We start from the raw sequence: 55149 nt of genomic DNA, 5'->3' as shown, positions 1-55149 counted from the left end.
CGTCCCGGTGACGACCAGCAGCCGCTCGCCCACGAGCGGCACGAGCCGGTCGACGGTCGCCTGGACCAGCGTGCGCCCGGACCCGGTCAGGTCGTGGAGGAACTTCGGTGAGGACGCCCGCGAGAGCGGCCACAGCCTGGTCCCGGCACCCCCGGCGGGCACGATCGCCCAGAGGCGGTCACCGGGTCCCTGCGTCGCGTCCTGGGTCATGGCGCGCATCCTCGCAGGCAGGGACGACGCCCTGCTTCGTATCCTCGCCGTCATGGCGCACCCCACCTTCGAGCAGGCCCTCACCGCCCGGCTGCGGACCGACCCCGGGCAGCCGTTCGTCACCTTCTACGACGACACGACGGGCGAGCGCACCGAGCTGTCGGTGACGACGTACGCGAACTGGGTGGCCAAGACCGCCGGTGTCCTCGTCGAGGACGCCGACCTCTCCGAGGGGTCGACGGTGCGGCTGGACCTGCCGACCCACTGGCTCGGGCCGGTCCTCCTCGGCGCGTGCTGGCTGGTCGGCGCGGAGGTCGTGGGCGAGGGCGCGGACCTCTGGGTCGGTGTGCCGGACCGGGTGCCGCCCTCCGGTGAGCGGATGGTCACCGGCCTCGGGCCGTTCGCCGCGCGCGTCGCCGACCCGCCTCGGGGCGTCCTCGACCTCGGCGCGCTGTGGCCCGGCCAGCCGGACAGCTTCCTCGGCCTGCCCGCCGGCCCCGACGCCGTGGCGTACGACGGCGCCGGCTGGGCGGAGCTGAGCGGCGCCGCCGGTACGTCCGCCGACCGGGTCCTCACCGACCTGAATCCCGTCACGCCCGACGGCGCCCACCTGCTCGTCGCGTCGCTGGCCGGCCCGGGGTCGGTCGTCTGGGTCGCCGACGCGGACCCGGCCGGCTGGGACCACCGTGCCTCGGTCGAGCAGGCCACCCGCCAGGTCCGCGCCCCGTCGTGACACGCCTCCACGCCGACGAGCTGGCGATCGACGCGGCGCTGGTCCGCCGGCTACTCGCGCGATCGCTGCCGACGTACGCCGACCTGCCGGTCCGGCCGCTCCTCGCGTCGGGCTCGACCAACGCGTTGTTCCGCCTCGGCGACGAGCTCCTCGTCCGGCTGCCACGCCAGCCCGGCGGCACCGCGGCGATCGAGGCAGAGGCGCGCTGGCTCCCCGTCGTCGCACCGGCTCTGAGCGTGGCGACGCCGGAGGTCGTTGCCGTGGGCGAGCCGGCGTACGGCTATCGCGAGAAGTGGTCCGTGACGACGTGGCTGGACGGGACCACACCGCCGGCCTCGCCCGTCACCGACACCGACTCCCTCGCCGACGACCTGGCCCGGTTCGTCGCGCAGCTGCGCGACGCCGCCGTCCCGGACGCCGCACGCGAGGACCCGGCCGTGTCGTCGTACCGCGCGGGCCCGCTCCAGGCCGTGGACGTCGACCTGCGCGAGGCCGCGGAGCTGTGCCGCGCGATCCCCGACCTCGACCTGGACCTCGACCGGGTGCTGGTGGTGTGGGAGAGCGCCCTCGCAGCCGCACCACCGGCACACTCCGCCGTGCGCTGGCTGCACGGCGACCTGTTCACCGAGAACCTCCTCGTGCACAACGGACGACTCGCGGGCGTCCTCGACTTCGGCGGGCTGGCGGTCGGCGACCCGACGGTCGACCTCGTCGTCGGCTGGGAGGCGCTCGACCCACAGGGCCGGGCCGCCTTCCGCCGCCACCTCCGCGTCGACGACGCCACCTGGCTGCGAGGGATGGCCTGGGCGCTCCTCGTCGCCGTCCTCACGTTCCCGTACTACTGGCAGTCCATGCCGATGCGCTGCGCGGCACGCGCGAGCATGGCCAGGTCGGTGCTGCGTGAGGCGAGCTGACCCTCAGCGCTCGGTGACGCCCGCCCGCGGCCAGACCAGGTCGTCGCCGGCCCGGCGGACTCGGGGCTCCTCGGGACGCGGCGGCTCGCCGGGCGCTGCGGGCACGACCGAGCCGATCGCCGACATCGTGCTCACCTGCCACCCGGGCGAGACCTCGAAGTCGGCGGCGACACCCTCACGGTCGAACGCCCGGAGCTGACGGACGTACAGACGGTGCCCCGCCGGGCGAGGACGAAGGCCCACGGCTGGGAGTTGCCGGCCGACGGTGCCCACCGCGCCGCCTCCAGCAGCGTGGCGGCCTCCTCGTCCGTGACCTCCGCAGCGCCATCGAACGCGGTCGGGCTCCCGCGGCCGGCGAGCAGCGGGTGCAGGCCGGTCACCTCGAGGAGTCTGCCACCGCCGGTCAGCCGCCCAGGTCGTACGTGCTGAGGCCGGGCGCGAGCAGGCGTCGCGGTCCGAAGCCGGTAGCGGTGCCGGGCACCAGGTAGACGTCGCCCGAGGCCTTGTCGCGCACCACCAGGTCGGGGACCCGGTCACCGTCGAGGTCACCGGGACCGATCACCCAGTCCAGCGACCCGGCCGGGGCGACGGCCGCGAGGGCGGCAGCGGCGCGACCGGGGGCGTACGGGGTGAACCCGCCGCCGGCGGACAACAGCAGCGACCCGACGTCCGTCCCGTTCCACAGCGCCGACCCGATCTGGTTGAACGAGCGCAGCTTGGCGGGGGCCCTGAACGGAGCCTTGACCGCGTGGGCACCGTCGCCGGCGTAGACCACCATCACCCCGGAGGCGGTGCGGCCCACCAGGTCCGGCCGGTTGTCACCGGTGACGTCACCGACGGCGGCGAGCTGCTTGACGCCGGCGAAGCCCTTGCCCATCAGCTGCATCGAGCCGAAGCCGCCCTTGCCGTCGCCCAGCCGGATCCACAGGTAGTCGCTGGTCGCGGCCCGCGAGGCGAGGTCGGCCCTGCCGTCGCCGTTCCAGTCGCCGACGTTGAGCAGCTGGGCCGCGTCGGGCAGCGTCAGCGAGGTCGCGCTGATGCCGGCGAGGTTCGGGCGCTGGTTGCTGGTGAAGGCGGCCAGCCGGTTCGAGGCTCCCCCACCGACGATCCGCAGACCGCCGCCCGGGTTGACCGGACCGGCGCTGGGCATGGCGATCCCGGCCAGCGAGCCGAACGGTCCGTACGGCCGCGGGCTCACCGACCCGGCGCCGTTGCCGAGGTAGGCCATGGTCCGCCCGTCGGCACCGCGGACCAGCACGTCGGGCCGCTTGTCGCCGGTGATGTCTCCGGCGACGACCGTCGACGCAGCCGTGACCGGGACCGGAAGCGCCCGGGCGGCGCCGATCCTCGCGCCGTAGGTGGGGGTCGCGGCGAGCTTGCCGTCGGTCCCCTTGACCAGCAGGTCGGGGTGTCCGTCGCCGGTCACGTCCGCCACGGCGGAGACGACCTTCGTCCCCCAGCCCGACGAGAGGACCTGCGGCGCCAGGAAGCCGCCCTTGCCGTTGCCGCGCACCAGCAGCAGCCGGTTCTGCGCGTCGCCGGCCACCAGGTCGGGCTTCCCGTCGCCGTCGACGTCGCCGGCGCCGACCAACCAGCGGTAGGCCGCGTAGGCGCCGGTGTAGCCGAGCGTCGTCGGGAAGGCGCCCGCACCGTTGCCCGCGAAGACGTACGTCCTCCGGTCCGCCTTGTTCCGCGCGACCAGGTCTCCCAAGCCGTCGCCGTTCAGGTCGCCGGCCAGGGTGAGCGTGTCGAAGCCCGACCACGGACGTGTCGAGATCGCCGGAGCGGAGAAGCCGAGCTGGCCGCCGGTCTGCAGCACGCGGATCTTGTTGCTGCCCTTCTCCCGCACGTACAGGTCCGGCCAGGAGCTGCCGAGGACGTTGAGCGAGGTGGGCAGCTGGGAGGCCGCCTTCGGGGTGATCGCGGGCCCGTTGGGCACGGTCGGGGTCGGCGTCGGCGTCGGGGTCGGCGTCGGGGTGGGCTTGGGGGTGGGCGTCGGCGTGCTGGCCTTGGTCTGGATCGCCGTCGCGCGCGTGCGGATCTCCGGGATCTTCGCGTAGAGGTACTTCCCCGGGCACGCGGTCGACTTGGTGTCCCGGTGGCCGCTGATCGCGTGGAAGCGTCGGCCCTTCATGGTGACCATCGAGTCGGCCCGGATGCCGTAGAGCGACAGCTTCCAGGCCATCAGCGACGCGAACGCGTTCACGACCGCCTGGGGCGGCTGGGCGACGTCGAAGTTGCCGATCGCGGAGCCGGCGAAGGAGACCTCGTTGTAGCCCTCGGTGTGGGCGCCCTGGACGGCCTTGGTGATGCCTCCGTACCGGCCCTCCCAGATCTTGCCGAAGCGGTCGATGAGGAAGTTGTAGCCGAGGTCGCGCCAGCCACGACCCTTGACGTGATAGGCGTAGATCCCTCGGATCAGGGCCGGGACCTGTGCCTCGGTGTAGTTGTTCGCGTTGACGGTGTGGTGCACGAATCCGCCCTGGATGGTGCCGTACGACGGGTTCCCGCTCTCGCGGATCCGCTCGTCGGCGCCCCACTGGGCGCGGGAGTAGATCTTCGGCTGCGGGGCGCTCACCTTCGTCGCCGTCGACGCCGACGACAGCTCGAGATCGCCCTGGTCGGACGGCACCGTCCCCGAGCGGTCCAGCGCGGGCTTCGCGACCTCGGACCGGTTCGTGCCCGGGTCGATCAGGACGACCCGCAGGCCCTTCGGTGCGCGGCGCTGGGCGCTGAACACGCGGACCTCGACCTTCTCGGCCTTCCCGACCACGGAGGGGTCGGTGCCGTCGCGCTCGTCGGCGTCCCCGGCGTCGGGACCGTGGTCGTCGTGGTACTCCAGCGCCTCCCAGCCGCTCCACCGGTTGGCGGACAGGGTGCGGACCTGCGCCTCGATCCCGTCCTCCGGCTGCGGGTCGGTCCGGTCCCAGGTGACCCCGACGGTGGCCAGTCCGCTGACCGCCTGGGTGCCGGAGGTCGCGACCTGCGGCATCCCGCGCAGCTCGGGCGCAGCAGGCTGCTGCGTCGGGGCCGGCTTCTCGCCGAACGAGACCTGCCGCACGCGCGGCGCCACCGGCTTCGGGGCGACCGGCGCCTCGGCGGCCGACTCCTGGGGTGCGGTGCTCCTCTCGTCCGAGCCCGGTGTGATCCGCAGGTCGAGGACCCCGGCGGCGGTGAACGCGAGCGCCATCACCACGGCCGTGGCGAGGAGCTGCTGGCAGAAGGTGACGTAGCGGGACTTCGACATGCGGACGGCTCCGAGCGGCTGGGGAAGGGTCGGCGCATCGCCACCCTGACCCCGGAAAATGCCAGGAAAAGGGAAACGACGCACCGAGTTTCACATCAGCAACACGCGTCACGGAAGAGATCAGAAATAAATACAGCCGTGTAATTCGAGAATTACACGGCTGTATTTATGGCGATTGTCAAATCCACCGGCGCTGCACCGGGCGTCAGATGTCGGCTCCCAGTGCGGCATCGCTGCGGGCCGACACCCCGGACGAGACCTCGTCACCGGCGTCTGTCTCGGGCTCGTCGTAGTGCAGGTAGCGGATGCCGCCCTGCACGCTTCCGTCCGGCACCACCTTGGAGTCGTAGTTCAGGTTGCCGGACTCGAGCACGAGGATCCGGTCGCACATCGACTCCACGGAGGCCGCGGCGTGGCTGACGTAGAAGATGGTCGTCCCCTGGCTGCGGATCTCCTGCATCTTGGCCATGCACTTCTGCTTGAACGGCCGGTCCCCCACCGCGAGGACCTCGTCGGCGAGGAAGACGTCGGCGTCGACGTGCACCGCGATCGAGAACCCGAGCCGGGCGTACATGCCCGAGGAGTAGTGCGAGACCGGGGTGTCGAGGAACTCACCGATGTCGGCGAAGTCGACGATCTCGTCGAACTTCGCCTTCGTCTCGGCCTCGTTCATCCCCAGGATCGCGGCGTTGAGGAACAGGTTGTCGCGACCCGAGAGCTGCGGCTGGAAGCCGGCGCCCGTCGCGATCAGGCCGGCGATCCGGCCCCGGGTCCGGATCGTGCCGACGTCAGGCTTCATCACCCCGTTGATCAGCTTGAGCAAGGTGGACTTGCCCGAGCCGTTGAGCCCCATCAGGCCCACGGCCTCGCCCTGCTCGACGGTGAAGCTCACGTCGGTCAGGGCCTGGAAGGTCTTGCTCGTCTCCTGGCGCTTGACCATGCCGACGCTCAGCTGCTTGAGCGTGCGGTGGTAGTGCATCGAGAACACCTTGCTGACGTTCTCCACCTCGATGGACACGCTCATCGGACCGACTCCCTTCGCGACGCAGCCATCAGATCCGCTCCGGGAACTTCGACTCGAGACGGCTGAACGCCTTCTGGCACAGCCACAGCAGCACGATGCTGAGGACCAGCGTGATGATGCCGCGCAGGAACATGTCCGGGGGGAAGCCTCCCGAGCCGTTGATGCCGGCGGCCTTGCCGTCGTGCTTGTTGGTGCCGTACCAGAAGAAGCGCTGCACCAGCAGCACCGCCTGGCAGGCCGGGTTGGCCATGTAGAGCTGGTAGAGCACCGGGTGGTCGGCGCCGAGCTGCTGGATCCGCGAGATCGGGTACATCATCGGGACCATGAAGTGGATCATCTGCAGCAGGGTGGCGACGATGTTCTGGAAGTCCCGGTAGTAGACGTTCACCGCGCTGAGCAGCAGGGCGATCGCGGTCGAGAAGACCACGATGATCGCGATGCCGAGAAGCAGCGCCGCAAGACCGGTCCAGTCGGGGGTGATGCCGACCACCACGCAGATCACCGACAGGAGCACGAACTGGGGCAGGGTGTGGTACGCCGCCACCAGCATCGAGGACACCGGGAAGATCTCCCGGGGCATCGCCATCTTCTTGACCAGCGACCGGTTGCTCCAGATCGAGCGCACCCCGCCGTTGACGGTCTCGGAGAAGTAGTGGACGAAGACGATCCCGCAGAACAGGTGGATCGCGAAGTTCGGCGTCCCCTGGTGGATCTTGAAGACGTAGCCGAAGATCAGGAAGTAGACGACGAACCGGAACGCCGGCTGGATGTAGGACCACAAGAAGCCGAGCAGCGAGGCGGCGTACTGCTGGGCGAGCTGGCGACGCACGAGCAGCCGCAGCAGGTACGGCTGCTGCAGCACGCCCACGATGCCGCCCTTGGGCACCGGCGACTCCAGCTCCGCGTCGACCGCCCGCTCGGTCCGCGGGCCGTCCAGCGAGGGCGCGACGGGCATCGCCGCCTTGGTGCGCGACAGGACACGTGCGCGCTTCGCGGCGTTGTCGCGGCGACCCTTGACGTCGCTCATCGAGATCCCCTCCGGCTCGCGGGACTGGTCTCCTCGAAGGTACGACGCCATGCCTCCGGTCCGGTGATCTCCGGCAGCGCGGCGCGGTAGCGCTCGGCGAGGTCGGGCCACTCCTGCAGCAGTCGACGGTGCAGCCCCACGGTCTCGTTGACCAGCCGACGGAAGTGCTCGGGGTCGCGCTGGTACAGCGCCGCGGACGTGCCGTCGTTCATCGACACCACCGCAGAGTCGAAGGCAGCGAGCCGGTACCACTTGGCGTCCATCGCGCGGATCTCGACCTCGGGGTTGCTCCGGGACATCGACCGCACCGGCTTGAGCTGGCGCAGCGGCGCGAGGCCGGCCGTGACCAGGGTGGAGAGCCGGCCCGGGACGCGGGTGATGTCCCTGCCCTTGCGAGGCGGCTTCTCCCGGCGGACCGCGGCGAACGCGTCCGGGTCCGACTGCAGCCTGGCGTCGGTGAACTGCTTGCGGTGGGCGTTGACCTCGGCGAGCCGGGTCGGCAGCAGGTCGTGCAGCCCCTCCGGGCCGGCCAGCACGTCGCGCAGCGCCATGTGCCGGATCTCCACCGTGGAGTACTGCATCGAGACCAGCTGCGCGATGGTGTGGTTGAGGTCCTCGCGCACCATCCGTCCTCCGCGCGCGTAGCGCGAGTGCAGCAGCGCCGCCACGAACCGGTTGCGGACGTGGAAGTACGCCTGCCAGTCCAGCGCGTCGTTCTTGTCCGTCCACGGGATGTGCCACACCGCGGCGCCGGGGAAGGTGACGGTCGGGTAGCCGGCCTCCTTGGCCCGCAGGCCGAACTCGGAGTCGTCCCACTTGATGAACAGCGGCAGAGACAGCCCGACGTCCTCGAGCACGCGGCGCGGGATCAGGCACATGAACCAGCCGTTGAAGTCCACGTCGATGCGCTGGTGCAGCCAGCGGGTCGAGCGGAGGTTGCGCGAGGAGAAGTCCCAGTCGCCGAACACGCCGGGCGCCGACTCCCACCAGAAGCGCCACGGCTGGACGATCTCGCCGAAGCTGTGCAGCCGGCTGCGGGCGTACAGGTTGAACATGTGCCCGCCGACGATCGTCGGGCGACGGGCGAGGTCGGCGAACGTCACCGCGCGGACGACACCCTCCGGCTCGCAGACGACGTCGTCGTCCATGCACATGAAGTAGTCCGCGGTCGCCTTCGTCACCGACTCCAGCTGCCCGCGGGCGTACCCGCCGGAACCGCCGAGGTTGGCCTGCTCGATGACCCGCAGCGTCGAGCCGAGCGCCGACTCGGCCTTGGCGAACCGGTCGGAGTCGACCACCTTGTCGGTGCCCTGCTCGACCACGAACACGGTGTCGAGGTAGGGCCGCAGCACCTCGTCCTCACCCAGCTGGGTGAGCAGGTCGGCGCAGAAGTCGGGCCGGTTCATCGTGGTGATGCCGATGTCGACGGTGCCGTGCGCCGACCGGTCCTCGGACACCTCGGCGGTCCACTCGGCGGACTCGACGACGACATCCTGCTCGCCGGCGACGACGTCGTACCAGTACCAGCCGCCGTCGACGAACGGCTTGAGGCTGAGGTCGAACGAGAACGTCGAGGACCCGTCGGACTCGGAGGTCTCCGCACCGACGCGCTGGCTGTTGCCGCGTGCCATGGACTTGTAGACGATCACCGTCGCGTCGGGTCCGGTGACCGTGACGGTGAGGCGGACCTCGGAGACCACGCTCCAGCGCCGCCAGTAGCTGGCCGGGAACGCGTTGAAGTACGTGCCGAACGACAGCCGGTCGCTGGCCGGCACCCGGAGCGCGGTGCGCGAGCGGATCTGGTCCGGGTGCACAGAGACGCCCGAGCGGACCCCCTGGCGCATCTGGGCGACGTTGAGCTGCTGGGCCTGGCGGTTGGAGCCGACCTCGTACTTGTCGGCGTCGAGCGCCGCCCCCTCGGGGTCGACGTAGAGAGGCAGCACGTCGGCGTCGCGGTCCACCGGCATGATCTGGCGCTGCAGCAGTCGTCGGGTCATCAGGCGTCCACCCCTCCGGACGTCAGCGCCTCGCCGTCGGCGAAGTGCGGACGAAGCTTGTTCTCGAACATCGACAGCGCCGACCCGATGGCCATGTGCATGTCGAGGTACTTGTAGGTGCCGAGCCGGCCTCCGAAGAGCACGTTCGGCTCATTGCGGGCGCGGTCGCGGTAGCGCAGCAGCATCTCGCGGTCCTCGGGCGTGTTGACCGGGTAGTACGGCTCGTCGGCGTCCGAGGCGAACCGCGAGAACTCCTTGAAGATCACCGACTGCTTCGAGTCGTAGTCGCGCTCGGGGTGGAAGTGCCGGAACTCGATGATCCGGGTGTACGGGGCGTCCGCGTCCGGGTAGTTCATCACCGGGCAGCCCTGGAAGTCGGGCGTGTCCACGACCTCGCGCTCGAAGTCGACGGTGCGCCAGGACAGCCGGCCCTCGTCGTGGTCGAAGTACTCGTCGACCGGCCCGGTGTAGACGACCGGGACGGTGCCGACGTACTCCTCGCGGTGATCGCGGAAGTCGACGCCGGTGCGCACCTCGATGTTCGGGTGGTCGGCCATCCGCTCCAGCCACGCGGCGTACCCGTCGACCGGGAGCCCCTCGTAGGTGTCGTTGAAGTAGCGGTTGTCGTAGGTGTAGCGGACCGGCAGCCGGCTGATGATGTCGGCGCTCAGCTTCTCGGGGTCGGTCTGCCACTGCTTGGCGGTGTAGTGGGCGATGAACGCCTCGTAGAGCGGCCGCCCGATCAGGGACACGCCCTTCTCGACGAAGTTCTCCGGCTCCTTGCCGTCGAGCTCGGCCGACTGCTCGGCGATCAGCTCGCGCGCCTGGGCCGGGGAGTACGCCGAGCGGAAGAACTGGTTGATCGTGCCCAGGTTGATCGGCAGCGGGTAGACCTCGCCGCCGTGCTGGGAGTAGACCCGGTGCTGGTAGCCGGTGAAGTCGGTGAACCGGTTGACGTACTCCCACACCTTGGCGTTGCTGGTGTGGAACAGGTGCGCGCCGTACTTGTGCACCTCGATGCCGGTGTCAGGGTCGGCCTCGGACCAGGCGTTGCCACCGAGGTGGGCGCGGCGCTCGAGGACCAGCACCTGCAGGCCCAGGTCGGCCGCGCAGCGCTCGGCGATCGTCAGTCCGAAGAATCCGGCGCCGACGACGACCAGATCAGGGTTCACAGCCAAGACAACTCCGTCAGGCGCTCGAGGACAGGCAGGCACGCGCTCGTGCCGCGGGCCGGAATCACTGTAGCGAGGCTGTGGGCCCGGCTCGACGAGCCGAGTCGGGGACGTGTCGCATCCCACGCGAGGACCGCAGCGCCCGGACGACGTTGCGGGCCTGCCCACGGCCGCCCTGGACCGGCGAGAGCAGCAGCACGACGAGGGTGATCAGCCAGGGTTTGAGGCGCACCGCGAGGTTCTCGCCGTACCGCTGGTGGACGACGAAGAGGTTGCGGAACATGTAGAAGCCCTTCCAGCCGGCCAGGTCGTGCTGCTGGTCGAAGTCGAGCTGGCGCACCAGGCGCGCGTCGCGGACCCCCCAGATCCCGAAGCCGGCGCGGCGGGCGCGGATCGCGTAGTCGCAGTCGTCGTAGAAGATGAAGAACGACGGGTCCGGCAGCCCGATCGCGTCCACGGTCGCCCGGTGCACGAGGAACCCCTCGAACGCGACGTTCTCCAGCGCGACGCGCTCCGGCATCGCCGCGCGGGTGCCGTACGTCGTCTCGACCATCGCCGTCTTCGGCTTGATCGCCAGCGGGTTGCGGAGGTCGAAGCGGAGGGCTGCCTTCTCCACCAGGGCACCCGAGCGGTCCTCCCGGACCGCCATCAGGGCGTCGGTGGACCCCTCCCCCGCCGCGAGCAGCACGTCGAGGCAGTCCGGCGCCGGCACCACGTCGTCGTCCATCAGCCAGACCCGGTCGTGACCGGCCTCGTGGGCCAGCCGCAGCCCGAGGTGGAAGCCCCCGGCGCCGCCGAGGTTCTCCTCCGAGCGCACCACGCGCAGCCCGGGCAGGTCGCAGCCGCGCAGCACCTCGGGGGTGTGGTCGGTGCTCGCGTTGTCGATCACCAGCACCTCGTCCGGGGCCCGGTCCAGACCCGCGAGGCCGGCGAGCATGCCCGCCAGCAGGTCCGCCCGGTTGTAGGTCACCACGACGACGGCGACGGACTCGGGGCTCACCGCAGGTACCTCTCGTGCCGGCCCCAGCGCCCCCAGAACCCGTCGTGCATCGCGGCGAGGCTCATCCGCAGTCTCCGCAGGTCGGGACGGGTGAACAGGTAGAACCACACCGTCTTGGCCGCGAACGCCGCCACCCAGGGCAGCCCGCGGTAGGTGCGCAGGTTGGCGACGTTGTTGCGGCACATGCAGTAGTGCTTGAGGTCCGAGGGCGAGTGGTTGTACGTCGTACGCCCGAACGCCATCGGCGTGCCCAGGTCGTCGGTGGCGGGGTGCGCGAAGCGTGCGGCAGCCACGGTGCCGACCCGGGCGCCGTCCCGCTCGGCGCGCCAGAGGTACTCGACGTCGTCGCCCCAGATGAAGAAGCGCTCCTCGACGGTGCCGATCCGCTGCACGAGGTCGCGGGTGAGCAGCACCCCGTTGAACGGGATGACCACGCCGCCGACCACTCCGTCGGTCGAGGCGGCCTCGACCCCGGCGACGTCGCGGGCGACGCGGGTGCCGCCGGGAAGCCGGATCGGGAAGCACAGCCGCTCCGGGGCGTCCTCGGCCACCACGACGGGTCCGGCGAAGTCCAGCGCACCGGAGGTCACACGTGGCAGCAGCAGCTCCAGGCAGTCGGGTGCGGGCACACCGTCGTCGTCCATCAGCCAGACCAGGTCGGCGTCACCGGCGAGGAAGTCCACCAGCCCGGCGTGGAAGCCGCCGGCACCACCGGTGTTGCTGGCCAGGCGTACGACGCGCAGCGGCACGTCCAGCTCGCCGGCCAGCGCCTCCAGTGCGGCGACGGTGTCGTCGCGGGACGCGTTGTCCACGACCACGATCTCGTCGGGGACGACGCTGCCCGCCGTCACCGCGCGTACGAGCCGGGTGACGAGCTCGCGGCGGTCGAAGGTCACCGAGACCGCGACGATCCGCGGGCGCTCGTCGGTCTCAGCAGGCACGCCGCGCGAGTCTAGGCGCACCGTGCTCGGGTCACCGCCGTGCCCACGTCACCGGGTCTCGACGTCCTCGCTCGCAGAGCTCGCTTCGGGCTCGACCACCGGCGGTCGAGCAGCGAGCGCCAGCGCGACGTCCTGAGGCTGTCGAAGGGAGCGCGTCGAGACCCCGCGAGCGGCCCACCGTCATTCAGCAGGAGCCCGACAGGTCAGCGGTCTGGTTCGCCGCGTAGCCCTGCTTGATGTTGCCGATCGAGCCGCCGGTGGTCTGCGACTTGGTCTTGGCGAACCCCTGCGAGTCCGACTTCGGTGCCGCCTGCACCGCCTTCTTGGTGTCGGCGCTCGACTTCTCGCCCTTGATCGTCTTCTCGACCACGCTGTGGATCTTGGCGATGTCGGGGTCGTAGGTCTTCACCAGTGGCGGCACGAAGGAGACCGTCCGGGTCGGCAGCGAGCGCGACTTCAGCGCGAGCTGCATGAACGTGTCGAGCTCGGAGCCGGGGACGTCGGTCTCGACCATCGCCGCGCCGGCGTCGGCGATCTTGCCGATGTTGAGCACGACCGTCTTCGGGTCGAGCTGGTGCAGCATCGCGCTCATCACGCACTTCTGCCGCGCCATCCGCGAGTAGTCGTCGGCCGCCATCCGGGAGCGGGCGAACCACAGCGTGTCCGCGCCGTCCAGCTTCTGCCGGCCGGGCTCGATGTAGGACTTGCCGTCGAAGTCGCCGAGCGCGCCCTTCGGGATCCGGTCGCGCACGTTGAGGGTGACGCCGCCGACGGCGTCGACCAGCTTGCGGAAGCCGCCCAGGTTGACCATCGCGTAGTAGTTGATCTTCAGGCCGGTGATCCCCTCGACGGCCTGCTCGGTGGCCTCGATCCCCGGGTTGGCGACGCCGGGGAACTTGTCCTTGTGGTCGTTCGCCCACGTGACCAGCGAGTTCAGCTCGCAGGTGTCGCAGTCGTACCCCTTCGGGAAGGCCTTGGCCATCGTCGAGCCCTCGGGGAAGGTGAAGTTCTGCATGTTCCGCGGCAGCCCGAACAGCACCGTCCGGCCGCTGTCGGCGTCGATGCTCGCGACGGTGAGGCTGTCCGGCCGCAGACCCCAGCGGGTCTTGCCGGAGTCACCACCGAGGAGCAGCACGTTGTAGCGGCCGCCGTGGGCCTGGGTCACCGTGTCGGAGGTGAACATCGTCGCGATGAAGTCCCGCTGGACCGTGACGATGTGGGAGGCGAACAGCAGCGACCCGGCGACGGCGAAGCAGAGGAAGCCGTTCACGCCGACCATCGCCAGGCGCTGCTTCTGCCGCAGCCGCATCGGGTCGCCGAGGCGCCAGGCGTCGAGGAAGAGGTACGCCCAGCCGAGCGCCACGAGCATGAGGCCGTACTTGACCAGGCCGAGCACGAGCGTGTTCGCCAGCAGCCAGTAGACGAAGCCGGAGAAGATCAGGCCGATCCCGAGCAGCAGCACCACCGTGACCAGCAGCCCGGCCACCACGCGCAGCGCGATCCGGCCGACCGTCTTGCTGCCGGCCGCGATCTGCGCGGAGCCGGGCAGCAGCAGCGTCATCGCCATCAGCGTCAGCGCGCGGCGAAAGCGCATCCGGGCACGGGCGTGGGCGGCCCGGCTCACCTGGTGGCGCACGTCGTCGTACGAGACAGCGAGCGACCCGGGGGAAGAGACGGGTGGCATCGAGAGCCTTCCTGGCTGGGTGTCGGCCGTACTGCCCGGTCAGTATCACCAGTCACATCAGCCTCAGAAGAACCGACGCGCCGCACAGGTCCCGATTCGTCGAGCGGGTAGCGTCGCCGGCATGTCTGAGCAGTCCGGTCGCGGGGGTGGCGACGAGCCGAGGTACGACTGGCTCTACGGCGGCGGGTCCGACCGCCCCTCGGAGGACCGCCCCGCCCCCGTCGGCGGCCGCGGCCGCCAGTCGGGCCCGCCGAGCGCCGACCGGGGCGCCGACCGGGGCGTCGACCGCGGCGCCGGCCAGGGCGCCGACGCCGACGCGACGCGGATGATCCGTACCCAGCCGCGCGAGCAGCCGCGCAGCGCACAGGCGTCCCCCGAGCAGCAGCGCCCCGTGTCGCCGCGCCCGCTCGCGCCCGAGCCGACGCGCGAGCGCCGCTCCCGCGGAGGGCTCAAGCGCCCGACCGTCTGGCGGGTGGTCAAGGTCGTCGTGCTCGTGTGGATCGTCTTCCTCGTGGCCGTGCCGTTCTGGGCGTGGTCGAAGGTGGAGAAGGTCGACGCCGCGCCGTCCGGGTCCCGGCCCGCCGAGCAGCCGGGCACGACGTACCTCCTGGTCGGCTCGGACAGCCGCGCCGGGCTGACGCCCGAGGAGCGCAAGCGGCTGGGCACCGGTGACGCCGGCGGCCAGCGCACCGACACGATCATGCTGCTGCACGTCGGGAGCGGGCCCAACCTGCTGCTGTCGATCCCGCGCGACTCGATCGTGCCGATCCCCGGGCACGGGACGGGGAAGATCAACGCCGCGTTCGCGTACGGCGGCCCGAAGCTGCTGGTGCAGACCATCGAGCAGAGCACCGGCGTCCGCGTCGACGACTACGTCGAGATCGGCATGGGTGGCGTGGTCAACGCCGTCGACGCGGTCGGCGGCGTGCAGATCTGCACCCCGAAGCGGCTGGTCGACCGTCGCGCCAAGCTGCGCCTGTCGAAGGGCTGCCACGACGACGTCGACGGGGCCACCGCGCTGGCGTACACCCGCAGCCGGCACACCCAGCGGCTCGGCGACATCGACCGGGCGAAGAACCAGCGCGCCGTCGTCAGCCAGGTCGGCAGCAAGGTGAAGTCGCCGCTGACCGTGCTCAACCCGTTCCGCTACGTCGGCGTCGCCAAGGCCGGCTCGCAGTCCCTGGTGGTCAACGAGGGCATGTCGGTCTTCGCCATGGGCCGCTTCGCCTGGGCGATGACGCGCGTCAACGGGGACAACGGCCTGACCTGCTCGATGCCGATCCGCGACCAGGCGATCCACTGGGACCGCGACCGCGCGCTGCGGCTGATGAACCTGATCAAGACCGACCAGACCTCCAAGGTCGGCGGCCTGTGCACCCCGACGGGGTTCCCTGCCTGACCCCGACCCGGTGGGTGGCACGATCCGCGGCATGAGCGCCCCGACCTACGACACCCTCCTCGTCGACCTCGACCCCGACGGCATCGAGACGATCACGCTGAACCGCCCCGACGCGCTGAACTCGTTCACCGTCACGATGGCGCGCGAGCTGGAGGCGGAGTTCCGGCGGCTGCGCACCGACGACGCAGTGCGTGCCGTCGTGGTGACCGGCGCGGGCAAGGCGTACTGCGCGGGGATGGACCTCTCCGCCGACGGCAACGTCTTCGGGCTCGACGAGGACGCCGCACCGACCGCGGCCGACCTGCGCGAGCACCTGACCGAGGAGCCGTACGAGTCCGGCGTGCGCGACACCGGCGGCAAGGTCACGCTGGCCATCCACGAGTGCGACAAGCCGGTGATCGCCGCGATCAACGGCGCCGCCGTCGGGATCGGCGCCACGATGACGCTGGCCATGGACGTACGCCTCGCCTCGACGAAGGCGCGGATCGGGTTCGTCTTCGGCCGCCTCGGCATCGTGCCGGAGGCGGCGTCGTCGTACTTCCTGCCGAGGATCGTGGGCCTGCAGACGGCGCTGGAGTGGGTGTACGCCGCCGACATCCTGAGCGCCGAGGAGGCCCTCGAGGGACGGCTGCTGCGCTCGGTGCACGAGCCCGACGAGCTGCTGCCGGCGGCGCTGGAGCTGGCCCGCCGCTTCGTCACGAACCGCTCCCCCGCGGCGCTCGCGATGGCCAGGCGGCTGCTGTACGCCGGCTCCGGGTCCGCCCACCCGCTCGAGGCGCACCGCCGCGACAGCCTCGCCATGTGGCACGCGTCGGTCGGCGACGGCAAAGAGGGCGTGGCGGCGTTCCTCGGCAAGCGCGACCCGGAGTTCACCGGCCGCGCGAGCGACGTCCCGGACCTGGGCTGAGCCTGGGCCGGGGCACCGGTCGTACCGTGGCTCAGATGACGACGCTCACACCCGGCCCGGGGGCGTTCGCCGCTCCCGGTGGCGACCTCGCGTACGAGGTCTGGGCCGGGACCACCGAGCCGGTCCTCGCCGTGCACGGGCTCAGCGCCCAGCGTCGGCTGTGGGACTGGCTGCGGACCGAGGACCCCGACCTGAGCCTCGTCGCGCCGGACCTGCGCGGGCGGGGCGACAGCGTCGGCGTGGCCGGGCCCTCCTCCGTGGTGCGGCACGCCGAGGACCTGGTGCTGCTGCTGGACCACCTCGGCCTGGACCGTGTCCACGTCGTCGGGATGTCGATGGGCGGGTTCGTCGCGGTGCACCTGGCCGTACGACACCCCGAGCGGGTGCGGAGCCTGGTGCTGGTCGACGGCGGCTTCCCGATGGCGGCGCCCGACGGGCTGACGAGGGAGAACGTCGCGGCGGCCTTCGCGGACCGGACCGGGCGCCTCGAGCGCACCTGGACGTCGGTCGAGGAGTACCGCGACTACGTCGTTCCGGCCACTGCGCCGCTGCTCGACCCCGCGGACCCGCTGCTGCTGGACTACCTCGCCCACGACCTCCGCGAGGGTCGGGTGCGACTGGACCAGGACGCGATGGTCGCGGACGCGACGTCGGTGTTCTTCGGCGAGACGCCGTGGCGGGACCTCGAGGTGCCGGTGCGGTTCCTGCACGCCCAGTGGAGCACCGGCCGCGACACCGCGCCGGCGTACCCACCCGACCTGGTCACCGACTACGCCCCACGCACCGTGGAGACGGTCGGCGTCGACGGGGTCGACCACGCCGGAACGATCATGACCCCGACCGGAGCAGCCGCCGTGGCGGCACTGCTCCGCCACGCCCTGCAGGAGCCGGAGACCCGATGACCACGACCGCCCCGCCGAGCGCCCTCCTGGAGGCCCTCGGCCGCGAGATCCCCGCCGACCGCATCGTCACCGACGCCGACGTCGTGGCCTCGCTCGCCCACGACGACGCCGAGTGGGCACCGGTCGGGGCGGCGGCCGTCGCACTCCGGGCACGCACCGAGGCCGAGGTCTCCCACGCGGTACGGGTCTGCGCGGACCTCGGCGTCGCGGTGGTCCCGCGCGGCGCCGGCACGGGCCTGTCCGGCGGCGCCAACGCCGTCGACGGCTGCCTGGTGCTCGACCTGTCCCGGATGAGCGCGGTGCGCGAGATCGACGCCGACAACCTCGTCGCCGTCGTCGAGCCGGGCGTGGTCAACGACGACCTCAAGGCCGCGGTCGCCGAGCACGGGCTGTGGTACCCGCCCGACCCGGCCAGCGCCCCCTGGTCGACGATCGGCGGCAACGTCGCGACCAACGCCGGCGGCCTGTGCTGCGTGAAGTACGGCGTCACCCGCGACTACGTCCTCGGGATGCGTGCGGTGATGGGCGGTCCCGCCGGGTACGGCAGCGCCGTGCGGCTGGGCCGACGTACGGCCAAGGGGGTCGCGGGCTACGACCTGACCGCCCTGATGGTCGGCTCGGAGGGGACGCTCGGCGTGGTCACCGAGGCGACGCTGCGGCTGCGCCCGGCCCCGACCCAGCCGCCCCGGACCGTGGTCGGCGCGTTCGCCTCGCTGGTGGACGCCGGGACCGCGGTGGCGGAGGCGACCCGGCGCGGGCTGACGCCCGCGGCGTTCGAGCTGCTCGACCGCGCCTGCCTGCAGGCCGTCGAGGACTGGAAGCACCTGGGCCTGGAGGCCGAGGCGGAGGCGCTGCTGCTGGCCCGCGTCGACACCCCCGGCGCCGGCGGCGACGAGGAGGCGCAGGCGCTGCTCGCGGCGTACGACGTCGGTGGGCCGCTGTTCTCGATGGTCTCCTCCGACGCCGACGAGGCGGAGGCGCTCTTCGCCGCCCGGCGGCTGGCCTACCCGGCGCTGGAGCGGCTCGGACCGGTGCTCACCGAGGACGTCTGCGTCCCGCGCTCGCAGGTGCCCGAGATGCTGCGCCGCCTCGTGGACATCGCGGCGCGCCACGACGTCACGATGGCGACCATCGCCCACGCGGGTGACGGGAACCTGCACCCGCTGCTGATCACCCCGCCCGGCGACGACGCGGCCCGCGAGGCCGCGCAGGTGGCGTTCGAGGAGATGCTCGACGCCGCGATCGAGCTCGGTGGCACCGTGACCGGCGAGCACGGCGTCGGCCTGCTCAAGCGCGACGGCATGCGCCGCGAGCTGGACCCGCTGGCGGTCGAGCTGCAGCGCGCGGTCAAGCAGACCCTCGACCCGCTCGGGATCTTCAACCCCGGCAAGGTGCTCTGAGGGCCCCGCCCGGCTCAGCCTGCGGTCGGGGTGGTCCGCAGGGGCTTGCTCGTGGTCTGGTCGTCGTACGACACGGCGCCCTTCTTCACCGGCGTGACGCCGAAGGTGAAGGTGAGCGGCTTGCCCGGCTGGGAGAGCACGGCCTCGGCGAGCGAGATCGACTCCCCCGGCTTCACCGGGTACGACTCCTCGCCGTAGGTCGGCTTCTGGATGTCGCCGTGCAACCCGTAGCCGTCGATCAGCGTCGGGTCGACCAGCACGTCCTGGGTGTCCAGCTTCGCCTTGCCGAAGGCGAGCTCGTGCTCGACGCCCAGGTTGCCGATGGTGACCGGCGCGCTCCCGGTGTTGGTGAGCACGTAGTCGAGCACGATCAGCGGGTCTCCCTTCTTGATCTTCGGAGTGGACTGACCGACGTCCGCGAAGGTGCCGTCGCTCGGCGAGTCGAGGCTGTCGACCTGGTAGACGGTGACGGCGAGCTTGCCCTTGCCCAGCCCTCGTCCGGCGACGGTGGTGGAGCCGAGCTTCGTGCCTGCGTACACCGCGGGCTCCGCCCAGCTCGGCGTGCTGCCGGCGGCCGGCGTCGCGCTCGCCGTCGGCGACTGCGTGGGCTCCTCGCTCGGCTCCGCGGACGGCGAGCTCTCGCTGGCGGTGGCGCTCGGGCTCGCCGAGTCGCTCGCCTCGTCGTCGCCACCACCGCAGGCGGTGAGGGTCAGGCCGGCGGTGAGGGCCAGTGCCAGCAGGGACAGCGTGCGTCGCATCAGGAAGCTCCCGAGATCGAAACGGTGGAATGGGACGAGTCGGGCAGGAGCGTAGCGCCCGGGCGGCTCGGCCTCGCATCTGCCATGATGGTGCGCGAAAGGGAGTAGTCCCCGATCGCTGCGTCGACACACTGAGCCTCGGCTCCGGTGCAGCGGGCCAGGCCCTCGGGCCGGGCGGACGAGACTTTCGACCAGATCACCCACCCGTGGGCGTCCTGGTCGAAGGGCGTCCGCACCTCCGCGGCTCTCCTCGGCCGGTCCGCCCGGCTAGGAGCCTCGATGTACGCCTTCCTGCTCAGCACCGCCGTCATCTTCGTCGCCGAGCTCGGCGACAAGTCCCAGCTGATGGCGATGACGTTCGCCTCGCGCTACCGAGCTCGAGACGTCCTGCTCGGGATCACCGTCGCCACCGCGGTCGTCCACCTCGCCTCGGTGGGCATCGGCGCGCTGATCGGCAACGGCTTCTCGGAGTACCAGGGCGTCATCTCGATCGTCGCCGGTGTCGCCTTCCTCGGCTTCGCGGCGTGGACGCTGCGCGGCGACGAGCTCACCGAGGAGGAGGCGTCGAAGGCGCGCAGCGCCACGGGTGCGGCGATCCTCGCCGTCGGTGTGGCGTTCTTCCTGGCCGAGCTGGGCGACAAGACGATGCTGGCCACCATCACCCTCGCCACGCAGGAGGGCTGGCTCGGGACCTGGATCGGGTCGACGGTCGGCATGGTCGCCGCCGACGCGCTGGCCATCGTCGTGGGCGCCGTCCTGGCCAAGAGGCTGCCGGAGAAGGCCATCAAGTACGGCGCGGCCGCACTGTTCGCGCTCTTCGGCGTCGTGCTGGTCCTCGAGGGCGCGGGCGTCCTCGGCTGAGTCAGGTCCGCAGGATGCGGATCCGCCGCGGGTGGTCGGGCGATCTCTCGACGTGGTAGCGCCGGTCGTGCACCAGGGTGTGGTGCCGGGCGCAGAGCAGCCTGCCTCGGTCGACGCTGGTGTGACCTCCGAGGTGCCACCGGTCGTCGTGGTGCACGTGGCACATCCCGGGCGGGCGGTCGCAGCCCTCGGCGGTGCAGCACTGGTCGCGCAGGGCGATGGCGAGGCGCTGGGCCTTGGTGTGGAAGCGCGCCTGCCGTCCGAGATCGAGGACCTCGGAATCCTTGCCGAGCACGGCGGGCACGACCGCGGCCTCGCAGGCCATCCGGCGGGCGGTCGCGGCGGTGATCGGCTCCCCGGTGTCGAGCCAGGCAGGCGTCTCGGTGTCGCCGAGCAGGTCGCCCATGGTCATCGTGACGACCACGGTCGCCGCGAGGCCACCGCTGGCGGGCAGCTCCTGCTCGGGGTAGTGGGAGACGTACGCCGCGAAGGCCTCGCCCCGCCCCCGCGGCGTCGAGACGGCAACCGGCTCGAGCCCTTCGTGGCGGCGGTGAACCGGGGAGGACAGCGCGAGCAGCGCACGCTCGAGCATCGCGCCCTCGGCCTCGGGGATCGTGAAGCGGCCGTAGCAGCGCCCGTGCCCGTCGCGGGTCATGGTGAAGCGGTGGTCCTGCGCTGCGGCTCGCTCCTCGGCCTCGAGCTGCCGGCGCAGGTGCTCCTCGGCGATCTCGGGCGCGACCACCTCGAGGATGGTGCGCCCGAGCCGGCGCAGCCCGATCGCGTCGAACTCCCCCGCGTAGTGGACGAGCTCCTTCTCGGCACGCTCGGCCAGCCCCGGCTCGAGGTCGTCGGGCAGCGCGTCGACCGCGCTGACGATCACCCGCGCCTGGTCCTCGGCCACCTCGCCGCGCGCCATCGCGGACCGGGTGGTCTCGTGTGCGTCGAGGTCCCCGGCCAGCACGGAACGCCGCCGTCCGTCAGGGCGGGTCTGCCTGGTCCGGTACGCCCACCAGACCGACGTGCTCGTCGCTCCCGCCGCGGCAGCACGGTCCTCGACCTGCGTGGTCGCGAGGACGCGGAGCTCCAGCTCGGCGAGCTGCGCCCGCAGCGCGGAGATCCCGTCCAGCGCGTCGACCAGCTCGTCGCCCGACGCCGACCACAACCGGTCCTCAGCGTGCGCGGCGACCTGCGCCCGCATGCCGGAGACCAGGTCGTTGATCGTGCTCATGAGGCTTATTCAAGCGGTCGGCACCGACAGATTCTGTACGGATTTCAGAACTGTGGAGAAGCCCTTCGCTTTCCCTGCCTGTGGATTGGGAACGGACGCTTCTAGAGCGTGATCGAGTTGCGTCAGCAGGAGCCGTTGACATTCGACGGTGCGATCAGATCGCCGACCCGGGACGGCGGACCGGGCACCATCGAGCGCGCGGGATGGATGCCTTCGGCACGCCAGGACGGTGGCCCTACGTCCCCGCCGCTCGCTCATACGCGGCGGATTGACGCGGGATTGCCCTGTGGCCGTAGCACGACCGACAGGGCGCACGAGCAGTGGCGCGATGGCGCATCGTGTGCATTCGAGCTCGGCAGTGGCAGGTTCTTGCCTGACCGCCTGCCGACCGCGAGCGACCCAGCGGGATAGACGACTCCGACCACCACGCCATAGTCACCGAAGAACGTGCCGAACGGGTGAGTGTTATGCAGAATCGGACCGGTGCCCACCAACGAGGCGCTAGTCAGCTGCACCCAAGACCTTGCGGGAGAGTGATGCCCGACCACGCCGATGTGAGAGCGAGTCTCGACGGCGCCACGATGACGCTCCTCCTGCAACTCGCGCGCCAAGCCGTTCGCCGACACGGCTCGCCACCTCCGCACGGCCACGCCACCTGGAACGACGACGCGCACCGGGAGCTGGTCTCCGAGGTGTACGCGCGCAAGGAGCAGTTCGTCGAGAAGGCCATCGCCACCACGGCCACCGACCGCGACCTGGAGCTCTATCTCCTCACGGCGTTCGAGAACGTCTTGCGTGACCAAGCCCGCGAGACCGAGCGCGGCAAGCTCATCGAGCGGCTCAAGACCATCTTGACCCCGCTGCCCCGGTTCGTACGGGCCGTCCAGCCGCACAACGCTTGGCGGCTCGACACTGCGCCCGATGACGTCTGGCAGGGCGACATCGGACATCTCATCCGCGCCGCGTCATCGCTGCGCCGCCTCGCGGTCACCGCATGGAACACCTCAGGCAAGACCCCCGGACGGACTCTCGATGCCATCGTCCGGGTGTGCGACGCCGCCCTGAGAGAGGCCAACGGGAAGGTGGCGGACCCAGACCTGGCTCAGGTAGTCCAAATTTGTGTCGCGGCCGCCCCGCTCGAGCCCTCCCGCATGGAGCACGCCACCGACTCAGATGACCTCGCCACCTTCGAGGCCGCCAGCCCGCCCGATGGACTGGCCGACCCTGACGAACCCACCCCCGACGACGTTGCCGAGGTCATCTGGCGGGTCATGGCGCACGATGAGCGCCGTGCGATACCTCACCTAGAAAGTGCCCGCGGCGTCGCCACTGCACTCGGGCTTCCACGCAGGACAGCGGCTGCGGTTTCGGAGAGCGCACGCGCCAAGATCCGGGACGCGACCGCCGCCGAAATACAGGCTGCGGTCCTAGATGCCCTCGTCGAACGCTCCCATGCCTACACCGCAGCACTCGAAGGAGAGTCGCTGTGACACCCCCCGAAATAACCCGTCCGTCCACCATGTGGCCCCCGGTGCCACCGCGAACCCCCCGCCAGGACGCGAACCTCGCAACGAGAGGAGGACGCTCCCGATGACCCCACCACCCGCGACGCCCTCGAACTTGGGCCGTTCCCTTGCTCAGGCACGACAGGCTCATGCCACCCCGACACCCAGCCCGGGCGACCTCTGGCGTGCCCGCTGGAACGACCAGGCCGGCGTCCTCTTGGTGCTCGACAGCATCACAACGCCCCGCGGTGCCGAAGAAGGGGGCTCGCAAGTCAATCCGGGCCACCTAATCCGTGTAGCGGCGGTCAGCCTGGACAGCGACGCGGACGAGACCGCAGCGGTGGCCGCCGCCGAGACGAACACGCTTCACCTCGAACTGGCGGTCTGGGTCCGCAACGAGGCCACCGTCCCTGTCCGGGTGCTCGACTACAAGCTCGGTGAACTCACAGCAGACCTCATGGACCTGCCCCCGGGAGATCTGAATTGGGGCGCAACGGACCCGCGAACCATCGCTCGAGCGCGGCAGCGGGACCTGCTCGACCTGCTGGCGGAGGCCGAGTGGGCGCCGAGTGGCACCGGCAACCTCGACCTGGACACCGTCTTGAAGGGGGCTGACCCGCGTGCCGTAGCGGCTGCACTTGGGTCGGTTCCGCGCGCTGCCGCCCTACGCCGCGGACAAGTCGACCTTTCCCAAGCGGAGGCCAACAGTCTCGCCGAAGTGCTACAGGTGCCCGCTGCCACTCTGTTGTCGGCAACCAACCCACCGCTGCCCGAGGACCTGGTCGCAGCGATGGACTTGCCCGAGGTCCGTTCACTCGTTCACCGACTCGCAGCACGCCGCGACCAGGACGAGGTCGAGACCTGGCGGACAGCCGCCTACGGCGTCCAGGCACTCGCCGCCCGCGAGCACAACCGCCGGGACGTCCGCTGGTCGGCTCGCATCATCGCCTACTTCGACGCACAGCTCGGCGAGCAGCGAGGACCAGACCAGTGATAGCAACGTCAGCCGGCACTCCGCGCCGCAGCGAGGTGCAGGCACAGGCGCAGGCGATGGTCGAAGTCGCCCACTCCTACTTCGGTGCCGACCTCGACCGGTTCCGGACCGACCCGTGCGAAGCGCTCGACAGATGGCCCGACGTTGCGTTGCAGCTGGTCGAGGAACCGGAGGACGCCGCTGACCGGGACGCCTGCAGCGTCGCCGGCGCCTACATCGAGACGGGGCCCGGCGGCATGCCCGTCATCCAGGTCGGGCTCGCAGCGAGCCCCGGCCGCCGCGCCTTCACCGCACTGCACGAACTCGGCCACCATCTGCAACGAACGACCATCGACCTGGTTGAGGTCATCTGGAACCAGAACGCCGGCGACCTCTTCGAGGACCTCGCCTGCGACGCGTTCGCCGCCGAGATGCTCCTGCCCGACGTCGAGGTCAGCCGCTACATCGACGACGAGGGCCCGACCACCGACGACATCATCCGGCTCTTTCAGGCCGGGCCGGCGTCGCGCTCCGCAGTGTGCGTCCGCGCTGCGCAACGACTACCTGCACCCGGCCTGGTGGCCCTGCTGACCAACGAAGGTCAGGTGTTCTTCTGCTCCACCCACAACCTCCCGCCGCTGCGCCGCGGAAGCAACCAGTCCGCAGACCCCGTCCTCGAGCGCGGCTTGACCAACGGCCGCAGCAGCGGACGGGGCCACTTCACCTACCGTGACGACATCCGCGGCCAGGAGCTGTTCATCCAGACCGCCGCGTTCGACGGCGACTTGCTGCTCGCCGTCGCCGTCACCGACAGCGCACCCTGGGAGGACTTCGCCCTCCCCAGCCGCGACGCCGGACCCCGGGCGGCGACCTACGAGTGCGCCGACCTCGCGTGCGGCGCGACCTACACCAGCTGGGAACAGCGATGCCCGCGGTGCGCGGTGCCGCCCTGCACCGAGTGCGGTCGATGCGCCTGCGTCACCACGACCGCCGAACGGCAGTGCATGTCGTGTTTCCTTGTGCAGCCGTCGGCCGGGTTCGTCGGCGACCGCTGCGACGACTGCGCCTGAGAGACCCCGGAGCGCAGGCCGACCTCCGGCGTCAGCGGCGGGACCTCCCGGCGACGCCGAACTGTCGGTTATGACTGACACGGTGGTCATCGGGATGGCCCGGTCACCCTGGGCGTCCTCGGCGCGTGCCACTCGCCGAGATAGCCCGTCCGTCCCTTGCAGAGGCCCACACGGCCAAAACACGACAAGGAGACGAATCATGGCAGTACAGCACATCGAGACAAGCAGCCCCTTCGGCAGCGCGCCGACCATCGAGGAGGTGCTCGAGCACGTCCGACGCCACATCCAGGTCAGCGACGACGAGCTCGCAGAAGCGCGTCGCCGACGAGACCTCATCACCGCCGCCCTTACCGGCGAGTTCCCCGGCAGTCGCACCTACGTGAACGGGTCCGTCGCCCACGGCGACGCCCTCGACCCGCTCACCGACATCGACCTCGGCGTCGTCGTCGCCGAGGCCAAGGACACCCACGGCCCCGGAAAGAAGGGCTGTGCCGACCTTCAGGAGCGCGCAGCGGGGGCCATCCGCGCCGCGCTCGAGGACGAGTTCCCCGACCTGCGTATCGAGTGGAAGAAGCGCCATCGCTCCATCCTGGTGCGCTTCAGCAAGGCCGTCGCGGCGGGCCAGGCCGACTTCACCGCCGACGTCATTGTCGCCATCGAGCACCCCACCGGCGTCGGCCTGTTCATCCCCAATCACGCGACCTGGAGCCGCTCCCACCCGGAGCAGCACACCAAGATGGTCCGCGCGGCGAACAAGAAGACGTCCTACACCTACGCGCGCACCGTGCGACTCCTCAAGCACTGGAACCGCAAGAACCAGAAGCCGCTGTGCTCCTGGAACATCAAGGCCCTCGCCCTCGGCTGCCTCACCAAGCCGATGCCCTTGGCCACCGCGATGCTCATCTGGTTCGACTACGCCATCGCCGAACTCGACAAGGGCCTCACCGAGGACCCCGCCGGCGTCGCCGAGAAGCCCATCGGCCTGAACGACAACCGCACCGCCGTCGTGGACCGCCTCCGGCGCGCCCGCGCCCGCCTCGCCCGCGCCGTCGAGCTCGAGAAGGGCGGCTACCCGGTCCAGGCCCACGAGGAGATGGCTAAGTTCTTCCGCGACGACGACATCCTTCCCGGCCCCGACCCGTACGAGGTGACCGCGGAGACCGCCCACAAGTTCGAGACAGACCGCCGCAAGTCCATCAACATCCTCCCCGGCCCCGCGGCCGCCGCGGGTGCGGCCGGTGTCGCCACGGCCGCGAGCACCGCAGCCGCCGCAACGCCGGTCGTCGGGCACCGCCCCGAGCAGCGCACCCCCAGCACCCGCTCCTGGGGGACCCGATGACGCGTCCGGCGCACCCGCGCTCCCAGGTCCGCAGCCCGCAGCGACCGACCAGAGCCAAGCGCGCCTGGTACGGCACGGACCTCGACTTCCAGGGCCCGCTCCTGCGCGACATCGGCGCCCACGACGAGCACGCCGGCCTCATCTCAGAGACGCTGACCGGCCCCAGCCGGCACCGCGGCCGTGACCGCGTCTGGACCATCCACCACGCGGGCCTCGACGTCCCCGGGCGCAAGGACCCGGTCCCCGTGCGCATCGAGTTCCATGAGAACCCCACCTACCCCACGTTCGAACTCGACCCGTGGGACTTCCCGGCAGTGTTCGCCGACCCGGGCGCCGAGTCCAAGCACCGCCACAACAACATCGATGCGCTATGCCTGTGGTTCCCCGGCGACCCCGTCGACCGTCGCTGGCACTACACGAACGGCCTCGTCGCCCTGCTCAACCTCACCCGTAACCACCTGCTCTTCGAGCAGCACTGGCGCGCCACCGGTGGACACGGCGGACCTGGTCGCCAGGAGGGGACCTGGATGGGCGACGAGGCCCCCCACGACTACCTCACGGCCCTCGCGGAGGCGTCCTAATGGAGGTCGTCACCTACGTCACCGCAGCCCTCTTCCCGCTGTTCCTCGGGCTAGGTGGCTTCACCTGGGCGCAGGTCGTGGTGCTCGCCGGCGCCCTCATCGCCGCCACCGGCGTTGGCGCCACCCTGCGAGCCAACGCGAACAGCGCCCGACGCCAGACGCTGACCACCCTGTACGGCGACGCTCTCGGCGCCGTCTCCGGCTACCTCGAGGGGCCGTACCGCATCCTGCGCAAGGACGGCGAAACCTCTACCAGGTTCGCCCTGACCAGCGGCATGTCCGACGTCAAGACCAGCATCGACCACCACCAGGCGCTCATGCGCCTGCACGCCGACCCGGTCGTAGCCGACGCCTACGACCACTACGTGACAGTCGCCAAGATCGAAGCCGGCGCCCAGATGCACATCGCCTGGAACGCGCCGCCGATCAAGCGAGACACCGACGTCAACCTGCACAACCCGCTTCCGCGCGCCAACACCGACAGGGCCCTGAAGGTCGTTGTCGAGATGATGCAAGCCCACCTGCGACGCCGCTGGTATCACGCCGCGACCCGCCAGCGCTTCCGTAGCGCCGCCCGCGCGGTGACCGCCGCTGTCGAGGCCCGCGAGCTCGAGGAAGCGGACAGGGCCCGCCGCAACGCCCAAGCCGATGCCGAGACGGCGCAAGCAGGGCAAGACCAGCCAATTGATCGTCTCATCGGCGGCGGTCGAGCGGTCCGCTGGCTCGTGCATCAGGGCCGGCGCCTGGCCAGGTGACGATGATCGTCTCTCGCTCGTTTCGCGGAACTTCCTAGGTGTCGACGATCCAGAATCGAATCAACCACGTCATTATGGGCGGAATGACTCGCAAGGAGTTGACCGAGACAACTTGACCAAGACGATGGGGACCCGCCGTTCCGCCGCCCGAACAAGTCACAGCGCCACTTCCAGCTTCTCTCGCGACCAGGCGAGCACCGGCGTCCCTACGCTGACCCGATGACCTACCACCTCGTCGACGCGACCGACATCGACGCCGGCCCGGGACCGCACCCGGCGGCGAGCCCGTACGACAAGCGGGTGAGCGAGGCGCTCCGGCTGGAGAACTTCGAGGTGTACCAGGTGGAGCTGCCGCCCGGGGCGGAGACGGTGCGCCACGACCACGCCGACGACCGGGTGGAGGACATGTACGCGGTGGTGCGCGGCAGCGGCTGGGTGGTGGTCGGCGGCGAGGAGGTCGCCGTCGGTCCGGGGCAGTTCGTCGCGGTGTCGCTGGAGTCGGCCCGCTTCGTCCGGGCGGGCGAGGAGGGTCTGACCCTCATCGCCGTGTGCGCGTAGCCGGCCTCAGTCGCGGGTGATCGCGTCGACCACGGCGTCGACGGCGTGCGGGGCGAACGCGATCGTGTAGTGGTTCGTGTCCGGGACCGTCGAGACCTCGAGCATCGGCTGCGCGGCAGCGGCGGCCTCGACGACGTCGACCGGCAGCAGGCCGCCGGGCTGGTCCTGGAGACCGCGCTCGACGCAGAGCAGGCGGGCCGGCACGGTGAGCCCGTGCACGGCGGCGTCGATCTCGGCGCCGCGGGTCAGCAGCTCGCGCCCGGAGACGCGTACGGCCTCCAGCACGGCGCGCGCACGGACGCCACCGTCCGTGGGGAGAGCGTCGTAGCGGGCGTACGCCTCGATCGCCTCGGTCCAGTACGGACCCAGCGCGGGGTGGGCGCGGAAGGTGTCGACGTACGACTCCTCGTCGGCGAAGACGTGCGAGAGCCGGTCCAGCGCCGGGCCGAGCGTGGCCGCGAGCGCGGCGTCCGGGTCGACATCCGGCGGCACGGGAAGCGCCAAGCCGCCGTCGAGCAGCACCAGCCGCTCGACGAGGCCCGGGAAGTCGCGCTCGACGCCGACGGCGACGTACGCCCCCAGCGAGTGACCGGCCAGGACCCGCGCGCCGGTGGCGCGGACGACGGCGGCGGCGTCGGCGGCCAGCCGCTCGGCGTCGTACGGCGCCCCCAGCTCGCGCGAGTGCCCCCGGCCGCGCATGTCCACCGCGACCAGCGACCAGTCCTGCGGGAGGCGCTCGCCGACCGCCGTCCACGACGCCGCGTTGGCGGTGATGCCGTGCAGGGCGACGCAGACCTGCGCACCGCTCCCCCACCGCAGCGCTCGCAGTGAGCCACCCTCGACCGCGACCTCGAGGGGCTCGAGTGCGGTCATCGCAGCGTGCGGGCGAAGAGCGCCTCGAGCTCGGTGAACATCCGCTCGGCGCCCGCCTCCTGGTACATCGAGGTGTCGGCCATCGTGTAGCCGTGCGGCGCGTCGGCGTACACCTCGTTCTTCGCGGTGAGCCCGGCGGACGACAGCGCCTCACCGAGAGCGGCGACCGCCTCGGGCGGCATCGAGTCGTCGTGGTCGGCGTGGCCGTAGACGAACTCCGCCCGGGCGTCGGCGAGCTTGGCGTGCGGGCTCTGCGGGTCGTCGGTGACCAGGCCGCCGCCGTGGAAGCCGCCGACCGCCGCGATCTCGTCGGGGTGGTGCGTGGCCGCCCAGGTCGCCAGCCGCGCACCCATGCAGTAGCCGGTCACGCCCAGCGGGCCGTCGCTCACGCCGTCCAGGCCGCGCAGGGTCGTGACGTAGTCGCCGAGGTCGGCGACCGCCCGGTCGGGCGTCACCTCGGCCATCCGCGGCCCGACCGTCTCGAAGAACGCCTCGCGGGCGCCCGGCTGGGTGAGGTCGACGTCCGGGCTGGTCTCGGCAGCGGTGCCGGAGCGGTAGAACACGTTGGGGGCGAGGACGACGTACCCCCAGGAGGCGATCCGGTCCGCCATCGAGGCGATCTGCGGGCGCAGCCCGATCGCATCGATGCAGAGCAGCACGCCGGGGCCGGAGCCGGAGACGGGGCGGGCGACGTACGCCTCGGCGGTGCCGTCGGCGGCGGGGATGTCGGTCAGGTCCATGGGTGCCATGACCTCGACGTTATGCCCCGCCGCCGACGAGCCTCAGGCCGCCTCGGGTGCGCGGAGCAGTGCTCCGCTCCAGGTCCGCCGGGCGGTGCGGACGGCGACGGTCACCCAGGCGCCGACCAGACCGACGTACAGCAGCGCGGCGGCGACCACGAGGAAGTCCGCGCCGGTGGCCACGGCCAGGCCCGACGTGCCCGTCACGACGGTGCCGACGGGGAAGGTGAAGCTCCACCAGGTCAGCGAGAAGGGCATGCCTGAGCGCACCGTACGGACCGTGATGGCGCCGGCGATGGCGAGCCACAGCATCGCGAACCCCCACATCGGCACGCCGTAGAGCAGCCCCATCGCGCGGAAGGCCGTGCCGTACGGAGCGGGCAGGATCCCCGGCGCGCTCTGGCCCAGGTTGTGCGCGGCGGTGATCGACTGGCCGAGCGGGCCGAGGACGATCCACAGGGTGGGTACGGCAGCGGCGGCGCCGACCTTGTGGTGCACCAGGCGGCTGTAGAGCAGCGTGATCAGCACCAGCGAGATCACGATGGTCAGGCCGAACATCATCGTGCAGGCGAGCTGCAGCGCGAGCCGCGGCTGACCGGCGGGCACGTGCGGCAGCAGCAGCGGGCCGGTGGCCGCCGAGACCATCGGCGGGACGACCGGCATCAACCAGCCGCCGAAGGCCGAGTCGGCCTTCACCTCGTGCCGGGTCATCGCCTGGTACGGCACCACCACCGCGGTCCACAGCCCGAGCAGGGTGCCCGCGGTCCAGAGGACCAGGTCGATCGCGACTGCTGCGGAGAGACCGACCACCGGCACGCCGACCAGGAGCGCACCGGCACCGACGGTCATCAGACCCATCGCCGGAGCGCCGTAGAAGTGCGACATCACCGGGTTGTGCAGGTGCCCCCTGGCCTGCTCGGTGTGCCGGACCCAGTGCGAGGCGGTGAGCGCCAGAAGGACCATCAGCCACACCGAGTCGAGGATCCAGACCCCGCGAGCGGCGGTGAGCAGCCCCGGCAGCCGGTCCAGCACCGACGGAGGCAGCGGGGCGGCGGCGTTGGCCACGATGCCGGTGCCCATGACGGAGGCGTACCAGTTCGGGCTGACGTACCCGTCGGGGGCGTGGCCGCCGAGCCGAGTGAACGGACGCGGCAGGACGTGGTCTCGGTCGAGGGTCGCGCTGGTCATGACACTCACTGTGCCCGGGGCAGGGCACCGGCAGAACCGGGTTCGTGCCTGTGCTGCCACAGGTCTGGCCTGTGCTCAGGCTATGGTTCCTCCTGTGCCCCACGTCCCCGACCTCGCCGGCCTCCGGCTGCTGGTCGCCGTGGCGCGTACGGGGTCGATCGGCGGCGCAGCGCGGGAGCTGGCCGTCACCCAGCAGTCGGCCTCGGAGCGGCTGCGCGCCGTCGAGGCGCAGGTCGGCCTGACGCTCGTACGACGCGGGGCGCGCGGGTCGAGCCTGACCGACGAGGGCGTCGTCGTCGTCGAGTGGGCCTCGCAGCTGCTCGAGCTCAGCGAGGAGATCGAGCACGCCATCGCGGGCCTGCGCTCCGAGCGCAGCCGCGAGCTCGCGGTCTGGTCCTCGATGACCGTCGCCGAGAGCCTGCTCCCCCGCTGGCTGGTCCTGCTGCGCCAGCGGCAGGAGCGCGAGGGACACGTGCCGTCGGCCACCAGCCTGCACGCGGCCAACTCCGCCGAGGTGGAGGCGGCCGTGACCGACGGGCGCGCGCACGTCGGGTTCGTCGAGGGGGCCACGGCGCCCGAGCACCTCCGCTCCACCGAGGTCGGCCGCGACGAGCTCGTGCTCGTGGTCGCGCCCGGGCACCGGCTGACCCGGCGACGGGAGCCGGTGCCGGCCGCGGAGGTCGCCGCGCTCGACCGCACCAGCCGTGAGCAGGGCTCCGGCACCCGCGGCGTCGTCGACGCCGCCTTCGAGACCGCGGGCGTCGAGGCGCTTGCCCCGGCGGTCGAGCTGAGCACGGCCGCGGCGGTGCGCGAGTCCGTCCGCGCCGGCAGCCCACCCGCCTTCCTCAGCCGCCGATCGGTCGAGCGCGACCTCGCGGCCGGCCAGCTCGTCGAGGTCCCGACGACCGGCCTGGACCTGCGCCGCAGCCTGCGGGCTCTCTGGTCCGGCTCGGCCCAGCCGCCGGCCGGACCGGTGCGCGACCTGGTCGGCATCGCGCGTACGCACACGTAGCGTGGACGCATGAGCGACTGGCGGGACCTGGCGGCGGTGGGCCTGATGCTCGACGAGTGCGAGACCTGGGCGGTCGTCGGCCTGTCCGGCGACCAGCGGCGGCCGGCGTACTCCGTCTCCGCCGAGCTGCAGCGCCGCGGCAAGCGGATCGTCCCGGTCCACCCGGACGCGCCCACGGTGCACGGCGAGCAGGGGTACGCCACCCTGGCCGACATCCCGTTCCCCGTCGACGTGGTGGATGTCTTCCGCCGCTCGGAGCAGGCCGGGGAGTACGCCGACGCCGCGGTCGCGATCGGCGCGCGGGGCGTGTGGTTCCAGCTCGGCGTCGCCGACGAGGCGGCGTACGAGCGCACCCGCGCGGCCGGTCTGGCGATGGTGATGGACACGTGCCCGCTGATCGAGTGGCGTCGGCGTGGCTGAGGGCACCGTCGGGCCCGGCGGCGACCTGTTCGTACCGCCCGGGCCGGGCATCCCCCAGGGCCTGCTGATCCCGGCCGTCGAGCTCTCCGAGCGGTTCTCACGGTCGTCGGGGCCGGGCGGTCAGTCGGTGAACACCGCCGACTCGCGCGTCGAGCTGGTCTGGGACGCCGCGTCCTCCGCGGTGCTGACCGCCGACGAGCAGCAGCGGGTCGCACGCGCGCTCGGACCGGGCCCGGTCGGCATCACCGCCTCCGAGCACCGCTCGCAGCACCGCAACCGGGTGGCCGCCCGCGAGCGGCTGGCCGCCCGGGTGCGCGAGGCCTTGGCGCCGCCGCCGCCACGGCGGGTGCCGACGAAGCCCAGCAAGGGGTCGCAGCGGCGCCGGCTGGACGCGAAGACCCGGCGCGGGCGGACGAAGTCGCTGCGCGGCCGGGTGCGCGACTAGCGACTAGAACAGGGCCGAGGCCAGTGCGCGCCGGCCCGCCTGCACCCGCGGGTCGTCGTTGCCGACGGCGGCGAACAGGTCGAGCAGGTGGCTGCGCGCCGTGTCGCGGTCGGCCTCGGTGGTGCGGCGCACGAGGTCGACCAGCCGGGTGAAGGCGTCGTCGACGTGCCCGCCGAGCAGGTCGAGGTCGGCGACCATCGTCTGGGCGGCGACGTCGTCGGGCGACGCGGCGGCGGCCGAGCGCGCCTGGTCGAGGTCGACGCCCTGGGTGCGCTGGAGCACCTTGGCCATGGACAGCCCGGCGGTCGCCTCGCTGTCGGAGGCGTTGGCGTCGACGAGCTTCTGGTACTCCGCGACCGCGCGGTCGACGTCGCCGGCGGCGAGCGCGTCCTGCGCCGGCGCGTAGCGGGGGTCGAGCTCGGGCTCGCCGGACTCCTCGTCGACCGGTCCGGCGCCGCTGCGCGGCTGGTGCCGGCCGGTGAAGCCCTGGGTGGCCAGCTGGGTGAAGACCTGGTCGAGCGCGGTACGGAGCTCCTCCAGCGGCACGGCGTCCTGGAACAGCGGCACGGGGCGGCCCTGCGCCACGAGCGCGACCAGGGGCACCGACGGGATCTGCATCGCCTGGGCGATCTGGGGTGCGGCGTCGACGTCGACCCGGCCGAGCAGGAACTTGCCTTCGTACTCGTTGGACAGCGTCTGCAGGTCGTCGGCCAGCGCGACGCTCTCCGGGGATCGCGAGGGGCTGAAGAACGCCAGCACCACCGGCGCGCTCATCGAGCTCTCCAGGACGGTCTGGAAGTTCTGCTCGTCGATCGTCACCGCGTAGGCGCTGCTGGTGCCGGCCTGCGGCGCCGGCGTCGGGGCCAGCCCCGACAGGTCGACGGCACCGGGACGGGAGAACTGCTGCTCGCTCATGGTCTCCATCGTGCCCGATCGCCGTCGCGGTGGATCACTCAGTCCTCGGGCACCTCGTGCACCGCGGCCTCCTCGGCGCTCGCTCCGGCGCCGTCGATGCCGACGTCGGTCGCATCCATGTCCTGGCTCTCGACCACGGTCGAGCCCTCGTCCGCGACCAGCCGGCCCGACCGCGCGTCGCCGACCTCGCCGTCGTCGAGGTCGTCGACGTCGGAGACCTTGGCCGCCTCGGCGTACGGGTCGGGCTCGGGCACCTCCTGGGCCAGGCGCTGCTCCATGTCCTCGCCCATCGCCTCCTCGAGCGGGGTGTTGCCGTAGCCCTGCGCGGCCGACCACCTCTCCGGCGGCGAGTAGCCCTCGTCCAGCGGCTCGGTCAGGCCGCGGTCGTCGGACATCGACTCGCCGTCGCCCTGCGGCTGGTCCTCCGCGTCGACGGAGTACGTGCCGTAGGAGTCGTTGTCGTCGGTGTTGTCACCGGGCTCGATCGAGGCGTCAGTCATGAGCCCAACCGTAGTCACCGCTCACGACACCCCGACGCCCTCACCCGCAGGGAGGTGCTTGCCCGGCGGACGACAATGGGTCGTGTGAACACCAGTGCCCTGACGCACCGGCCCGCCCGGCCGGCCTCGTCCCTGGTCGGGCTGGTCGTGGCCGTCGTCCTGGTCGCGGTGGCCGCCGGCGTCGGAGCACTCGCCTCCTCGTCGGCCGGGTCGACGTACGACTCCCTCGAGCAGCCCCCGTGGGCGCCGCCGGCCGGGCTGTTCGGCCCCGTCTGGACGGTGCTCTACGTCCTCATCGCCGTCGCGGGCTGGCTGGTCTGGCGCAGGTACGGCCTGTGCCGCGCGGTCATCCTCTGGGGCGTGCAGCTGGTGCTGAACGCGCTGTGGACGCCGCTCTTCTTCGGCGCCGGCCTCTACACCCTCGCGCTGGTCGAGATCGCCCTGCTCGACCTCGCCGTCATCGCCACGATCGCGATGTTCGCCCGCCGGACGCCCCTCGCCGCCGTCCTGATGGCGCCGTACCTCCTCTGGACGCTGTTCGCCACGGCGCTCACCGCCGCGATCGTCACGCTTAACTAGCGGCGGCGCCCGAACACCAGCCGGAACGGCACGGCCGAGAAGGTCAGCACCGGCCGGCGCCCGGCCAGGAACCCCAGCGGACCGTCGGCGTCGACGCTCCACCTCGCCCGACCCAGCGCCGGTCGGACCCGCCCGCCGACGCGCGTCTCCACCGCGGCGCCGGCACGCCCCTGCAGCAGCCGGAACGCCAGCGGCACGACGAGCGGCAGTCGTCGGGGACGCATCCGCACCGCGCCGATGCCAGGAGCGGTCCACGACCCCGGGCCGGTCTCGAAGCGGGCCAGCTCCTTCGGGATCGCCCACAGCGCGCGGCCTCCGTCGCGCGAGGCCGGCGAGTCGACCCAGATGTGGGTGATGCTCACCCGCGGGCGCGGTCCACGGCGCACGAGCACGGTGGCCATCACCTCCTCGTACGTCAGCGGGCTCGGCTCGGCGTACGAGAAGAACGCCGCCGCGACCACCGTGCGGCCGAGCACCCGCACCACGCGCGCGCCGGGGGCGTCGGGAACCGGCGCGACTCCCGACGGCAGCAGCCACACCCCGACCACGCAGCGGCCGGTCAGGTGCCACGGCTCGGGCGGGTAGCCGCTCACGGCCGCGTCACCAGCAGCAGGAGCACGTCCGTGAGCGTGCGCTGCGCCTCCTCGCGCTGCACCGTGCCGCGGTGCAGCCACTCCCGACAGGTCGCCTTCACCATCGGCGCGAAGGTGCGCAGCCGGACGCGCAGCGCCGGGTCGTCGGACTGGCCGAGTGCGTCCAGCACGAGCCGTGCAGCCCGGTCGTCGGCCTCGTCGACGACCTGCTGCACGTCGGCGTCGCCGCGCAGGGTCGCCGTGCCGCTGGCGTTGACCCAGTCCTGCCCGTAGGTCGTCGCCGCGTCGAGGATCGCGGACACGGCGGCCGCGGCCCGCTCGGGGAGCGGCCGCCCGCCGAGATCCTCCAGCATCTCCCGGGGCATCGTGACCGACTCGCGCATCACCGTGAGGAACAGTGCGCGCTTGGAGCCGAAGTAGTGGTTGAGCAGCCCACGGGCCACGCCCGCGGCGGCCGCCAGCTCGACGGCCGAGACGTCCTCGTACGGGCGCTCGGCGTACAGCGCCCGGGCCGCGTCCAGGATCTGGCGGCGGCGCGCCTCGGGCTCGAGCCGGGAGCCGGGCGCCACCGCAGTCACGGACGTCATCCTGGGTCGTTGTTGGCAGGGTGTCAACAACGGTCGTAGGGTCGCCGCCGTGACCCACGACTACGACGTCCTCGTGATCGGCTCCGGCTTCGGCGGCTCCGTCGCGGCCCTCCGGCTGACCGAGAAGGGCTACCGCGTCGGCGTGCTCGAGGCGGGGCGCCGCTTCGCCGACGACGAGCTGCCGCGGACCTCCTGGGACGTGCGCCGCTACCTCTGGGCACCGTGGGCCCGCTGCTTCGGGATCATGCGGATCACCCTGCTGCGCGACGTGCTCATCGCCAGCGGCACCGGCGTCGGTGGCGGGTCGCTGGTGTACGCCAACACGCTGTACGAGCCCGGCGACGCCTTCTTCCGCGACCCGCAGTGGGCGCACATCACGGACTGGCGGGCCGAGCTGGCGCCGTGGTACGCCCAGGCCAGGACGATGCTCGGCGTCACCGCCTACCCCGGCCGCTCACCGGCCGACGAGCAGATGCAGGCCATCGCCGAGGAGTACGGCGTCGGCGAGACCTTCCACCCCGCCGACGTCGGGGTGCTGTTCGGGGAGCGGCCGGGCGAGCAGGTCGCGGACCCGTGGTTCGGTGGCGCCGGGCCGGCGCGCCGTACCTGCCTGGACTGCGGCGCCTGCATGACCGGCTGCCGGCACGACGCGAAGAACACCCTGGTCAAGAACTACCTGCACCTCGCCGAGTCCGCAGGGGCGCAGGTGCTGCCGCTGACCACGGCGTACGACGTCCGCCCGCTGCCGGCGGGCGGGTACGCCGTCCGTACCCGCCGCACCGGCAGCCCGTGGCGCCGACGTACCGTCACCGCCGAGCAGGTCGTCCTCGCCGGCAACGCGCTGAACACCCAGGCCCTGCTGCACCGGATGCGGCGCACCTCGCTCCCCCGTCTGTCACCCCGGGTCGGTGAGCTCAGCCGGACCAACTCCGAGGCGGTGCTGACCGCCCGGTCGAGCGACAAGGCCGCGGACTGGACGCCGGGCGTGGCGATCACGTCCTCCTGGCACCCCGACGAGGTGACCCACGTCGAACCGGTGCGCTACGGGCACGGCTCGAGTGCGCTGTCGCTGATCAATGCGGCCCTGGTCGACGGCGGCGCGGGCGTCTCGCGCTGGCGGGCGGTGCTGGCGGAGTACCACCGGATCGGACTGCGTGCCGCGCTGCGGCTGCACGCCCCGCGGCGCTGGGCCGAGCAGTCCGTCGTCGTCCTGGTCATGCAGTGCCTGGACAACTCCATCACCACCCGGCTGCGGCGCCGGCCCTGGCGCGGGATGACCAGCCGGCCCGGTGTCGGCCTGCCGAACCCGTCGTGGATCCCGATCGCCAACAAGGTCGCCCGCGACCTCGCCGAGCGGATCGGCGGCACCGCGGGCGGCTCGGTGGCCGAGCTGGCCGGGATCCCGATGACCGCGCACTTCATCGGCGGCTGCGTGATCGGCGAGAGCGCGGAGACCGGAGTGGTCGACCCGTACCAGCGCGTCCACGGCTACCCCGGCCTGCACATCACCGACGGCTCGGCGATCACGGCGAACCCGGGCGTCAACCCGTCGCTGACGATCACCGCCCAGGCCGAGCGGGCGGTCGCCCTGTGGCCGAACCGGGACGACGCCGATCCCCGGCCCGCGCCGGGTGAGGCGTACGAGCCCGTCCGCCCGGTGGCGCCGAGGTCGCCGGTCGTCCCCGCCGACGCGCCGGCGGCGCTCAGGACCCCTGTGGACCTGCCGCTGCCCCGTAGCCGGCCGACGAGCGGTGCACCAGCTCCTGGATCGTGAGGTCGAGCTGCTTGGGGTGCGGGAGGAAGTGCAGCTCGCGCATCCCCTGGTCCTGCGCGGCGTTCTCGAAGACGAAGTGTCCGTAGCCGAGCAGCAGCCCGAGCGGCGGCCGGGTCACGGTCGTGTCCAGCACCTTGCCGATCGGCATGGTGGCCACCGACCTGCTGAAGACACCCTGGATGCGCAGCACCCGCATGTTGGTGAGGATCAGCCGGTCGGCGCTCTCGCGCAGGCAGGCGTACGCCGACCAGGCGAGCAGCAGCAGCCCGAGCACGCTGAGGACGCTCGACCCCGTCCCGGCGAACGCGGCGCCGCCGAACGCCGCGAGCCCGAGCAGCGCGATCAGCACCGGCTTGGTGTAGACCACCCAGTGGTGCCCGACGTCGGCGACCAGGACCTCATCGAGGCGGCGCAGCACCCGCTCGGAGACGGCGCGGCTCTGCCAGGAGCGCAGCGCCGACCGCAGGCCCATCAGGCCGTCAGGGTGCGGATGAACTGCTGGAGGGCGTCGAAGAGCCGCTGCAGCCCGCTCCAGATCGCGTCGGCGCCGTCACGGGTGAACCCGGCCAGCCCGGTCGGGTCGGTGAACAGGTAGAACCCGATGAAGACGACGACCACGAGGGCCACGCCCTTCTTCAGAGCGGCATCCATGGCGAAACCTTCCGGGAGGCAGGCACGGGGGAAGTCCGGACCGCCCCTTCCTAGCACCATCAGTCACACTGGTAACGCAGGCGCGCGGGTCGACGTCGGAGGACTCAGCCCGCGGTGAGGTCCGTCCCCGCGTCGGCCAGCAGCAGGTCGGCAGCGGCGTACGGGTCGCTCTCGCCGCGGGCCACCTGCTCGGCGAGGTCGTCGAGCGCCGCGAGGCGACCGCTCGCGCGCCACTGGGCGCGCATCGTCGTGGTGGCGATGGCCTCGATCTCCTCCCGGCTGCGCCGCACCCGGTGGCGTACGAGGTCGCCGCGCTCCTCCAGCCACGCGCGGTGCGCCGCGAGGGCCTCGGCCACCTCGTCGAGTCCCGTGCCCTCGCTGGCCACGGTGGCCAGCACGGGGGCGCTCCACCGAGCGTCACCCGACGCCGCGGCGGCAGCACCACTGTCCCGCTCGGACTGGCGCAGCATCGTGCGCAGGTCGCGGCGCACCTGGTCGGCACCGTCACGGTCGGCCTTGTTGACGACGTACACGTCGCCGATCTCGAGGATGCCCGCCTTCGCCGCCTGAATGCCGTCCCCCATCCCCGGCGCGAGCAGCACGACCGTGGTGTCGGCCAGCCCGGCGATCTCGACCTCGCTCTGCCCGACCCCGACCGTCTCCACCAGCACGACGTCGCAGCCGGCCACCTCCAGCACCCGCAGCGCCTGCGGCGCCGCCCAGGACAGGCCCCCGAGGTGGCCGCGCGAGGCCATCGAGCGGATGAACACCCCGTCGTCGAGTGCGTGGTCCGACATCCGTACCCGGTCCCCGAGCAGCGCGCCGCCCGAGAACGGCGAGGAGGGGTCGAAAGCGAGGACCCCGACCCGCGCACCGGTACGCCGCAGCGCCGCCACCAGCGCGTTGGTGGAGGTGGACTTGCCCACCCCCGGGGAGCCGGTCAGGCCCACCACGTGCGGGATCCGGGCCCCGCTGACCAGGGGCGCGAGCGCTGCCATCACCTCGCGCAGCTGCGGCGAGGCGTTCTCGACCAGACTGATCAGCCGGGCCACCGAGCGCGGGTCGGCGCGGCGCGCACCGTCGACGAGCGTGTCGACGTCGACGGTGCGGCCACGCCGGCCGGACCGGTCGGGGCGCTGCTCGCTCAGGCGGGGACCTGGATCAGCAGCGCGTCGCCCTGGCCGCCGCCGCCGCACAGCGCGGCGGCACCGAGGCCGCCACCGCGGCGCTTGAGCTCGTGGGCGAGGTGCAGCACGATCCGGGCGCCCGACATGCCGACCGGGTGACCCAGCGCGATCGCGCCCCCGTTGACGTTGACCTTCTCCTCCGAAATGCCCAGCGAGCGGGCGGAGTCGATGCCGACGGCCGCGAACGCCTCGTTGAACTCGACCAGGTCGAGGTCCGCGACGCTCTTGCCCGCCTTGTCCAGCGCCTTCTGCGTGGCGTTGGCCGGCTGCATCTGCAGGGTGGAGTCCGGCCCCGCGACCATCCCGTGCGAGCCGATCTCGGCCAGCCACTCCAGGCCCAGCTCCTCGGCCTTGGCCTTGCTCATCACCACCACGGCGCAGGCGCCGTCGGAGATCTGCGAGGCCGAGCCCGCGGTGATCGTCCCCTCCTTGTCGAAGGCGGGACGCAGCTTGCCCAGCGACTCGGCGGTGGTGTCGCCGCGGACACCCTCGTCCTGGGTGACCTCGATCGGGTCGCCCTTGCGCTGGGGGATGGAGACCGGGACGACCTCGTCGTCGAAGAGGCCGTTCTTCCAGGCCGCGGCCGCCTTCTGGTGAGACCCGGCGGAGAAGGCGTCCTGCTCCTCGCGGGTCAGCTTCGTGCCGGCGGCGTTGCACTGCTCGGTCAGGGCGCCCATGGCCTGCGAGGTGGCCTGGTCGTAGAGGGCGTCGTACGCCATCGAGTCGACGAGCGTGGTGTCGCCGTACTTGAATCCGGTGCGGGACTTCGGCAGCAGGTGCGGAGCGTTGGTCATCGACTCCATGCCGCCCGCGACGACGATCTCGTGCTCACCGGCACGGATCAGCTGGTCCGCGGTGGCGATGGCGTTCAGGCCGGAGAGGCAGACCTTGTTGACGGTGATCGAGGGCATCGAGGCGGGGAGGCCCGCGGCGAGGCCCGCGGTGCGCGCCGGGTTCTGACCGGCGCCGGCGCCGATGACCTGGCCCATGATCAGGTAGTCGACCTGCTCCGGTGTCACGCCCGCCTTCTCCAGCGCTGCCTTGATCGCGACCCCGCCGAGGTCGGCGGCGGACATCGAGGCGAGTCCACCGAGGAGGCGGCCGATCGGGGTGCGGGCCCCGGCGACGATGACGGACGGGTTGTCGGTGCTCACGGGTGACCTCCAGGTGGGTCGTCGATGACCTACGGGCTGCTGGTGCCGTGACGATACCCACGCCCGGAGCGGGCCGGGGAGGGGTCGTCTGGTCCTGTCGGACTTGTCACACCGGGTGACACCGGACGTGACCGACAGCCAGGATGCCCCTCATGACCTCGACGGACCCTGCCCTGGACCCCTCGCTGTTCGTCTGCATCGACCACGTCGGCGTGGCCGTCGCGGACCTCGACGCGGCGATCGAGACGTACGCCTCCGCCTTCGGGATGCGCGTCGCGCACCGGGAGACCAACGAGGACCAGGGCGTCGAGGAGGCGATGGTGGTGATCGGCGAGGGCGAGGGCGACGTCCTCGGCCAGCGCATCCAGCTCCTCGCCCCGCTGAGCGAGTCCTCCACCATCGCGAAGTTCCTCGACCGCAACGGGCCGGGCCTGCAGCAGCTGGCGTACCGCGTCGTCGACGTCGAGGCGACCGCCGCCATCCTCCGCGAGCGCGGCCTGCGCCTGCTCTACGACGCCCCCCCGTCGCGGCACCGCCGGCAGCCGGGTCAACTTCATCCACCCCAAGGACGCCGGCGGCGTCCTCGTGGAGCTGGTCGAGCCCGCGGTCGGAGCCCACTGAGCCCACTGTGACCACCGGCGGTTACCCGCCGGTAATCTCCACCCGACGTCCGATCAGCCGACCCACCCAGGAGCCACCCGTGCAGCAGATCCTCGACGCCATCCAGGCCGGCGACACCTCCTCGGAGGACTTCGCCGCCCTGCCCCTCCCCGAGTCCTACCGCGCCGCGACGGTGCACAAGGACGAGGTCGACATGTTCGAGGGCGTCCCGTCCAAGGACAAGGACCCCCGCCAGTCGATCCACGTCGAGGACGTGGCGATGCCCGAGCTCGGACCGGGCGAGGCGCTGGTGGCCGTGATGGCCTCGGCGATCAACTACAACACCGTGTGGACCTCGATCTTCGAGCCGGTCTCCACCTTCGGCTTCCTCGAGCGCTACGGCCGCCTCTCCGACCTCACCAAGCGGCACGACCTGCCGTACCACGTGGTGGGCTCCGACCTGGCCGGCGTCGTGCTCGCCACCGGTCCCGGGGTCAACCGCTGGAAGCCCGGCCAGGAGGTCGTCGCGCACTGCCTGTCGGTCGAGCTCGAGGCCCCCGACGGCCACAACGACACGATGATGGACCCAGAGCAGCGGATCTGGGGCTTCGAGACCAACTTCGGCGGCCTCGCCGACGTCGCGCTGGTCAAGGCCAACCAGCTGATGCCCAAGCCGGACCACCTGACCTGGGAGGAGGCCGCCTCCCCCGGCCTGGTGAACTGCACGGCGTACCGCCAGCTGGTCTCGACCAACGGCGGCAACATGAAGCAGGGCGACAACGTCCTGATCTGGGGCGCCTCCGGCGGGCTCGGTGGCTTCGCCACCCAGTACGCCCTCAACGGCGGCGCCACCCCGGTCTGCGTCGTCTCCAACGACGAGAAGGCCGCGATCGCGCGCTCGATGGGCGCCGAGCTGATCATCAACCGCTCCGAGGAGGGCTACCGGTTCTGGAAGGACGAGCAGACCCAGGACCCCAAGGAGTGGAAGCGGTTCGGGGCCAGGATCCGTGAGCTGACCGGTGGCGAGGACATCGACATCGTCTTCGAGCACCCCGGTCGGGAGACCTTCGGCGCCAGCGTGTACGTGACCCGCAAGGGCGGCACGATCACCACCTGCGCCTCGACCAGCGGCTTCATGCACGAGTACGACAACCGCTACCTGTGGATGAACCTCAAGCGGATCATCTCCTCCCACTTCGCCAACTACCGTGAGTCCTGGGAGGCCAACCGGCTGATCGCCAAGGGAAAGATCCACCCGACCCTGTCGCGGACCTACGGGCTCGAGGAGGTCGGCCAGGCCGCCCTGGACGTGCACCACAACTCCCACCAAGGCAAGGTCGGCGTGCTGTGCCTGGCCCCCGAGGAGGGCCTGGGCGTGCGCGACCCGGAGATGCGGGCGACGTACGAGAAGGAGATCAACCGCTTCCGCGGGGTCTGACCTGGGCTCATCCCCACCACCGCACCGACTCGCCGGGCGGCCGTCCCTCCAGGGGCGGCCGCTCGTCGGTTTCTGCTGGCACAATCGAGGAAGACCACCGGACCCGAGCGAAGCGAGGAAGCGCACCTGATGAGCGACGGCAGCGAGAAGCACGGACTGTCCATCTTCGACGAGGAGGACAACAGCGAGGAGACGGGCAACGAGCCCACGCAGATGATCCCCGCGATCTCCCGCCAGACGGGGTCCGGCTCCTCCTCGTCCGGCTCGGAGAGCTCCTCGTCCGCGACCGACACCTCGAAGCCCGGACCGGCCAGGCCGCCGTCCGCCCCGGCACGTCAGGCGGACGCCGGCGACACGACCGCCGAGCAGCCCAAGGTGAGCACGCCGTCGCCCGCGACCGGGTCGTCCGGGCGCGTGATCCCGCGCCCTGCGAGCCCGCTCGCCGCCGCCGGGAACGCCTTCCCGCAGGCCCGACGGGGGTACGACAAGGACGCCGTCGACCGGCGCCTGCGCGAGATGTCCGGTGAGCGCGACAGCCTGACCGGCGACCTGGACTCCGCCCGGCAGCGGATCTCGGCGCTGGAGGCCCAGCTGTCCGACCTGCAGAAGAACGCCACCGAGGCCGAGGCGCCGTCGTACGCCGGCCTCGGCGGTCGAGCCAGCGAGCTGCTGCGGCTGGCCGAGGAGCAGGCCCGCGAGGTCGTCGCCGAGGCGCAGGCCCACGGTGACCAGATCAAGGACCAGGCCACCAAGGCCGCCGCCGCGACCCGCCTGGAGGCCCAGCGCGAGAGCGACGAGCTGCGCGTGAGCGCCCAGCGCGAGGCCGAGGAGGCCCGCGAGCGGCACCGTACGGAGAGCGAGCAGGCCCGCAAGGCCGCCGAGGCCGAGACCGCCGACCTGAAGGCGTCCGCCCAGCGCGAGGCCGACCAGGTGCGGCTCTCCGCCCAGCAGGAGGTCACCTCGATCCGCACCGCGGGCACCCGCGAGGCGGAGCAGGCACGTGCGGCCGTCGACCGCGAGGTCCAGGAGGCACGTCGCGCCCTGGCCGTCGAGAAGGAGCGTCTCGCCCGCGAGGCCGTCGAGCACCACACCTCGGCCACCAACGAGACGAACCGTCTCGTCAAGGACGCCGAGGACCGCGCCACCAGCGCCGAGGAGCGGGCACGGGTCGCCATGGAGGCCGCCCAGTCCCACCGCGACCAGTCCACCAAGGAGGCCGAGGAGCACCTCGCCCGCGCCCGCAAGGAGGCCGAGCAGGTCCTCGCCTCCGCCCGCAGCGAGGCCGAGGAGCTCCGCGCCGCCGGCCACGCCGACCACGAGCGCCAGCTGCGTGAGATCACCGGCGAGGTCGAGTCGATGACCAAGCGCCGCGACGCGATCGCCGCCCAGCTCGGCGCCCTGCGCGACGTCGTCGCCGGCTTCGGCGGCAGCACCGACGACGCCGAGGCTAAGGCCGAGGCCCCCTCCGACGAGGACTGACGCCCCGACGGGTCCGGAGGTCTCGACGTCCCTTCGACGCGCTCCTTCGTCGCTGCTCAGGACATCGCGTCGCTCGCTGCGCTCGCATCCGGCTCCGACCCCCCCAACTCCCCCACACTCCCTCAGCGCGAACGAGGCCGACGGGGACGAGGGAGGGCCGGAGCGGACGGGGGTCCAAGGAGCCTAAGAGAGGCGTGGCGGCCAGACGCAGCAACCCCGGTGCGGGATCGTGCCGACACGGCGACCAGCGACGGGACCCCCGTGCGCGCAGGCCCGTCCTACGGCCGGGCCACCGAGCCCGGCACGCGACTCGCGCTGGCACCCGCGCGCAGCGCGGAACCAGCTACAGCGCCGCCCGCGGCCCCGGTACGACGTCGCTCTGCGCCGGCGCGGCGGTCGGCTCGCCCGCCTTCACCACGATCACCCCGAGCAGGATCAGCACGCCGCCGACCAGCTGCACACCGCGCGGCAGCTCGCCGAGCAGCAGCCAGGCCCAGCCGAGCGCGGCGAGGACCTCGCTCATCGCGACGAAGGACGCCAGTCGCGAGCCGAGCCTGCGGGTGGCCGCGATGCCGGTGAGGTAGGACAGGCCGGCCGTGACGACACCGAGGGCCAGCACCGGCAGCCACCACGCGACCTCGACACCCTGGTAGGTCACGGGCGCGGCGGAGACCTCGAAGGACACCGCGCCGACCGCGCCGGCGAGCAGCAGACCCACTCCCCCGACGACCAGGCCGCCGGCGGCCAGGACGCTGCCAGGCAGGCCGTGCCGCTCGTCGGACGACATCACGAAGTACGTCGCCGAGCCGATCATCGCCAGCAGCGCCCAGAACATGCCGATCGCCGAGACCTGCGCGCCCGAGATCAGGTCGAGCACGAGGACCAGCCCGACCGCCGCGACCGCGGCGCCGGTGACGGTCGTCGCCGTGGGGCGCTGCCCGTGACGCAGCCACAGCCAGGTGACCACGGCGACCGGGGAGATGTACTCCACCAGCAGCGCCACGCCGACCTGCATGTGGGCGATGGCGTTGAAGTAGGCCAGCTGGCAGACCACGACGGCGACCAGCCCGTACGCCAGGAGCGTGGGCCAGGCACGGAGCAGCAGACCCCAGCGCCCGCGGAGCTGGCGTACGGCCAGGGGCGTCAGCACGAGCGCACCGATCCAGATGCGCGCGGTCACGGCGGCCGCCGAGGACCAGCCGGCGTCCATCAGACCCCGGCCCAGGGCCCCGGAGAGCGCCATCGAGGCCGCGGCGACCGCCGCCAGCAGCAGCCCGGACCTTGACACACCGCCGCCGCCACCACCTCGGGGCAGCGACGCCGACCGGATCCTGTCATGAGTCAACGCCGTCATGGTCCATGACGCTATCTAGGCTGTTGTAATCTGTCAACATGGCTTTCAACCATGACACCAACGTCTCGCTGCAGGCCGCCGCGGCCCTGGTGAACACCGCCGAGGAGCCGGAGACGATGAACACCCTCGACGACCTCGAGGCCTACTTCACCGACCACGAGTTCTCCGGCAGCCACGACGCGACGCAGGCCGAGCTGGACCAGGTGCGCGCGGTCCGACCGCGGCTGCGCGCCCTGCTGACCGCCGACCGAGACCGCGCCGCCGAGCTCGTCAACGCCGCCATGAGCGAGCTCGGAGCCGTTCCGCACCTCGTCCGGCACAGCGGCTGGGACTGGCACCTGCACGCGACGAACGACTCCTTCGCGCTCGCCGACCGGATCGTCGTCGACACCGCGCTGGCGATGATCGACGTGATCCGTGCCGACGAGCTGAGCCGCCTCTCGGTCTGCGCCGACGACGACTGCGGCGGTGTCGTCGTCGACCTGTCGCGCAACCGCTCGCGCAAGTTCTGCTCGACGACCTGCGGCAACCGCAACGCGGTGGCGGCCTACCGGGCGCGCCAGGCGGAGGCCGACGCCGACTAGCGGACAGCCCGCTCAGTGACGCAGGTGCTCACCGAACGCGAGCGGCTCGCGCGTGACGACGTACGTCGCCCAGTACATCTGCGACACCTGGCCGTCGGCGTCGCGGACCAGGCGCAGCCGCTCGCCGCGCTCACGGCCCGAGACGGTGCGGTACGTGTCCGGCTCGCCCTCGAGCGGGGCGAACACGGAGGGCGCCCTGTCGGCCGGCGCCCCCTCGGCGCGCGCCTCGAGGTGGCCCTGGCGGACGGAGAAGGTGAACGCGCTGCCCTCGGTGAACCACCGGCCGAGGACCGGGCGCAGCGCGGACGGGACCTCCGTGCCCGGCGTCCACGGCTCGGGCTCGACCGGGTCGTGCTGCACGACGTGGTCGGCCAGCGCGACGGCGTGCTCCATCGGGTCCGGCGAGGTCGACTGGTTCATCAGCACGATCCCGCCGGTGCCGGACTCGCGATCGGTGAACACGCCGCTGATCTGGCCGGGCATCCCCCCGGTGTGGCCGACGTACGTCCGCCCCGACACGGCGCGGTGCACCCAGAAGCCGAGCCCCATCGCCGTGCGCCAGCCGTCGGTGTCGACGACCAGCCGCGGGTGGCACATCTCCTCCATCGTGTCCGGTGAGAGCACGGCCGGGTCGGGCGCGGCGACGAAGCCGGACCACGCGGCGAGGTCGGTGACGGTGCTGGCCAGCCCGCCGCACGGCGCCATCGCACTCTGGGCGAGGACCGGCTCCACGCGCGGCACGTCGTCGTACGCCGGGACGTAGTAGCCGGTCGCACGGGGCCCGTCGTCGAAGCCGACAGTGGTACGCGTCATGCCCAGCGGGTCGAGGAGGCGCCGCTGCAGGGCATCCTCCCAGGGCCGGCCGTCGACGTGCGCGACGACCTGGCCGAGCACGGCGTACAGGACGTTGGAGTAGTGCCAGCGCGTGCACGGCGGCCCGATCCGCTCGATCTCGCCGAAGCCGCGGACGAGCGCGTCGTCGTCGGGCATCTCCAGGTTGGCCCAGACGTCGCCGGCGGGCTCGCGCTGCAGGCCCGTCGCGTGGGACAGCGCCTGACGGATGGTGGCCCCCTGGCCCGACAGCCCGGGGACGTGGTCGGCCAGCTCGTCGTCGAGCGCGAGCCTGCCCTCGTCGCGCAGCTGCATGATCAGCACGGCGGTGAAGGTCTTGGTGTTGGAGGCGATGAGGAACTGGTCGTCCGGCCCGGGCACGCGCGGGTGCGCGACGTCGACGGTCCCGATGCCGTCGTGCCACACCAGCTCGCCGCGGCGTACGACACCGGCCGCCAGGCCGGGCACCCGTCCCCTCCGCTGCCGGTCCAGAGCGAGCCGGCGCAGCTCACGGGCGGTCTCCGTCCTCAGGGTCTGGGTCACCGCTCCACGCTACGCCCTGCCATGATCGGCCCATGGACGAGGAGCGCTTCGAGGTCACCCGCACGATCGCCGCGCCCGCGGCCGACGTCTTCGCGGTGCTCTGCGACCCGCAGGGGCACGTCGCGATCGACGCCTCGGGCATGCTGCAGGACGCCGAGGGGGACGTCGCCAGCGCGGTCGGCGACAGCTTCGTCGTCCACATGGACAGGGAGGCCCTGGGCGACCGCCCCGACCTCGGGCGCTACGACGTCACCGTCACCATCGAGACCTACGAGCGCGACCGGGAGATCTCCTGGTCGATCCTGGGCGTCTCACGGCCACCGATCGGCCACGTGTACGGCTACCGCCTGGCTCCCCTCGACGAGCAGTCGACCGCCGTCACGTCGTACTACGACTGGTCCGACATCCACCCCGACTGGCGCGACAAGGGCGTCATGCCGGTCATCTCCGAGGCCGCTCTCAAGGGCACGCTCGGCATCCTCGACCGGACCGTACGGCGCGGCTACCCGCGCGGCTGAGCAGCCGCCGCCTCACCGCAGGAAGCGCCGCAGCACCTCGGTGAACACCTCGGGCTGCTCGGAGTGCACCCAGTGGCCCGCGCCCTTGATCGTCACCTTGCGGACGTGGGGGAACCAGCGCTCCATGGCAGGGGCGTACTCCGCCCGGACGTAGTCGGACTCCGCGCCCGCCACCCACAGCGCCGGTCCGTCGTACGGCGCGAGGTCGCTCAGCGCGTCCTCGGGCCAGCCGCCGAGCACGCCCAGGTGGTCCCCGAGCGCGTCGAGGTTCATCTGCCAGCCCCAGGTGCCGCTCTCGCGGTCCTGGCGCAGGTTCTGCAGGAGGAATCCGCGGATCGTGGCGCTGGGCACGCCCTCGCGCATCTGCTCGTCGGCCTCGCCGCGCCGGGTCAGCGCGGACAGGTCGACGGACCGCATCGCCGAGACGTACGGCGTGAACCCACCCTCGACCGTGCCGTCGTAGGCGACCGGCGACATGTCGACCACGCACAGCCGCTCGACCAGCTCCGGGTGCCGCAGTGCGAGCACCATCGCCGCCTTGCCACCCATCGAGTGCCCGACCAGCGCGACCGGGTCGTCGGCGGAGAACAGCTGCGCGACCTCGTCGGCCATCGCGACGTAGTCGACGTTCTCCCGCCACGGCGACCGCCCGTGGTTGGGCATGTCCACCAGCAGGCAGCGGTGTCCGTCCTCGGCCAGCGTCCGGGCGACGCTGGTCCAGTTCTTCCCCTGGCCGAACAGTCCGTGGCAGAAGGCGACCAGCGGGCCTGCCTCTCCGACCTGCGTGGTGTGCAGGGTGGTGCCGGACCCGGGCACCTCAGCGCTGGCTGTAGTCGCGGAAGCCGCGCCGGGTCTTGCGCCCGAGGTAGCCCGCGGTCACCAGGTGCTCCAGCAGCGGTGCCGGGGCCCAGCCGGGCTCACGGAACTCCAGGTAGAGCTCGCGCTGGATGGCCAGCGAGACGTCGTTGCCGACGACGTCGAGCAGCTCGAACGGCCCCATCGGCAGGCGACAGCCCTGCTTCATCGCGGTGTCGATGTCGTCGGCGGTGGCGTAGTGCGCGTCGAGCATCTTGATCGCGTCGTTGAGGTACGGGAACAGCAGCGCGTTGACGATGAACCCTGCACGGTCGCTGCAGGCGACCGGTGCCTTCTTCAGCTTCGCGCACAGCGCGGTGGTGGTCTCGGCGACCTCGGCGGACGTGGCGACGGTGCTGACCACCTCGACCAGCTTCATCACCGGGGCGGGGTTGAAGAAGTGCATCCCGACCACGTCCTGGGGTCGCGACGTCGCCCGGGCGCACTCGATGACCGGCAGCGAGGAGGTCGTCGTGGCCAGGATCGCCCCGGGCTTGCAGATCTCGTCGAGGTTCTCGAACAGGGTCGTCTTGATCTTCAGGTCCTCGGCGATGGCCTCCACCACGAGGTCCACGTCGGCGAGGTCGTCCTGCTTGGTGGTGCCGGTGACCCGGTCGAGGACGGGCTGCTTGTCGGCCTCCTCCAGCCGTCCACGCTGGACCTGCTTGTCCAGCGACTTCTCCAGCGCGGCGCTGACACCGGCGACCTTGGCGTCGCTGCGGCCGACGACGATGACGTCGTAGCCGGCCTTGGCGAAGACCTCGACGATGCCGGTGGCCATCGTCCCGGTGCCGACCACGCCGACGGCGCTGATGTCGTGGCGCAGCTGCGGCGCGTCGTCGGCGCTGGGGGTGAGCGAGTCGGCGACGACGGTCGGCGAGTCCGGGCCGTCGTAGGTGTAGAAGCCGCGCCCGGTCTTGCGGCCGAGCAGGCCCGCGGTCACCATCTGCTTGAGGATCGGGGCCGGCGCGTGCAGGCGGTCGCGGCCCTGGCGGTACATCGTGTCGAGGATCTCGTACGCCGTGTCCAGGCCGATCAGGTCCAGCAGCGCCAGCGGGCCCATCGGGTAGCCGCAGCCGAAGCGCATGGCCGCGTCGATGTCCTCGCGGGTGGCGTAGTGGCCCTCGTACATCGTGACGGCGTGGTTGAGGTAGCCGAAGAGCAGGGTGTTGGCGATGAAGCCGGCCTTGTCGCCCGCGACCACCGGCGCCTTCCCGATCGAGGTCAGCAGCTCGGTGACGTCCTCGAGCACGTCCGGGGCGGTGACCACGGTGCGGACGACCTCGACCAGCGCCTGGACCGGTGCGGGGTTGAAGAAGTGGACGCCGATCACGCGGCCGGGACTCGAGCTGGCCGTCGAGATCTCGGTGACCGAGAGCGAGGAGGTGTTGGTGGCGAGCACCGTCTCGGGCTTGACCACGGCGTCGACCGCCCGCATGACGTCCTGCTTGGCGCCGAGCGACTCCACGATCGCCTCGACCACGAGGTCGGCCTCGGCCAGCCCGGCGACGTCGGTGGTCAGCGTGACCCGCTCCATCAGCGCACGCTGGTCCTCGGCGGAGAGCTTGCCCCGCTCGACGGCACGGCCGGTGGAGTTCTCCAGGTGCTGCCGGCCCCGCTCGAGGCTCTCCTCGTTCTGCTCGACACCGACGACGGCGTAGCCCTGCCGGGCGAAGACCTCCGCGATACCGGCCCCCATGGTGCCCAGTCCGACGACGCCGATGGTGCTGAAGTCACGTCCCATGGCGGGCATCATGCCAGCCCTGGCAGACCTTCCTACCGGGCGGTAGCGAAGGTCACCACGCCCGGCGCATGGCCACCCGCGGCGACACGGCGTCGTACGCCGCCTCGTCGCGCAGGTGACGGGCGAGGACGCCGCCGGGCTGGTCGAGCACGACGAAGCCGAGCCTCTCGTAGAACGGGCGGTTGAACGACACGTCGCGGAAGGTCGTCAGGGTGAGGGCGTCGTACCCACGCACCGCCGCCTGCGCGCAGCAGGCCTCGACGAGCGCGGTCCCCCGTCCCAGGCGACCGTGCTCGGGATGGACGCACAGCTGCTGGAGGTGCGCCGTCCCCTCCTCCTCCAGGACCTGGGCGAACCCGACCACCGGACGGTCGACGACGAGGAGGAAGCCGGGATCGGCGTCGCGCCGCTCACCGGGCGTGGCGTCGAACAGCGCCGGGTCGCACGCGAGGAGGTCGGTGACCAGTGCGTCGGCAGCCGACTCGATCGCCGCCAGCAGGGGCAGGTCCGCAGGACCGGCGGGGCGTACGTCGTACACGCGCGCCACTGTAGATTCGGCGCCCGTGAGGATCGTCGTCGCACGCTGCCAGGTCGACTACGCGGGCCGGCTCTCGGCGCACCTGCCGATGGCCACCCGGGTGCTGATGGTCAAGGCCGACGGATCGGTGCTGGTGCACTCCGACGGGGGCTCGTACAAGCCGCTGAACTGGATGAGTCCGCCGTGCACCTTGAGGGAGGGGCAGGCCGAGGACGGTGCCGTGGAGTGGACGGTCACGGCACAGAAGTCGGACGACACGCTGCGGATCCGCTTCGAGGAGGTGCACGCCGACTCCAGCCACGACCTCGGGGTCGACCCCGGGCTGGTCAAGGACGGGGTCGAGAAGCACCTCCAGGAGCTGCTGGCCGAGCACCCGTCGTCGCTGGCCGACGGGCTGAGCCTCGTACGCAGGGAGTTCCCGACCGCGATCGGGCCGGTCGACCTGATGTGCCGCGACGACGCCGGGCTGTCCGTGGCCGTCGAGATCAAGCGTCGAGGAGAGATCGACGGGGTGCTGCAGCTCGAGCGCTACCTCGAGCTGCTCAACCGCGACCCGCTGCTGACCAGCAAGGGCCCGGTCCGCGGCATCTTCGCCGCCCAGGAGATCAAGCCGCAGGCGCGCGTGCTGGCCACCGACAAGGGCATGGCCTGCGCGCTGGTCGACTACGACGCCCTGCGCGGCATGGACGACGCGGAGAGCCGGCTGTTCTGACGGCGGATTGCACGGGGGTCTCGACGCGCGCCCTTCGACAGGCTCAGGACGTCGCGCTGGCGCTCACCGCTCGACCACCCGGTGCTCGGGCACCCCGGCCGCCGGTGACACTGGACGCTGTGTGGGTGCTGCCGGACGTCGTGGGGCCGCGACCGCGGGTCGTGTTCTGCGGGATGGCGGGAGCCCAGAGCACCCGTAGCCGTGAGCACTACTACGAGGGGCCGGGCAACAGCTTCTGGGAGTCGCTCCACCGCAGCGGGCTGGTGCCGCAACCGCTGGAGCCGACCGACGACGAGCGGCTGCCGGCCTTCGGGCTCGGGCTCACCGACCTGGTGCGCCACCGGGACCCCGACCGCTTCGAGGTCGACGAGCTCGCCGCCAAGGTGCGCGCCTGGGAGCCGGAGTGGCTGGCCGTGACCTCCAAGACGGTCGCCGCCGCCCTCGCCCGGCACTTGGGCGAGCCGAGGCCGTCGTACGGCGTGAGCAGCCTGGCGCTCGGCGGCGCGCCGGTGTTCGTGCTGCCGGGTCCGAGCGGGGCGAACCGCCGCCACGACTACGACGGGCGGCCGACCCGGCTGGCCTGGTGGCAGGATCTGGCGGCGCTGGTCGAGGACCCGCACGCGGGCGAGCGGTAGCGTCCGCGCCATGGCGAGCCCGATCTTCCACGTCGCGACCGCTGCGGACTGGGCGGAGGCGAAGCAGACCGGGCGCTACGCCACCTCGACCCGCGGCCGGACGCTGGCCGAGGAGGGCTTCGTCCACGCCGCTCGCGCGGACCAGTGGCAAGGGGTGCGGAAGCGCTACTACGCCGACGCCACCGAGCCTCTGGTGCTGCTGGTGATCGACCCCGGCAAGCTGGACGCGCCGGTGGTCGAGGAAGCACCCCCGGGCGGCACCGAGACCTTCCCGCACGTGTACGGCGCGATCCCCGCCGCCGCCGTCACCCGCGCCGTCCCGCTGGGCGCCGACGGCGAACCGGCCGCGGCCGGACGCAGCTTCATGTCGCTGTTCCTCGAGGAGATGAGCGTCCGCGCCGGCGTCGGGTTCGTGGTGATCGTCGTGGCGGTCGGTCTGGGTCTGCTGGTGCTCTCCGCCTTCGGTGACGTGGCCGGCCTCGTGACCATCCTGGTGCTGCTGGTCCTGGGCGCGTTCGTGGCCCGCGGGGTGTTCGCCCGGCGTACGGCCCGCACCTCCGCTGGGACCGAGCGGGCACAATCGACGCAATGAGCCGCGCACGCACCCTGACCGTCACCGCCGCCTCCGTGCTCGCCGCGGTGGTCCTCGCCGGCTGCGGGGGCAGCGGGGGGACGTCGAAGGACGACCTCGGCGCCGCCGAACCCGCCACCTCACCGGAGCTGAGCGGCAAGCCGGACGGCACCGTCGCGAAGATCGGCGCCGCCCCGCAGGGCATCGTCTACGACGCGGCGACCGACCAGCTGGCCGTGGCCGTGCGCAAGCCGTACCGGCTGCTGGTCGTCGACCCTCGGACGTACGCCGTCAAGCGCTCCGTCGAGGTGCCGGGCAAGGTCCGCCACCTGCAGGTCTCCTCCCCCGGCGGTGACGTGCTCGTCCCCTCGGAGACGGCGAACACGCTCTACCAGGTGCCGCTGACCGCCAACGGCAAGGTGCTCAGCACCAAGGTGCCCGAGCACCCCCACGACGCGACCGCGGGCGACGGCTACGTCATCTCCGGCGACGAGTTCGCCGGGTCGATCACGTTCATCAAGGGCGACCAGGTGGTCAAGACCCTCTCCGACCTCAAGCAGCCGGGCGGAGTGGTCGCCGACAACGACGGCCACGCGATCGCCGTCGACGTCGGCGACTTCACGGTCACCTCGTACGACACCCGCACGCTGACCCGCACCAAGCGGCTGCCCGCCGGCGAGGGCCCGACGCACGGCGTGCTCACCGGCAACGGCAAGCTCGCCGTCACCGACACCCGCGGCGACCACCTGATCCTCTACTCGGTCGACCCGCTGAAGCAGACCGACTCGATCGACGTGCCCGGCAGCCCGTACGGCCTCACCGCCGACACCCAGAGCCACATCGTGTGGACGACGCTGACGGGCAAGAACAAGGTCGTCGGCTACGACGTCTCCGGCGACACCCCGCGCAAGGTCGCCGAGTACGACACGGTCCGCCAGCCCGACACCGTCGCCGTCTCGCCGGGCAGCAAGACCCTGTGGATCACCGGCACCGACGACGGGGTCATCCAGCGGATCGACCGCTAGGACGCGTCCAGCCGCTTCACCCGTCGCACCCCGGCGGTGTTGCGGTACGACGCGTCCACGAGCTCGGCGACCTCGGCCCAGGCGTCGGCCGGGGCGTCCAGGGCAGGCAGGTCGAAGCCCACCCACCCGGCCGGGCCCAGGTAGGCCGGGTGGAAGAACCGCTCGTCCTCCAGAAGCGCCGGCCGCTCCCCCGCGTCGGGGAGCACGAGGACGGCGGCGTCGTGGTGGACGTGCTCGCCACCGGCGGGCGGCTTCTGCGAGCCGCCGAAGTAGCAGAACACCTTGGTCGTGAAGAACGTCGGCCGGCCGTGACCGACCTTCTCGGCGGCGTCGGGCAGGGCGAGCGCGATCGCCCGGACCCGGGCCAGCAGCGGGTCGGAGTCGTCGTACATCTGCGGGTGCGCCATGAGCGGACGCTACTGCGCAGCGAAGGCTCCGTCCCCACCTCGCTCGGGCACGACCAGGCTGGAGTCGACCTCCGCCGCGACGTCCACGTCGCCGGCGAAACCGCCCTCGGCCAGCTCCCGACCGCTTGCGCAGGCGTGCAGCGCGCCGGGAACGTCGTCGGCGACGGCTCGGAACGCGGCGGTCGCCGCGCGCGCCTCCGGGCTCAGCACCCCGATGCCCGCCTCCTCGAGCTCGAGCGCCACCGCACCGGCGCCCCAGAGGTCCTCGACCGCAGGGCGCAGCGAGCCGTCGGCCCAGCGCTCACCCGCGGGCACCAGCGCGACCGACCCACCGCCGCGCAGCACGTCGGCGAGCGCTGCGGCCACTGCCGTCCGGTTGCGCAGCGAGCCGGCGACCACCCGCGCCCCCTCGGGGATCGCCGCGCAGATGGTCGAGCCGTTCGGCGAGGGCAGCACGAGCCGCTCGAGACTCGCAGCGGCCCGCAGACCCACCGGCGAGAGGCTTACCTCGC

General features: G+C 72.0%; 58 protein-coding genes and 1 pseudogene (2 of these 59 cut by a window edge). 28 read left to right on the top strand and 31 right to left on the bottom strand.

Features of this window, described 5'->3' with window-relative positions:
* On the bottom strand, window positions 1-210 hold the 5' end (the start) of the coding sequence (locus tag IEX42_RS16450) for a mannose-1-phosphate guanylyltransferase (RefSeq protein ID WP_188780751.1). Its footprint begins 885 nt before the window's first position; 210 of the gene's 1095 nt are visible here — the first part of the coding sequence; its start codon is at window positions 208-210; its stop codon lies beyond the left edge, outside the window.
* Window positions 211-262: 52 nt separating this feature from the next.
* Here IEX42_RS16450 and IEX42_RS16445 point away from each other — a divergent pair, with 52 nt between their 5' ends.
* Together IEX42_RS16445 and IEX42_RS16440 are read left to right on the top strand one after the other, a co-directional pair.
* Complete coding sequence (locus IEX42_RS16445; RefSeq protein WP_188780750.1) at window positions 263-943, top strand: TIGR03089 family protein; 681 nt, start codon at window positions 263-265, stop codon at window positions 941-943.
* Complete coding sequence (locus tag IEX42_RS16440; protein WP_188780749.1) at window positions 940-1857, top strand: aminoglycoside phosphotransferase family protein; 918 nt, start codon at window positions 940-942, stop codon at window positions 1855-1857. The genes IEX42_RS16445 and IEX42_RS16440 overlap by 4 nt, the downstream gene beginning before the upstream one ends.
* Before the next feature lie 3 nt (window positions 1858-1860).
* Here IEX42_RS16440 and IEX42_RS16435 read toward each other — a convergent pair whose 3' ends face one another.
* The 10 genes from IEX42_RS16435 to IEX42_RS16390 all read right to left on the bottom strand — a co-directional run bounded on the left by IEX42_RS16435 (window position 1861) and on the right by IEX42_RS16390 (window position 13949).
* Window positions 1861-2100 carry a hypothetical protein gene (locus IEX42_RS16435; protein ID WP_188781209.1) on the bottom strand — a complete coding sequence of 80 codons (240 nt, stop codon included), beginning with the start codon at window positions 2098-2100 and terminating at the stop codon, window positions 1861-1863.
* Window positions 1989-2237, bottom strand: coding sequence for a nitroreductase family protein (locus IEX42_RS16430; RefSeq protein ID WP_188780748.1), 249 nt, complete (start codon window positions 2235-2237; stop codon window positions 1989-1991). The genes IEX42_RS16435 and IEX42_RS16430 overlap by 112 nt, the downstream gene beginning before the upstream one ends.
* Window positions 2238-2260: 23 nt before the next feature.
* Entirely contained in the window at window positions 2261-5104 is a 2844-nt protein-coding gene (locus IEX42_RS16425; protein ID WP_188780747.1) for an FG-GAP-like repeat-containing protein, read from the bottom strand.
* 205 nt (window positions 5105-5309) lie between these two features.
* The gene (locus IEX42_RS16420) at window positions 5310-6128 is read right to left on the bottom strand and encodes an ABC transporter ATP-binding protein (protein ID WP_188780746.1); all 819 of its coding nucleotides are present in this window, start codon (window positions 6126-6128) and stop codon (window positions 5310-5312) included.
* A 28-nt stretch (window positions 6129-6156) separates the two neighbouring features.
* Complete coding sequence (locus IEX42_RS16415) at window positions 6157-7155, bottom strand: ABC transporter permease (RefSeq protein ID WP_229660929.1); 999 nt, start codon at window positions 7153-7155, stop codon at window positions 6157-6159.
* Window positions 7152-9152 (bottom strand): glycosyltransferase, encoded by a 2001-nt coding sequence (locus IEX42_RS16410; protein WP_188780745.1) that lies wholly within the window; start codon window positions 9150-9152, stop codon window positions 7152-7154. The genes IEX42_RS16415 and IEX42_RS16410 overlap by 4 nt, the downstream gene beginning before the upstream one ends.
* The gene (gene glf / locus IEX42_RS16405) at window positions 9152-10324 is read right to left on the bottom strand and encodes a UDP-galactopyranose mutase (protein ID WP_188780744.1); all 1173 of its coding nucleotides are present in this window, start codon (window positions 10322-10324) and stop codon (window positions 9152-9154) included. Before glf ends, IEX42_RS16410 begins: the two co-directional genes overlap by 1 nt.
* 64 nt (window positions 10325-10388) lie before the next feature.
* Window positions 10389-11324: a glycosyltransferase family 2 protein gene (locus IEX42_RS16400; RefSeq protein WP_229660928.1), complete on the bottom strand. Its 936-nt coding sequence runs from the start codon at window positions 11322-11324 to the stop codon at window positions 10389-10391.
* Window positions 11321-12265: a glycosyltransferase gene (locus IEX42_RS16395; RefSeq protein WP_188780743.1), complete on the bottom strand. Its 945-nt coding sequence runs from the start codon at window positions 12263-12265 to the stop codon at window positions 11321-11323. Before IEX42_RS16395 ends, IEX42_RS16400 begins: the two co-directional genes overlap by 4 nt.
* A gap of 184 nt (window positions 12266-12449) precedes the next feature.
* Window positions 12450-13949: an LCP family protein gene (locus IEX42_RS16390; protein ID WP_188780742.1), complete on the bottom strand. Its 1500-nt coding sequence runs from the start codon at window positions 13947-13949 to the stop codon at window positions 12450-12452.
* Window positions 13950-14070: 121 nt separating this feature from the next.
* Here IEX42_RS16390 and IEX42_RS16385 point away from each other — a divergent pair, with 121 nt between their 5' ends.
* The 4 genes from IEX42_RS16385 to IEX42_RS16370 are packed head-to-tail and all read left to right on the top strand — an operon-like array spanning window position 14071 to window position 18557.
* The gene (locus IEX42_RS16385; RefSeq protein WP_229660927.1) at window positions 14071-15348 is read left to right on the top strand and encodes an LCP family protein; all 1278 of its coding nucleotides are present in this window, start codon (window positions 14071-14073) and stop codon (window positions 15346-15348) included.
* A 31-nt stretch (window positions 15349-15379) separates the two neighbouring features.
* Window positions 15380-16255 (top strand): crotonase/enoyl-CoA hydratase family protein, encoded by an 876-nt coding sequence (locus tag IEX42_RS16380; protein ID WP_188780741.1) that lies wholly within the window; start codon window positions 15380-15382, stop codon window positions 16253-16255.
* 35 nt (window positions 16256-16290) lie between these two features.
* Window positions 16291-17157 carry an alpha/beta fold hydrolase gene (locus IEX42_RS16375; protein WP_188780740.1) on the top strand — a complete coding sequence of 289 codons (867 nt, stop codon included), beginning with the start codon at window positions 16291-16293 and terminating at the stop codon, window positions 17155-17157.
* Entirely contained in the window at window positions 17154-18557 is a 1404-nt protein-coding gene (locus IEX42_RS16370) for an FAD-binding oxidoreductase (protein ID WP_188780739.1), read from the top strand. Before IEX42_RS16375 ends, IEX42_RS16370 begins: the two co-directional genes overlap by 4 nt.
* A 14-nt stretch (window positions 18558-18571) precedes the next feature.
* Here IEX42_RS16370 and IEX42_RS16365 read toward each other — a convergent pair whose 3' ends face one another.
* Entirely contained in the window at window positions 18572-19315 is a 744-nt protein-coding gene (locus tag IEX42_RS16365) for a hypothetical protein (RefSeq protein WP_188780738.1), read from the bottom strand.
* 147 nt (window positions 19316-19462) lie between these two features.
* Here IEX42_RS16365 and IEX42_RS16360 point away from each other — a divergent pair, with 147 nt between their 5' ends.
* Entirely contained in the window at window positions 19463-20176 is a 714-nt protein-coding gene (locus IEX42_RS16360; RefSeq protein ID WP_229660926.1) for a TMEM165/GDT1 family protein, read from the top strand.
* 1 nt (window position 20177) lies between these two features.
* On the opposite strand, the gene IEX42_RS16355 is transcribed toward IEX42_RS16360, so the two are convergent.
* Window positions 20178-21404, bottom strand: coding sequence for an HNH endonuclease signature motif containing protein (locus IEX42_RS16355; protein ID WP_188780737.1), 1227 nt, complete (start codon window positions 21402-21404; stop codon window positions 20178-20180).
* A gap of 581 nt (window positions 21405-21985) precedes the next feature.
* On the opposite strand from IEX42_RS16355, the gene IEX42_RS16350 reads away from it, so the two are divergent.
* The 7 genes from IEX42_RS16350 to IEX42_RS16320 all read left to right on the top strand — a co-directional run bounded on the left by IEX42_RS16350 (window position 21986) and on the right by IEX42_RS16320 (window position 28185).
* Window positions 21986-22894 (top strand): hypothetical protein, encoded by a 909-nt coding sequence (locus IEX42_RS16350; protein ID WP_188780736.1) that lies wholly within the window; start codon window positions 21986-21988, stop codon window positions 22892-22894.
* Window positions 22895-22994: 100 nt separating this feature from the next.
* Entirely contained in the window at window positions 22995-23903 is a 909-nt protein-coding gene (locus IEX42_RS16345; protein ID WP_188780735.1) for a hypothetical protein, read from the top strand.
* Window positions 23904-23959: 56 nt separating this feature from the next.
* Window positions 23960-24952, top strand: coding sequence for an ImmA/IrrE family metallo-endopeptidase (locus tag IEX42_RS16340; RefSeq protein WP_188780734.1), 993 nt, complete (start codon window positions 23960-23962; stop codon window positions 24950-24952).
* Window positions 24953-25151: 199 nt separating this feature from the next.
* Entirely contained in the window at window positions 25152-26291 is a 1140-nt protein-coding gene (locus IEX42_RS16335; protein ID WP_188780733.1) for a nucleotidyltransferase family protein, read from the top strand.
* Window positions 26288-26872: a hypothetical protein gene (locus IEX42_RS16330; protein WP_188780732.1), complete on the top strand. Its 585-nt coding sequence runs from the start codon at window positions 26288-26290 to the stop codon at window positions 26870-26872. Before IEX42_RS16335 ends, IEX42_RS16330 begins: the two co-directional genes overlap by 4 nt.
* A complete protein-coding gene (locus IEX42_RS16325) occupies window positions 26872-27627 on the top strand; it encodes a hypothetical protein (protein WP_188780731.1) in 756 nt (251 codons plus the stop codon). The genes IEX42_RS16330 and IEX42_RS16325 overlap by 1 nt, the downstream gene beginning before the upstream one ends.
* Before the next feature lie 219 nt (window positions 27628-27846).
* The gene (locus IEX42_RS16320; protein WP_188780730.1) at window positions 27847-28185 is read left to right on the top strand and encodes a cupin domain-containing protein; all 339 of its coding nucleotides are present in this window, start codon (window positions 27847-27849) and stop codon (window positions 28183-28185) included.
* Between the two features lie 6 nt (window positions 28186-28191).
* Here IEX42_RS16320 and IEX42_RS16315 read toward each other — a convergent pair whose 3' ends face one another.
* From IEX42_RS16315 to IEX42_RS16305, 3 genes are read right to left on the bottom strand one after another with little or no spacing between them, the layout of a single operon-like run.
* A complete protein-coding gene (locus tag IEX42_RS16315) occupies window positions 28192-29058 on the bottom strand; it encodes an alpha/beta hydrolase (protein WP_188780729.1) in 867 nt (288 codons plus the stop codon).
* Entirely contained in the window at window positions 29055-29807 is a 753-nt protein-coding gene (locus IEX42_RS16310; protein WP_229660925.1) for a dienelactone hydrolase family protein, read from the bottom strand. Before IEX42_RS16310 ends, IEX42_RS16315 begins: the two co-directional genes overlap by 4 nt.
* A gap of 33 nt (window positions 29808-29840) precedes the next feature.
* Window positions 29841-30986, bottom strand: a complete 1146-nt coding sequence (locus tag IEX42_RS16305; protein WP_188780728.1) for a TDT family transporter — start codon at window positions 30984-30986, stop codon at window positions 29841-29843.
* A 94-nt stretch (window positions 30987-31080) separates the two neighbouring features.
* On the opposite strand from IEX42_RS16305, the gene IEX42_RS16300 reads away from it, so the two are divergent.
* Genes IEX42_RS16300 through arfB form a run of 3 tightly spaced genes read left to right on the top strand, consistent with a single transcriptional unit; the run spans window position 31081 to window position 32863 of the window.
* On the top strand, window positions 31081-31998 hold the full coding sequence (locus IEX42_RS16300) for a LysR family transcriptional regulator (RefSeq protein ID WP_229660924.1): 918 nt from the start codon (window positions 31081-31083) through the stop codon (window positions 31996-31998).
* 9 nt (window positions 31999-32007) lie between these two features.
* Window positions 32008-32418 (top strand): CoA-binding protein, encoded by a 411-nt coding sequence (locus tag IEX42_RS16295; RefSeq protein WP_188780726.1) that lies wholly within the window; start codon window positions 32008-32010, stop codon window positions 32416-32418.
* Window positions 32411-32863 (top strand): alternative ribosome rescue aminoacyl-tRNA hydrolase ArfB, encoded by a 453-nt coding sequence (arfB, locus tag IEX42_RS16290; protein WP_188780725.1) that lies wholly within the window; start codon window positions 32411-32413, stop codon window positions 32861-32863. Before IEX42_RS16295 ends, arfB begins: the two co-directional genes overlap by 8 nt.
* Window positions 32864-32866: 3 nt before the next feature.
* Here the strand turns inward: arfB and IEX42_RS16285 are convergent, their stop codons facing one another.
* Window positions 32867-33778, bottom strand: coding sequence for a tetratricopeptide repeat protein (locus IEX42_RS16285; protein WP_188780724.1), 912 nt, complete (start codon window positions 33776-33778; stop codon window positions 32867-32869).
* A 38-nt stretch (window positions 33779-33816) separates the two neighbouring features.
* Window positions 33817-34278, bottom strand: coding sequence for a DUF5709 domain-containing protein (locus tag IEX42_RS16280; protein ID WP_188780723.1), 462 nt, complete (start codon window positions 34276-34278; stop codon window positions 33817-33819).
* Between the two features lie 84 nt (window positions 34279-34362).
* Here IEX42_RS16280 and IEX42_RS16275 point away from each other — a divergent pair, with 84 nt between their 5' ends.
* Window positions 34363-34857 carry a TspO/MBR family protein gene (locus IEX42_RS16275; protein WP_229660923.1) on the top strand — a complete coding sequence of 165 codons (495 nt, stop codon included), beginning with the start codon at window positions 34363-34365 and terminating at the stop codon, window positions 34855-34857.
* Here IEX42_RS16275 and IEX42_RS16270 read toward each other — a convergent pair.
* Together IEX42_RS16270 and IEX42_RS16265 are read right to left on the bottom strand one after the other, a co-directional pair.
* Window positions 34854-35450, bottom strand: a complete 597-nt coding sequence (locus IEX42_RS16270; RefSeq protein WP_188780721.1) for an acetoacetate decarboxylase family protein — start codon at window positions 35448-35450, stop codon at window positions 34854-34856. The genes IEX42_RS16275 and IEX42_RS16270 overlap by 4 nt on opposite strands.
* On the bottom strand, window positions 35447-36028 hold the full coding sequence (locus IEX42_RS16265; RefSeq protein ID WP_188780720.1) for a TetR/AcrR family transcriptional regulator: 582 nt from the start codon (window positions 36026-36028) through the stop codon (window positions 35447-35449). Before IEX42_RS16265 ends, IEX42_RS16270 begins: the two co-directional genes overlap by 4 nt.
* Before the next feature lie 58 nt (window positions 36029-36086).
* Between IEX42_RS16265 and IEX42_RS16260 the strand changes: the two genes are divergently transcribed.
* A complete protein-coding gene (locus IEX42_RS16260) occupies window positions 36087-37811 on the top strand; it encodes a GMC oxidoreductase (protein WP_188780719.1) in 1725 nt (574 codons plus the stop codon).
* Here IEX42_RS16260 and IEX42_RS16255 read toward each other — a convergent pair.
* From IEX42_RS16255 to IEX42_RS16240, 4 genes are all read right to left on the bottom strand, one after another.
* Window positions 37741-38283, bottom strand: coding sequence for a PH domain-containing protein (locus tag IEX42_RS16255; RefSeq protein WP_188780718.1), 543 nt, complete (start codon window positions 38281-38283; stop codon window positions 37741-37743). The two genes, IEX42_RS16260 and IEX42_RS16255, sit on opposite strands and share 71 nt — an antisense overlap.
* Window positions 38283-38462: a hypothetical protein gene (locus IEX42_RS16250; RefSeq protein ID WP_188780717.1), complete on the bottom strand. Its 180-nt coding sequence runs from the start codon at window positions 38460-38462 to the stop codon at window positions 38283-38285. The genes IEX42_RS16255 and IEX42_RS16250 overlap by 1 nt, the downstream gene beginning before the upstream one ends.
* 104 nt (window positions 38463-38566) lie before the next feature.
* The gene (meaB, locus tag IEX42_RS16245) at window positions 38567-39514 is read right to left on the bottom strand and encodes a methylmalonyl Co-A mutase-associated GTPase MeaB (RefSeq protein ID WP_229660922.1); all 948 of its coding nucleotides are present in this window, start codon (window positions 39512-39514) and stop codon (window positions 38567-38569) included.
* A gap of 92 nt (window positions 39515-39606) precedes the next feature.
* On the bottom strand, window positions 39607-40803 hold the full coding sequence (locus tag IEX42_RS16240; RefSeq protein ID WP_188780716.1) for an acetyl-CoA C-acetyltransferase: 1197 nt from the start codon (window positions 40801-40803) through the stop codon (window positions 39607-39609).
* A gap of 152 nt (window positions 40804-40955) precedes the next feature.
* Between IEX42_RS16240 and mce the strand changes: the two are divergent.
* The 3 genes and pseudogenes from mce (at window position 40956) to IEX42_RS16225 (ending at window position 44320) form a co-directional block, all read left to right on the top strand.
* Window positions 40956-41424 (top strand): annotated as a pseudogene (mce, locus tag IEX42_RS16235) (methylmalonyl-CoA epimerase).
* A 79-nt stretch (window positions 41425-41503) separates the two neighbouring features.
* Window positions 41504-42841 (top strand): crotonyl-CoA carboxylase/reductase, encoded by a 1338-nt coding sequence (gene ccrA / locus IEX42_RS16230; RefSeq protein WP_188780715.1) that lies wholly within the window; start codon window positions 41504-41506, stop codon window positions 42839-42841.
* A 129-nt stretch (window positions 42842-42970) separates the two neighbouring features.
* Entirely contained in the window at window positions 42971-44320 is a 1350-nt protein-coding gene (locus IEX42_RS16225; protein WP_188780714.1) for a coiled-coil domain-containing protein, read from the top strand.
* A 343-nt stretch (window positions 44321-44663) separates the two neighbouring features.
* Here IEX42_RS16225 and IEX42_RS16220 read toward each other — a convergent pair whose 3' ends face one another.
* A complete protein-coding gene (locus IEX42_RS16220) occupies window positions 44664-45608 on the bottom strand; it encodes an EamA family transporter (protein ID WP_229660921.1) in 945 nt (314 codons plus the stop codon).
* Between the two features lie 104 nt (window positions 45609-45712).
* On the opposite strand from IEX42_RS16220, the gene IEX42_RS16215 reads away from it, so the two are divergent.
* Window positions 45713-46258: a CGNR zinc finger domain-containing protein gene (locus IEX42_RS16215; RefSeq protein ID WP_188780712.1), complete on the top strand. Its 546-nt coding sequence runs from the start codon at window positions 45713-45715 to the stop codon at window positions 46256-46258.
* A 12-nt stretch (window positions 46259-46270) separates the two neighbouring features.
* Here the strand turns inward: IEX42_RS16215 and IEX42_RS16210 are convergent, their stop codons facing one another.
* Window positions 46271-47632 carry a serine hydrolase domain-containing protein gene (locus IEX42_RS16210; RefSeq protein WP_188780711.1) on the bottom strand — a complete coding sequence of 454 codons (1362 nt, stop codon included), beginning with the start codon at window positions 47630-47632 and terminating at the stop codon, window positions 46271-46273.
* A 32-nt stretch (window positions 47633-47664) separates the two neighbouring features.
* Here IEX42_RS16210 and IEX42_RS16205 point away from each other — a divergent pair, with 32 nt between their 5' ends.
* Entirely contained in the window at window positions 47665-48150 is a 486-nt protein-coding gene (locus tag IEX42_RS16205) for an SRPBCC family protein (protein WP_188780710.1), read from the top strand.
* A 12-nt stretch (window positions 48151-48162) separates the two neighbouring features.
* On the opposite strand, the gene IEX42_RS16200 is transcribed toward IEX42_RS16205, so the two are convergent.
* From IEX42_RS16200 to IEX42_RS16190, 3 genes are read right to left on the bottom strand one after another with little or no spacing between them, the layout of a single operon-like run.
* Window positions 48163-48966 (bottom strand): alpha/beta fold hydrolase, encoded by an 804-nt coding sequence (locus IEX42_RS16200; RefSeq protein WP_188780709.1) that lies wholly within the window; start codon window positions 48964-48966, stop codon window positions 48163-48165.
* Window position 48967: 1 nt separating this feature from the next.
* Complete coding sequence (locus IEX42_RS16195) at window positions 48968-50749, bottom strand: 3-hydroxyacyl-CoA dehydrogenase family protein (protein WP_188780708.1); 1782 nt, start codon at window positions 50747-50749, stop codon at window positions 48968-48970.
* Window positions 50750-50801: 52 nt separating this feature from the next.
* Entirely contained in the window at window positions 50802-51287 is a 486-nt protein-coding gene (locus IEX42_RS16190) for a GNAT family N-acetyltransferase (protein WP_229660920.1), read from the bottom strand.
* A gap of 25 nt (window positions 51288-51312) precedes the next feature.
* Between IEX42_RS16190 and nucS the strand changes: the two genes are divergently transcribed.
* The 4 genes from nucS to IEX42_RS16170 all read left to right on the top strand — a co-directional run bounded on the left by nucS (window position 51313) and on the right by IEX42_RS16170 (window position 54230).
* Complete coding sequence (gene nucS, locus IEX42_RS16185) at window positions 51313-51999, top strand: endonuclease NucS (protein WP_188780706.1); 687 nt, start codon at window positions 51313-51315, stop codon at window positions 51997-51999.
* A gap of 104 nt (window positions 52000-52103) precedes the next feature.
* Window positions 52104-52634, top strand: coding sequence for a mismatch-specific DNA-glycosylase (locus tag IEX42_RS16180; RefSeq protein ID WP_188780705.1), 531 nt, complete (start codon window positions 52104-52106; stop codon window positions 52632-52634).
* A gap of 10 nt (window positions 52635-52644) precedes the next feature.
* On the top strand, window positions 52645-53226 hold the full coding sequence (locus IEX42_RS18225; RefSeq protein ID WP_229660919.1) for a DUF952 domain-containing protein: 582 nt from the start codon (window positions 52645-52647) through the stop codon (window positions 53224-53226).
* Window positions 53223-54230, top strand: coding sequence for a YncE family protein (locus IEX42_RS16170; protein WP_188780704.1), 1008 nt, complete (start codon window positions 53223-53225; stop codon window positions 54228-54230). The genes IEX42_RS18225 and IEX42_RS16170 overlap by 4 nt, the downstream gene beginning before the upstream one ends.
* On the opposite strand, the gene IEX42_RS16165 is transcribed toward IEX42_RS16170, so the two are convergent.
* Together IEX42_RS16165 and IEX42_RS16160 are read right to left on the bottom strand one after the other, a co-directional pair.
* The gene (locus IEX42_RS16165; RefSeq protein WP_188780703.1) at window positions 54227-54637 is read right to left on the bottom strand and encodes an MmcQ/YjbR family DNA-binding protein; all 411 of its coding nucleotides are present in this window, start codon (window positions 54635-54637) and stop codon (window positions 54227-54229) included. The genes IEX42_RS16170 and IEX42_RS16165 overlap by 4 nt on opposite strands.
* A 9-nt stretch (window positions 54638-54646) precedes the next feature.
* On the bottom strand, window positions 54647-55149 hold the 3' portion of the coding sequence (locus tag IEX42_RS16160) for a 2-phosphosulfolactate phosphatase (protein WP_188780702.1). It continues 244 nt past the right edge of the window; the window shows 503 of its 747 coding nt (coding positions 245-747); its start codon lies off the right edge, out of view; the stop codon is at window positions 54647-54649.

The organism is Marmoricola endophyticus (assembly GCF_014644415.1).
GTDB classification, from domain to species: domain Bacteria; phylum Actinomycetota; class Actinomycetes; order Propionibacteriales; family Nocardioidaceae; genus Marmoricola; species Marmoricola endophyticus.
This window is presented reverse-complemented; position numbering and strand designations above follow the sequence as displayed.

Bases quoted from the DNA above. Each gene is read 5' to 3' on its own strand.
- IEX42_RS16445 (WP_188780750.1), top strand. From the start codon at position 263: ATGGCGCACCCCACCTTCGAGCAGGCCCTCACCGCCCGGCTGCGGACC.
- IEX42_RS16425 (WP_188780747.1), bottom strand. From the start codon at position 5,104: ATGTCGAAGTCCCGCTACGTCACCTTCTGCCAGCAGCTCCTCGCCACG.
- IEX42_RS16420 (WP_188780746.1), bottom strand. From the start codon at position 6,128: ATGAGCGTGTCCATCGAGGTGGAGAACGTCAGCAAGGTGTTCTCGATG.
- IEX42_RS16415 (WP_229660929.1), bottom strand. From the start codon at position 7,155: ATGAGCGACGTCAAGGGTCGCCGCGACAACGCCGCGAAGCGCGCACGT.
- IEX42_RS16410 (WP_188780745.1), bottom strand. From the start codon at position 9,152: ATGACCCGACGACTGCTGCAGCGCCAGATCATGCCGGTGGACCGCGAC.
- IEX42_RS16390 (WP_188780742.1), bottom strand. From the start codon at position 13,949: ATGCCACCCGTCTCTTCCCCCGGGTCGCTCGCTGTCTCGTACGACGAC.
- IEX42_RS16385 (WP_229660927.1), top strand. From the start codon at position 14,071: ATGTCTGAGCAGTCCGGTCGCGGGGGTGGCGACGAGCCGAGGTACGAC.
- IEX42_RS16380 (WP_188780741.1), top strand. From the start codon at position 15,380: ATGAGCGCCCCGACCTACGACACCCTCCTCGTCGACCTCGACCCCGAC.
- IEX42_RS16375 (WP_188780740.1), top strand. From the start codon at position 16,291: ATGACGACGCTCACACCCGGCCCGGGGGCGTTCGCCGCTCCCGGTGGC.
- IEX42_RS16370 (WP_188780739.1), top strand. From the start codon at position 17,154: ATGACCACGACCGCCCCGCCGAGCGCCCTCCTGGAGGCCCTCGGCCGC.
- IEX42_RS16365 (WP_188780738.1), bottom strand. From the start codon at position 19,315: ATGCGACGCACGCTGTCCCTGCTGGCACTGGCCCTCACCGCCGGCCTG.
- IEX42_RS16355 (WP_188780737.1), bottom strand. From the start codon at position 21,404: ATGAGCACGATCAACGACCTGGTCTCCGGCATGCGGGCGCAGGTCGCC.
- IEX42_RS16350 (WP_188780736.1), top strand. From the start codon at position 21,986: ATGACGCTCCTCCTGCAACTCGCGCGCCAAGCCGTTCGCCGACACGGC.
- IEX42_RS16345 (WP_188780735.1), top strand. From the start codon at position 22,995: ATGACCCCACCACCCGCGACGCCCTCGAACTTGGGCCGTTCCCTTGCT.
- IEX42_RS16340 (WP_188780734.1), top strand. From the start codon at position 23,960: ATGGTCGAAGTCGCCCACTCCTACTTCGGTGCCGACCTCGACCGGTTC.
- IEX42_RS16335 (WP_188780733.1), top strand. From the start codon at position 25,152: ATGGCAGTACAGCACATCGAGACAAGCAGCCCCTTCGGCAGCGCGCCG.
- IEX42_RS16330 (WP_188780732.1), top strand. From the start codon at position 26,288: ATGACGCGTCCGGCGCACCCGCGCTCCCAGGTCCGCAGCCCGCAGCGA.
- IEX42_RS16325 (WP_188780731.1), top strand. From the start codon at position 26,872: ATGGAGGTCGTCACCTACGTCACCGCAGCCCTCTTCCCGCTGTTCCTC.
- IEX42_RS16320 (WP_188780730.1), top strand. From the start codon at position 27,847: ATGACCTACCACCTCGTCGACGCGACCGACATCGACGCCGGCCCGGGA.
- IEX42_RS16315 (WP_188780729.1), bottom strand. From the start codon at position 29,058: ATGACCGCACTCGAGCCCCTCGAGGTCGCGGTCGAGGGTGGCTCACTG.
- IEX42_RS16310 (WP_229660925.1), bottom strand. From the start codon at position 29,807: ATGGCACCCATGGACCTGACCGACATCCCCGCCGCCGACGGCACCGCC.
- IEX42_RS16305 (WP_188780728.1), bottom strand. From the start codon at position 30,986: ATGACCAGCGCGACCCTCGACCGAGACCACGTCCTGCCGCGTCCGTTC.
- IEX42_RS16295 (WP_188780726.1), top strand. From the start codon at position 32,008: ATGAGCGACTGGCGGGACCTGGCGGCGGTGGGCCTGATGCTCGACGAG.
- IEX42_RS16285 (WP_188780724.1), bottom strand. From the start codon at position 33,778: ATGAGCGAGCAGCAGTTCTCCCGTCCCGGTGCCGTCGACCTGTCGGGG.
- IEX42_RS16280 (WP_188780723.1), bottom strand. From the start codon at position 34,278: ATGACTGACGCCTCGATCGAGCCCGGTGACAACACCGACGACAACGAC.
- IEX42_RS16255 (WP_188780718.1), bottom strand. From the start codon at position 38,283: ATGGGCCTGCGGTCGGCGCTGCGCTCCTGGCAGAGCCGCGCCGTCTCC.
- IEX42_RS16250 (WP_188780717.1), bottom strand. From the start codon at position 38,462: ATGGATGCCGCTCTGAAGAAGGGCGTGGCCCTCGTGGTCGTCGTCTTC.
- IEX42_RS16225 (WP_188780714.1), top strand. From the start codon at position 42,971: ATGAGCGACGGCAGCGAGAAGCACGGACTGTCCATCTTCGACGAGGAG.
- IEX42_RS16215 (WP_188780712.1), top strand. From the start codon at position 45,713: ATGGCTTTCAACCATGACACCAACGTCTCGCTGCAGGCCGCCGCGGCC.
- IEX42_RS16205 (WP_188780710.1), top strand. From the start codon at position 47,665: ATGGACGAGGAGCGCTTCGAGGTCACCCGCACGATCGCCGCGCCCGCG.
- IEX42_RS16195 (WP_188780708.1), bottom strand. From the start codon at position 50,749: ATGGGACGTGACTTCAGCACCATCGGCGTCGTCGGACTGGGCACCATG.
- IEX42_RS18225 (WP_229660919.1), top strand. From the start codon at position 52,645: ATGGCGAGCCCGATCTTCCACGTCGCGACCGCTGCGGACTGGGCGGAG.
- IEX42_RS16170 (WP_188780704.1), top strand. From the start codon at position 53,223: ATGAGCCGCGCACGCACCCTGACCGTCACCGCCGCCTCCGTGCTCGCC.
- IEX42_RS16165 (WP_188780703.1), bottom strand. From the start codon at position 54,637: ATGGCGCACCCGCAGATGTACGACGACTCCGACCCGCTGCTGGCCCGG.